Annotated in this window: 28 protein-coding genes (2 of these 28 only partly in view); 5 read left to right on the forward strand and 23 right to left on the reverse strand. The window is 70.5% G+C overall.

The features are described from left to right. Nucleotides 1-551, forward strand: the 3' portion of a protein-coding gene (locus tag ABD798_RS18645; protein ID WP_344876474.1) for a hypothetical protein. The gene continues 337 nt to the left of window position 1, outside the view; 551 of the gene's 888 nt are visible here — the last part of the coding sequence; the start codon falls outside the window, past its left edge; it ends in the stop codon at nt 549-551. A gap of 8 nt (nt 552-559) precedes the next feature. On the opposite strand, the gene ABD798_RS18650 is transcribed toward ABD798_RS18645, so the two are convergent. From ABD798_RS18650 to ABD798_RS18685, 8 genes are all read right to left on the reverse strand, one after another. Continuing rightward, on the reverse strand, nt 560-3,508 hold the full coding sequence (locus ABD798_RS18650; RefSeq protein WP_344876476.1) for a type 2 lanthipeptide synthetase LanM family protein: 2,949 nt from the start codon (nt 3,506-3,508) through the stop codon (nt 560-562). 6 nt (nt 3,509-3,514) lie between these two features. Further along, nucleotides 3,515-3,679, reverse strand: a complete 165-nt coding sequence (locus ABD798_RS18655) for a hypothetical protein (RefSeq protein WP_344876478.1) — start codon at nt 3,677-3,679, stop codon at nt 3,515-3,517. A gap of 134 nt (nt 3,680-3,813) precedes the next feature. Further along, nucleotides 3,814-5,004 carry a glycosyltransferase family 2 protein gene (locus ABD798_RS18660; RefSeq protein WP_344876480.1) on the reverse strand — a complete coding sequence of 397 codons (1,191 nt, stop codon included), beginning with the start codon at nt 5,002-5,004 and terminating at the stop codon, nt 3,814-3,816. Continuing rightward, nucleotides 5,001-5,957 carry a phosphatase PAP2 family protein gene (locus tag ABD798_RS18665; RefSeq protein WP_344876482.1) on the reverse strand — a complete coding sequence of 319 codons (957 nt, stop codon included), beginning with the start codon at nt 5,955-5,957 and terminating at the stop codon, nt 5,001-5,003. Before ABD798_RS18665 ends, ABD798_RS18660 begins: the two co-directional genes overlap by 4 nt. Nucleotides 5,958-6,218: 261 nt before the next feature. Next, a complete protein-coding gene (locus ABD798_RS18670) occupies nt 6,219-6,371 on the reverse strand; it encodes a hypothetical protein (RefSeq protein WP_344876484.1) in 153 nt (50 codons plus the stop codon). Then, entirely contained in the window at nt 6,368-7,462 is a 1,095-nt protein-coding gene (locus ABD798_RS18675; protein WP_344876486.1) for a helix-turn-helix domain-containing protein, read from the reverse strand. The genes ABD798_RS18670 and ABD798_RS18675 overlap by 4 nt, the downstream gene beginning before the upstream one ends. A 506-nt stretch (nt 7,463-7,968) precedes the next feature. Further along, the gene (locus ABD798_RS18680) at nt 7,969-8,574 is read right to left on the reverse strand and encodes a hypothetical protein (protein ID WP_344876488.1); all 606 of its coding nucleotides are present in this window, start codon (nt 8,572-8,574) and stop codon (nt 7,969-7,971) included. Beyond that, nucleotides 8,571-8,996: a hypothetical protein gene (locus ABD798_RS18685; RefSeq protein ID WP_344876490.1), complete on the reverse strand. Its 426-nt coding sequence runs from the start codon at nt 8,994-8,996 to the stop codon at nt 8,571-8,573. The genes ABD798_RS18680 and ABD798_RS18685 overlap by 4 nt, the downstream gene beginning before the upstream one ends. Nucleotides 8,997-9,191: 195 nt before the next feature. Here ABD798_RS18685 and ABD798_RS18690 point away from each other — a divergent pair, with 195 nt between their 5' ends. Continuing rightward, the gene (locus tag ABD798_RS18690; protein ID WP_344876492.1) at nt 9,192-10,691 is read left to right on the forward strand and encodes a PP2C family protein-serine/threonine phosphatase; all 1,500 of its coding nucleotides are present in this window, start codon (nt 9,192-9,194) and stop codon (nt 10,689-10,691) included. Beyond that, nucleotides 10,685-11,692 carry a cobalamin B12-binding domain-containing protein gene (locus ABD798_RS18695; protein WP_344876494.1) on the forward strand — a complete coding sequence of 336 codons (1,008 nt, stop codon included), beginning with the start codon at nt 10,685-10,687 and terminating at the stop codon, nt 11,690-11,692. The genes ABD798_RS18690 and ABD798_RS18695 overlap by 7 nt, the downstream gene beginning before the upstream one ends. A 9-nt stretch (nt 11,693-11,701) precedes the next feature. Here ABD798_RS18695 and ABD798_RS18700 read toward each other — a convergent pair whose 3' ends face one another. Continuing rightward, entirely contained in the window at nt 11,702-12,046 is a 345-nt protein-coding gene (locus tag ABD798_RS18700; RefSeq protein WP_344876497.1) for a hypothetical protein, read from the reverse strand. Nucleotides 12,047-12,189: 143 nt separating this feature from the next. Between ABD798_RS18700 and ABD798_RS18705 the strand changes: the two genes are divergently transcribed. Beyond that, on the forward strand, nt 12,190-12,633 hold the full coding sequence (locus ABD798_RS18705) for a hypothetical protein (protein ID WP_344876499.1): 444 nt from the start codon (nt 12,190-12,192) through the stop codon (nt 12,631-12,633). A gap of 148 nt (nt 12,634-12,781) precedes the next feature. Here the strand turns inward: ABD798_RS18705 and ABD798_RS18710 are convergent, their stop codons facing one another. Beyond that, complete coding sequence (locus ABD798_RS18710; RefSeq protein ID WP_344876501.1) at nt 12,782-13,135, reverse strand: YybH family protein; 354 nt, start codon at nt 13,133-13,135, stop codon at nt 12,782-12,784. A 62-nt stretch (nt 13,136-13,197) separates the two neighbouring features. Between ABD798_RS18710 and ABD798_RS18715 the strand changes: the two genes are divergently transcribed. Next, nucleotides 13,198-14,175 (forward strand): helix-turn-helix transcriptional regulator, encoded by a 978-nt coding sequence (locus tag ABD798_RS18715; RefSeq protein WP_344876503.1) that lies wholly within the window; start codon nt 13,198-13,200, stop codon nt 14,173-14,175. Here the strand turns inward: ABD798_RS18715 and ABD798_RS18720 are convergent. The 13 genes from ABD798_RS18720 to ABD798_RS18780 all read right to left on the reverse strand — a co-directional run. Beyond that, nucleotides 14,164-14,817 carry a response regulator gene (locus tag ABD798_RS18720; RefSeq protein WP_344876505.1) on the reverse strand — a complete coding sequence of 218 codons (654 nt, stop codon included), beginning with the start codon at nt 14,815-14,817 and terminating at the stop codon, nt 14,164-14,166. The two genes, ABD798_RS18715 and ABD798_RS18720, sit on opposite strands and share 12 nt — an antisense overlap. Before the next feature lie 16 nt (nt 14,818-14,833). Continuing rightward, nucleotides 14,834-16,426, reverse strand: coding sequence for a sensor histidine kinase (locus ABD798_RS18725; protein WP_344876507.1), 1,593 nt, complete (start codon nt 16,424-16,426; stop codon nt 14,834-14,836). A 35-nt stretch (nt 16,427-16,461) separates the two neighbouring features. Then, nucleotides 16,462-17,145 carry an ATP-binding cassette domain-containing protein gene (locus ABD798_RS18730; protein WP_344876509.1) on the reverse strand — a complete coding sequence of 228 codons (684 nt, stop codon included), beginning with the start codon at nt 17,143-17,145 and terminating at the stop codon, nt 16,462-16,464. A gap of 128 nt (nt 17,146-17,273) precedes the next feature. Then, nucleotides 17,274-17,963 carry a helix-turn-helix transcriptional regulator gene (locus ABD798_RS18735; RefSeq protein ID WP_344876511.1) on the reverse strand — a complete coding sequence of 230 codons (690 nt, stop codon included), beginning with the start codon at nt 17,961-17,963 and terminating at the stop codon, nt 17,274-17,276. A 373-nt stretch (nt 17,964-18,336) separates the two neighbouring features. Then, nucleotides 18,337-21,177 carry a helix-turn-helix transcriptional regulator gene (locus ABD798_RS18740; RefSeq protein ID WP_344876513.1) on the reverse strand — a complete coding sequence of 947 codons (2,841 nt, stop codon included), beginning with the start codon at nt 21,175-21,177 and terminating at the stop codon, nt 18,337-18,339. Nucleotides 21,178-21,182: 5 nt separating this feature from the next. After that, on the reverse strand, nt 21,183-23,762 hold the full coding sequence (locus ABD798_RS18745; protein WP_344876515.1) for an AAA family ATPase: 2,580 nt from the start codon (nt 23,760-23,762) through the stop codon (nt 21,183-21,185). Next, nucleotides 23,746-26,565 carry a helix-turn-helix transcriptional regulator gene (locus tag ABD798_RS18750; RefSeq protein ID WP_344876516.1) on the reverse strand — a complete coding sequence of 940 codons (2,820 nt, stop codon included), beginning with the start codon at nt 26,563-26,565 and terminating at the stop codon, nt 23,746-23,748. The genes ABD798_RS18745 and ABD798_RS18750 overlap by 17 nt, the downstream gene beginning before the upstream one ends. Nucleotides 26,566-26,908: 343 nt before the next feature. After that, nucleotides 26,909-28,633, reverse strand: a complete 1,725-nt coding sequence (locus ABD798_RS18755; protein WP_344876518.1) for a fatty acyl-AMP ligase — start codon at nt 28,631-28,633, stop codon at nt 26,909-26,911. A gap of 89 nt (nt 28,634-28,722) precedes the next feature. After that, nucleotides 28,723-30,312: a GMC oxidoreductase gene (locus ABD798_RS18760; protein ID WP_344876640.1), complete on the reverse strand. Its 1,590-nt coding sequence runs from the start codon at nt 30,310-30,312 to the stop codon at nt 28,723-28,725. 129 nt (nt 30,313-30,441) lie between these two features. After that, complete coding sequence (locus ABD798_RS18765) at nt 30,442-31,632, reverse strand: cytochrome P450 (RefSeq protein WP_344876520.1); 1,191 nt, start codon at nt 31,630-31,632, stop codon at nt 30,442-30,444. Nucleotides 31,633-31,664: 32 nt separating this feature from the next. Next, complete coding sequence (gene ccrA / locus ABD798_RS18770) at nt 31,665-32,912, reverse strand: crotonyl-CoA carboxylase/reductase (protein WP_344876522.1); 1,248 nt, start codon at nt 32,910-32,912, stop codon at nt 31,665-31,667. Nucleotides 32,913-32,921: 9 nt separating this feature from the next. Further along, a complete protein-coding gene (locus tag ABD798_RS18775) occupies nt 32,922-48,686 on the reverse strand; it encodes a type I polyketide synthase (protein ID WP_344876524.1) in 15,765 nt (5,254 codons plus the stop codon). A 47-nt stretch (nt 48,687-48,733) separates the two neighbouring features. Beyond that, nucleotides 48,734-57,671: the end of a type I polyketide synthase gene (locus tag ABD798_RS18780; RefSeq protein ID WP_344876526.1), read on the reverse strand. It continues 9,041 nt past the right edge of the window; 8,938 of the gene's 17,979 nt are visible here — the last part of the coding sequence; its start codon lies off the right edge, out of view; the stop codon is at nt 48,734-48,736.

Genomic DNA, 57,671 nt, shown 5'->3' on the forward strand with positions numbered 1-57,671 from the left:
CGGCCAAGAGCGAGGAGCGCGTGCTGCTGCCCGTCCTGCGCAGCGGCGGCACCGAGACCTCGCTCGCCCAGCCGTTCTGGGACCTGGTGCCCGGCAAGCTCTTCGCCACCCTGGCCAGGGTCGGGCCGACCCCGCACGGCACGATCGGCATGGACCACGTCGTGCCGTCGCAGATCTCCGACGAGGCCGAGTTCGACCGGCTCGCCCGTGAAGCACTGGGCAACCTGACGCAGGACCTGCGGATCGGCTCCACAGCCGCTCCCGGAGAGCCCGGCGGGATGCTGGAGCTCAGCCACCCCAGCGGTTTCGTCACCTCCCTCGTCGTCGAGCCCAACTTCCACGCGCGGATGTCGGAGATCGTCGGCACGCAGCGGCTGGTCGTGGCCATGCCGTGCGCGGACGTCATGTACGTCGCCGACGCGGACTCCGAATGGCGGGCCCGGTTCGAGGAGATGGTCCTCGCCTCCACCCACGACCCGTACCCGCTCGCGCCGACCCTGCTGCTCATCGACGCGACCGGCCCCCAGGTCCTCACGCAGAAGACCGCCTGACACACGGGTCAGGGTGGGGGCTGGAGCGCCAGGACGGAGGGGACCGCCTCGGGGGCGTGCAGCCGGAGCAGGCCGTACCCGATCCCGGCGAGCCCGGTGAACATCCCGGCGGCGGTGAGCCCGGGGTGCAGGCCGCACCGCCAACCGTGCTCGGCGGCGCCTTCGACGACGCTGCGGGCCTGGCGGTGCACCGGGTCCAGCAGCATCGCCTCGCGCCCCGCCGCGAGCAGCAGGAAGTCCAGGTTTCCCAGGTCTCCGTGGCACAGCGAGTGATCAGCGCCGAACCCCGAGTTCAGCGTGACGTCGGTGGCGAAGGCCAGCTCGGAGCGCCACAGCGGCTCCTCGGTGAGGCCCAGCGCGATGTGCCGCGCGATGCCGATCCCGGGGGCGCCGTGGCACCACGCGACGGGTTGCCCCTGGACATCGTCCTGCCCCTGGACATCACCGCTCGACATGATCCCCTCGACGTGGCCGCGCACGTCACGCCAGTCGCCGAGCGCCGGGTCGAACAGGTGGGCCTCGTAGGTGAAGGCGGCGCGCATCGCGCTCTCGTACCGCGCGTCACCGAGCAGCTCGGTCGCGACGGCGAGGGCGGCCCCGATCCCTGAGGCTCCGTGCGCGAAGCCGCCGAGCGGAACCGCCGCCACACCGAGCTCTTCCAGCGCGCCCGGCGTCCACCCGGCACCGGCCTCGCACGGCGTGCGCGTCGCGACCAGGCGGTCCGCGGCGGCGGCGATGGCGTCGAGGACCACGTCAGCGGGCCAGACCCGGTGCAGCGCGGCGAGGCCGAGGATCGCGCCCGCGGCTCCGCCCATCACCTCGAACTGCTCGTCGGCCGAGACCTCGAACAGCACGCGCTCGGCGAGCAGCGCCGCGTGGTCCAGCACTTCCAGTTGTGGCACAAGGGAATGCAGGTGGGCGAAGGCGTAGATCACCCCGCCCGCCCCGTGCAGGCCCACCCGCGCGGTGGCACCGTCCCCGGCGCGGGCGAGCTGGCGGATCGCGGCGCGGGTCGCTTCGGCGGCCAGCACGGCCGACTCCGCGCAGTCGCGCACCTTCGCGTGGTAGCCCAGGAACGTCGCGATGCCCAGCAGGCCGTCGTAGAGCCCGCTGCCGAGCTGGCCCACCGTGTAGTTGCCGCTGCGCCCGGTGGAGCAGCCGAGCCACACCGCCTCGCCCTCGGCCCGAACGGCAAGGGAGGCAAGGCGTTCGGCGATCCCGTCCGCCGCGCGGGTCAGCCCGGCCGGTGCGACCGGGCGCCGCGCCGGGACGCTGGGGTGCCGTTCGCGCACGAGGGTCAGCTCCGAGCGGATCGTCTCCGAGGTGACCGCCGTGCGGATCAGCCAGGTTTGCAGCGCGAGGTCGTCCGGCCCGAGGCGGTCGAGCACCTCGTGCACGACCTCGAAGCCGGGTCGCAGGCTCACCCCGGGAACCGCTTGCCCGTCGTCGGCGTACACCAAGCCATCTCGTACGCCCACGGTGAACAGCGGGATGTCGTTGCGCCACAACGCTTGCCGCTCGGCGTTGAGGAACGCGGCCACTCCGGGGCGACGGTGCAGCTCGTCGCGGAGGCGGTCGAAGTGCCGGTCCCGCGCCGCGGGCTCGCGCAGGAACATCGGGTGGAAGGAGGTGGACAACAGCAGGGCGTAGTGCGTCGTGTCCCGCACGATGAAGCGCACGCGGTCGTTGGCGAAGGCGGCGATCGGACCGGCCGCCAGCTCGGCGCGATGGCGCACGAACAGCTGGTAGGCCTCGGTGAACCCGGCCACGATGTCCTGGAGGTGATCGAGGGGCCGCGGCCCGGTCCTCGGCGTCCCAACGGGAACCGCCCTGCGTGGGACGACCGCGATGCGCATCTCGTCGGTGCCCGCGCCGACGACCTCCGGCGTGGGGGCACCGGAACCGGGCCGCGGTGTGCGGGCGGAGGAACCGATACCGGCGATCTCCGCGTCGTCCTGTGCGCGCGCTCCGGTCGGCAGCAGCCCGCTGAAGAGCACCGAGCCCTCGCACATCGCCGCCGCCTCGCTCTCCGCAGCCGAGGCGCCGTCCGGGGCCAGCGACAACACGCGCGGCTGGAAGAGCGTCTCGATGTCGACCAGGAACGGCCGCTCGCCGGAGACGATCACGTTCTCCACGTGGCAGTCCCCCGCGCGCACCAGGTAGAGCAGCGCCAGCAGGGCGCCGTGCCTGCGGAAGAGGCGTCGCGCGGGCTCGCCCGGCTCGCACTCGGCGGCTTCGACGAACTCCGCCCAGCCGTGGTCGCCGCGATCGAGCAGGCGCATCGCGGGCAGGTCGAGCCCACGCTCGTTCACCCAGCCCAGCAGCTCTTGGAAATGGCTGTCCGGCGCGAGCGATCTGGGTTTGTAGACGCACTTCAGCCCGCCGTCGAACTCCACGACGCACACCGTGCGGGCACCCCGGTGCGGATCGCCGAGTCCCATGTGGACGGTGACGACCTCGCCGGGATCCGCTCCCCCGGCGAAGCGCTCGACCAGCGCGGGGCGGTCCTGGGCGAAGTGCTCGCAGAACTCCAGGGCGTGCGCGAGCCAGAAGCGCGTGACCACGACGAGCTGGCGGGCCAGCACGGGATGGCGCTCCAGCACCGCGCGCCGGTGCTCCGGTTCGCGCAACCGTTGCAGGAAGGACTCGAACCGCTCGGTCGCGTCGTCCCCGGTGAGCAGGCCGTCCCGCCGAGCCCGCGACAGCTCCACCAGGCAGGTGCGCTGGGCCATGCCGCTGAGGCGGCGAACCAGCGCGGGCACCAGCAGCGGCGCCCACCGCTCTCCCACCTTCTCGTGCGCCCAGCCGATGAGGGGCTCGGACAGGGCGGCGAACGCAACGCTCGCCGCCCCGTCCGCCACCTGACGTCCGAGAGCGCGGTAGCGCCCGTCGGAGTCGATCGCCGAGATCTGCTCGACCCACGAACGCGCGTCCCCGCGCTCCCGGACGTCAGTCATCGTCGATCAGAACGCCGCGAGATCACAGCACTGCGGGAAGTACGACCGCAGAAAGGTCGCCAGCGTGAGCTGGGCCGAGGGCGAGACCTCACCCTCGGCCCAGGTCAGCACCGACAGTTCCGCCTCGACATCCCCCGCGACGGAGTGGGGGTCGTAGATCTTGACAGACATTCGCGTCCGCCTTTCAGGTTCGCGCTGGATCGAGCCAGAGCAACCTGGCAGCCGCCGGGATCAGCGACCAGACCTTTAGGGCAGGACCAAAACTTGAAGAACATCAACGAAATCCGGACCGTCCATTGTGGACACTAACGTGCGTGCGCCAGCATGCGCTCGTCGTCGGCCACCGGCGCGCTCGTGTCCTCGCCCGCCTCGGTCGCCTGCACCAAGCGGCCCTTCCACGACCGCTGACCGCGCGCGTCCAGCCAGAACGAGCAGCACAGCAGGTACAGGAAAGCCAGCACCATCAACGGGTGCAGGAACGCGTCCGGCCACACGCGGTCGCCGGAGGTGCGCGCGGTGACGACGCGGCTGAACACCGCGAGCAGGTACCCGCAGAGCCCGATCGCGGAGCCGGAGAGCGCGGCCAGCGGCGGCAGCAGGTACACCACGCCCAGCAGCAGCCCGATGACCGCCATCACCAGCCGCGACTCCATCACGCCGACGCACAGGTGCTTGCTGTAGCCCTTCTTGATCTCCTGCCAGGACGTGTACAGCCTGCCCCGCGCCACCTCCGAGGCCTCGGCCAGCACGAGCCGCCCACCGGAGCGCGCGAAAGCCATGCCCAGCGCGGCGTCCTCGCTGACCGCTTTGCTGACACCCGCGTAGCCGCCGCAGCGGCGGTAGGCCTCGCGGTCGAAGACGTGCAGCCAGCCCTCCAGCGCGCCGATCTTGGGACCGCGGTCGCTCTGGATCAGGCGCAGCGGCAGGAAAGCCGTCCACAGCCACGCGACGGCGGGCTGGACCAAGCGCTCCGCACAGGTCACCGCGACCTGCTTGATGTGCGCCGACACCAGGCCGCCCTCGTTCTCGCGCAACGCGGTCACCAGTCCGGCCACCGCCGTCGGCCCCAGCTCCACGTCGGCGTCGACGAAGACGAAGACCTGCGACTCGGGGTCGGCGTTCTCGGCCAGCAGGTGGCACCCGCGCGTCTTGCCCTGCCAGCCCGGCGGCAGCTCCCCGCCAGAGAGCACGCGCACCCGGGGGTCGCCCGCCGCGACGGAGAGCACCACGTCGGCGGTGCCGTCGGTGGACTCGTCGTCGAAGACCAGGACCTCCATCCTCGGCACGTTCCGCTGGTCAAGCAGGGACCGGATCAGCGGCGAGATCCGCAACGCCTCGTTGCGGGCGGGGATCAGCACGGACACCATCTCGGTGATCACCGGCGGGTTCGCGCGCAACTTGCGGCGGCCCCAGATGCTGTTGAACAGGGCGTTGAGCGCGAACACCGCGCAGAGCACGGTCGCGGCCAGCGTCAGGTCGTCCAGGATCGCAGTCATGTCACTGCCTCTCGCATCTCACTGCCTTTCGGCGACGAGCGGTCGGGTGCTTCGGCGGCGCGGTCGGCCCGTGCTTCCCAGCGGGCGCAGAGCGCGGACACCGCGAAGGCGACGGCGAGCCCGGCGAAGGCGTCGCTGACGTAGTGGAAGCGGTTGTAGGCGATGGACACCGTGAGCAGGCAGACGAAGGGCAGCAGGACCAGGAAGGTCCTGCGGTGGCCGAAGTGCCGCACCGCCAGCAGCGAGGCCCACGCGATGCCCACGTGCCCGGACGGGAAGGCCGAGCCCAGAGGGTCGCCGACCATCATCGTCTGGATCATGTCGGTGAACAGGTAGCCGTCGAGCCCGCCGCCGGCGAACCGCGGCACCGTGTGCATCGGCCCGAGCACCGGGAACAGCACGAACCCGACGTAGGTCGCGGTCGCCGCGAGCATGATTCGAAAAATGAAGCGCTCCGCCTTCTCGCGCTCGCCCCGGAACAGCAACACCACTGCCGGAAGCACCATCAGCGGGTACAGCAGCGAGTAGCCGAACATCATCACTTCGGTCAGGACCGGATTCGCGATGCTGTCGAAGAAGAGGTTGGGGTGACCACCGAACACGGCGGCCTCGAAGGCGTTGACCTCAGTATCGAGAAAACGCCCGTGGAGAACGAGGACATACCGTTCGATCACCCGGTACAAGAAGATCGTGAGCGAGAGCGGGTAGAGCAGCCACAGGTACTGGGCGAGCGCGCTGCGCGGGAACCGCCGCACCAGCAGCGACGCGACAGCCCACACCGCCAGCCCACCCGCCAGGGCCACGACCAGCTCGAACGGCTTCGTCACCCGCTGCCAGCCGAGCACTGCCACGCAGGCGACGAACGCCATGTAGCCGAACACGAGCCGATCGACCGGCCGCAGCCTGCCGTCCGCGCCACCCTGCGCGACGGCACGGTAACCACCAGGATTCATGGCCACTTCCCCAACTCCACCAGAACTCCCCGACCGCAATACTCCGCGTCAATACGCAGAATCGTTGAATGCGACGGAGCCTAGAACAGCACAACAGAAGCCGACAAGTTGCCGCGAACGGCAAAGAATTCGAATCAGGCCGAATTTGAGCAAGCAACCCCTGAGGGGAATGAGTACGAATACTCACCGACCTCAGGGACATCCCTGACACCGACCTGGCCGAATCCCGCTCCCAGCGCTGGAACACCGGCGACGGCCGCGTTACCCCCTAGGGGACCCTGGTCTTTCCTTCTCGCTGCCGGTGAGGATGCGCAGGGCTTCCAGGGCGGCGGCGCGGCGTGCCGGAGAACGCGTGAAGACCACCGCCAGGGTGAGCACCGTGATCGGCACCAGCAGCAGCGCGGTGACGATCATGACCAGTGCTCCTGCACGTACCGGAATTGCCTGGGAAGGTGCAGACGGAGGTACCTGTGCGGCACGCCCAACCCGTGCGCGATCCGAATGAGCAGATCGTCCGACATGACCCGGCGTCCCTTGAGAATCTCACTGACCTCCGACTGCGAGCATCCCGTGAGGCGCGCCATCGTGCGATGGGGAACCCCTTGGCGCCGCAGGATCCGGAACACCAGGGAGATGTTGCAGGCAGTGAGGGCATTGCGCATCTCTGACTGCTCCCACAGCTCTGCGGGCAGTTCGTGCGGCGGCACTTCGTGCGCGATCTCCACCCACGCCCAACCGGGGTCCTCCCAGCCCTGCGCGAGGTGCAGCGCGTGCGTGTCGCCGCTGACCTCGGCGCGGACCACCACCAGGCCGGGGATCGCCGCGACGGAGCGCTGGAGGACCTCGGCGATGTCCGCCGCGCTCGCGCCGCCCTTCCACCGCAACCGGAACAGGTCGTCGGCCAGCGCACTGTCCACAATGGAGGATTCGCGCCACAGCAGCGCCCGCCGCAGCAGACCGCTCAGCACGTGGTCGAAGTCCGGAACCGGCGTGCTCGCCAGCCCGATCTCGGCTTCGTGCAGGGTAGTGGCGGCGCGCCAGGCGAGACGGCTCGGATCGGCGCTCCGCGAGACCAGTGCCGCCGCCATGCCGGTCCACCGCTCGCGCGTCACTCCGCCCAGCGTCACCTCAGCGCGCGGTCGGCCGTCGGGGCCGAGCCAGTGCAGGTCGAGCCGATCCCGCCCTGGGCGCGGACGCAGCCCGGGCAAGCCGTTCACCGTGTTCCGAGGAGTCGTCCTCGGGAGCAGATCGGCGAGCAGGCCAGGGATCGCGTGTTGGGCGACCTGGAGGCGCACGCGGTCGGGAGCGACCCGGACCTGGCGCACGACCGGCTCGCACGATCGCGCGCTCAGCCGGTGGATCGCGCTCAGCAGAGCCCCTTCGAGCGCGGCCTGATCCGGCGAGGAGGCGCACGGGATCAACGGTTGGCCGGCGTCGCGCGCCGTCCGCACGTGATGGGGCGTCTCGCCCGTGCACCGGGTGCGCAGCAGGAGACGGTCGGACAACGAGGGCTCCGTCCACGGGCGCGTCCCGGCCCACGCCCAGGGTCCTCGACGTCATCGAGCTGGGCACGTGTGATTGAAACGGTGCGCCCCCCATGGGGCACTTGAGAGCACGGATTCCGCCGGGATCGTGGAACAGCTCCTGGGCGGCCGTTGTCCGCCCAGGATCACCCTACCCCAGCCGTCGGCCAGGGCCTGTCCTGCAAGTGGTTGCGCGGTGAATCCCGGCCACGGTGCCACCGGGGGTTGGGGTGTCTTCAACACCAGCAAACCCCGCTGCTGATCATAGCTAACCACCCCAAACCTGCTGCCTTGCGGGGGTTTGCTGTCGTTGAAGACGGCTGGGGCGGGGGTTGGGTGGTCTTCAAGACCAGCAAACCCCGCTGCTGATCATCGTTAACCGCCGCAAACCCTGCTGCCTTGCAGGGGTTTGCTGTCGTTGAAGACGGCTGGGGCGGGGGTTGGGTGGTCTTGAAGACCGGCAAACCCGATGACGTGCAGGACAGGGCCTAGCCCAGCGCGTTGCGGGAGTCCCACAACTCGTTCATGTCGCGACCGGCTCGGTCGACGGCATCGGCCCAGGGACGCGCGGGCACGCGGACGACCTCGCAGTGCACGTGGTTCCTGCGGTGCTCGGCTCCCCTGCGCAGCAGTTCTTCCTGCACCAGCATCGAGGTCCGCGTCCGGAGGTCCTGCGAGCCGAGGTTGACGTGGACCTGTTCCTCGGTCTCGGTGAGGACCACGGCGAAGTCCCACGCGAGGCCGGGCAGGGCGTGCCGGCCGGTGACGACGGTGTGCGGGAATTCGTAGTGGCCGTCCAGGCGCAGGCGGGGCTGCTTCACCATCACGGCTCGCACAGCCGGTTCCAGGACTTCGGCCGCGCGCAGCCTCGCCGCAGCCAGCTCTTCGGCTGTGCCGTGCCGCTCGACGTCCTCCTGGAACAACTCCGGATGCCGCGAGGGATCGCTCATCGCCCGAACCGCCTCCAGCACGTCGCTGGTGTCGACGACGTGCCCGTTGTACTTCGCGGCGAGCGCGTAGGCGAACCTGGTCCGGCCCGTGCCAGAAGCACCGCACACCACGGTCATCGGCCACGATCCCGGGAAGACCTTCACGGCGTGTGCTCCTCGGGTAGCGCGAAGGGGTCCTCCGGCTGGAAGCACCCGTAGTCCTGCAACGGCTGCGGTTCGGTGAGCACGACCGCGTGGAGTGAGCCCGCGGGTGAGAGGCCGTCGGGACGGTCGGTGACCCGCACGCCCGGCAGCGCCCCGGAACGGCCCAGTTCCGACGGCTGCCCGGGAAGCGGCCAGATCCCGGCGTCACCGGTTCCGGCGAACTGCTGCCCGGCGTGGTCGAGCAACGTGAACACGGCGTCGTACGCGTCGGCGACCGCGTCGACGACCTCGGTCTCCGCGACGCCGGGGTTGAGCTGGCGGTAGGCCTCGCGCGCGGCGGCCATGAACCGCTCGGCGTCGACGATCACCAGATCGCGCCGAACGCGCACGCTGATCGTCATTCCGTCCACGGGCTCGTTCATCCGCACAGCATCCCCCACGCCCTCACCCCGCCGGGTGCTTTGCCGAGAACGGGGGACGCGCTGAAGGACGCGGTCGCGGGAACTGCGCCGTGAGCAGGGGGTTTGCCGGGGGCGGCGGAGGCGGTGGGCTCGCACTGTCAGGTGGCTGCGTTACGGTGCAGGTGTCCGCTGATCTCCGCACTACTGAAGGGCGCGATGACCGAGACCACGGCATCGACCACTCCGCGCACCGACACTGCTCCGCGCCGCCACGAGCTGCTCGCGGGTAGTGGCGAGGCCGTCGTTCTCTGTGACCGGCACGGAACGGTGCTCGCCGTGGACGGGCGAGTCGAGCTGCTCCCCGACACCGGCCCGGGAGCGATGATCGGCGCGCGACCGGACACCGGCACGTTGCGCTGGCGCAGGCACGACCTGCCTGACGGCCGCCACCTCTGGTACGTGCGCGATGTGGCCGAGGAGACCGAGCGCACCGACGCGCTGCTGGCCGAACGCGCGCGCTCCGGCTTCCTCGCCTCCGCGAGCCGCAGGCTGGGCCTGTCGCTGCACCCCGCGCGGACGGCGCGCGCGGTGGTGGACCTCGCCGTGCCGAAGCTGGGCGACACCGCGATGGTGCTGGCGCCGCCGAGCGCGGGCCGCGTGTCGTGGTGGCGCTCCGACGCGTCGGGTTGGGTGCAGCAGACCCGCCTGCCGGAGCCGGTGGTCGACGCGATGGCCGGGCTGCGCACGCACTGCTCGCCCTGGGTGGTCGAGGAGCTGACCGAGGCCGGTTGGTTGTGGCCCGCCGAGCAGCGGCCGGTGAGCGCGCTGGTGATTTCCTTGCCGGGCAACGGAAATCCGGCCGGAGTGCTGGTGCTGACGCGCTCGGCGGAGTTCACCGACGAGGATCTGGCGCTGATCGAGGAGTTCTGCTCGCGCGCGGGCATCGCGCTCGCCGGGGCCGCGCTGTACGCCGACCAGGTGCGCACCGCTTCGACGCTGCAACGCAGCCTGCTCCCGGCTCCGCTGCCGTACGTCGAGGGCATGTCCTTCGGCGCGGCGTACCGGGCTTCGCGTGAGGCGCTGCGCATCGGCGGCGACTTCTACGAGGTCCTGCCGCTCTCCGACGGCACCGCGTTGTTCGCGCTCGGCGACGTGTGCGGCAAGGGCGTCGAGGCCGCCGTGCTGACCGGCGAGGTGCGGCAGTCGCTGCGCGCGCTGTCGCGGCTGGAGCGCGATCCGCTGCGGCTGCTGGCTCTGATCAACGAGACGATGCTGGACGGCAAAGCGATGCCGGACCGGCGTTTCGTCACCATGGTGCTCGGCCACGCGGCCCCGGCGGCCGATGGCGGGCTGGAGCTGACGCTGGCCGTCGGCGGGCACTTGCCGCCGTTGCTGCTCAGGGGCGACGCCAGCGTCGAGCCGGTCGACCTGCGCGGCACGCTGATCGGTGTCTTCCCCGACGCGCGCTTCGCCGGAGGTGTGGTGCGCCTGAACCCTGGTGAGACCTGCGTGCTGTACAGCGACGGCGTCACCGAGGCCAAGGGCAGCAGGGGGATGTTCGGTGAGCGGCGGTTGGCCGACGCGCTGACCGGGTGCGCGGTCATGCCCGCGGGCGCGGTCGCCGAACGCGTGGAACTGCTGACGACGGAGTGGCTCGGCGGCCGCGACCACGACGACATCGCGGTGCTCGCCCTGCGCGCGGACCCCACGTGCTGACAGCCGAACGCGACAAGCTCTTCGCGCTGCTGGGCAACGCCGACGAACGGGGTGCGACGGCATTCGTGCTCGACCTGTTCGAGGACGGCACGCCGCCGGAGGACCTGCTGCTGGACCTCGTGGCGCCCGTGCAGGTCAAGGTCGGCGACTTCTGGGCGACCAACCGCTGGTCGGTCGCCCAAGAGCACGCGGCGACGCACATCAGCGAGCGCGTCGTGGCCGCGCTGAGCGCGCGCACACCGGTCTCGCCAACTCGCGGTCACGTCGTTGTGTCCTGTATGGACGGTGAGTGGCACGCGCTCGCCGCACGGCTGGTCGCGGAGGTGCTGCGGCTGCGCGGCTGGCGCACCACGTTCCTCGGTGCCAGTGTGCCCGCCGCGCACCTGGTGTCCTACCTGCACCAGGAAGGTCCCGACGCGGTCGCGTTGAGCTGCGCGCTCCCGGTGCGGCTCCCCCACGCCCACCGCATGGTCGAAACCTGCCAGCGCACCGGCGTTCCGGTGCTCGTCGGCGGGTCTGGGTTCGGGCCGGGCGGGCGTTGGGCGCGCGTGCTCGGCGCGGCGGGCTGGGCCCCTGGAGCCCGCGAGGCGGCGGAGCTGCTGGAGCGGCGGTGGCCGCCAGAGGAACCCCCGCGCGCTCAGCTGGACCACCTCGTCGACGACGAGTACCCGACGCTGGTGAAGCGGCGCGAGGAGCTGATCGAGATCGCGCTCGCCGCGCTGCGCGAGGAGTTCCCCGCCATGGCCAACTACGCGGAGCGCCAGGTGGAGGCCACGATCGAGGACCTGGGCCACCTGGCCGACTTCCTCGCCGCCGCGGTCTACGTGCAGGACTCGCTGCTGTTCACCGACTTCCTCGCGTGGATGACCGCGATCCTGGACGCGCGGCACATGCCACCGACGTCGTTGATCGTCCCGATGCGCGCCTACTGGCAGGCGCTCTACGACTTCCCGAGGGCGCGCGGACACCTCGAAGCCGGACTGAGCCTCGCCCAGTCCTAAGTGGACTGTTCAGCGCCGACAGGTGTCGCAGTGCGAGTGCGAGCGGACCGCGAACGGGAACGCGGCGCGGTCGCTGTTGGCCTTCAAGAAGAACGACCGCCCGGCCTGACCGCACGGCTTGTCGCTGAGCGTCAGGTCGACGGTGGAGTAGTTGGCGCCGGACCTCGTGTCGTACCACAGGTCCGCACACCAGTTCCCACCACCGATGTTGTTGTGGCCGAACATGGTTCCGGTGAAGTTCTGGTTCTCCCACAGGCAGAACCTGTAGTTGCACGGCGCGGGGGTAGCGGAGGCCGTGGCAGTACCTGCGGTGGCCATCAGCGCGGTGGCAACAAGAACGCGGGCGATCTTCATGGAGTGCGGCTCCTCGGTCGGAACTGGAACCCGGTCGAAGGTAGAAGTGCCCGCGCACCACGGCATCGGTGTTCCGGTGGACAGGGTGTTCCACCGGCCGGTTGACGATTTTCGTTGCGCGGGGACTACTACGCTGACGCACCGTGAGCTACGAGGCGGAGGCGCACGCGTTCCTGAAGGCTGAGACCGGCTGGGACGACGGCGCGGTCGACACCCTCCTGACGCTGCTGCGCGACGAGGGCATGGGCGACTACTACCTGGCGGAGTCCGGCAGCCGGTACGGCCGCGAGCGCGAGCAGGTGCGGAGGCGCCTGCCGGGGTTGGCGCACATCGGCACGGTCAGCGGCGAGGACCCGGCGGAGCTCTGGAAGGAGATCCGCCGGGCCTCCTCGGCGTACAAGGACGCCAGGGACCAGAGCTACGCGAGCTACAAGAGCGGCTACGGCGATCGCGCCGAGGACGAGCGGCTCATCAAGGAAGCCGCGGCCGAGCTGGCCGAGCTGTGGCGTCGCCTCTCCGCCGCGTCAGCCGACCCGTGGTGCAAGCTCGCCGCGCACCACACCGCGACGCGCTTCTCTCGCGCGTGATCGGTGTCAGCGGAAAGTGCAGGCGGGCGGCCACGAACGAGCGGTGGCACGCCGCAGAAGATTGCTCGACACAGCTCAGTGGTCGGCGCCAGCTCCTCCACGTGCCGGTAGTCGATGTCCGCGTCGCCCACGAGCAGTCGGCGCCTCGCTACGCCTGGAACACGGGCTGGTCGACCACCCACAACCACGACCCGTCGGGCTGACGGCGGGCGATCTCCACGGTCACCTCGCCGTTGTCCAGGGTGCACGCGGTGAGCGCGAGGTCGCCGCTCACCAGCGCCGGGTGCTGCCTGCCCGGCGAGAGCACCGGTGCGGCGGCGACGAACTGCTTGTACACATCACGGATTTCGGTGTGCCCGGTGGCGATGCTGCCGGGCGGGAACGCGAGCACGGCGCCCGGCTCGTACAACGCCACCAGGCCGTCGACGTCGCCCGCGTTGCCGCGCTCGATGAAGAACCTGCCGAGGTCGTTCGGCTCAGTGGCCGCTTCCTTGCTTGTCATGGGGAGAAGCCTGCCGACCCAATCACGACATCCTGTGTCGTGTATTCCCGTAGAGTTTCGGCGTGCGTGCCGACCGGTTGGTCTCGCTGGTGCTGTTGCTGCGCCGGCACGGTCGGCTGTCCGCGACCGCGTTGGCCCGCGAGCTGGAGGTCTCCACGCGGACCGTGCTGCGCGACATCGACGCGCTCTCCGCCGCCGGTGTCCCGGTCTACGCCGAGCGCGGGCGGCACGGGGGTTTCGCGCTGCTGCCCGGTTTCCAGACGGAGCTGACCGGGCTCAACCATGACGAGGCGCTCGCTCTGCTGGTCGCCGGATCGCGGCGTGGCGCGCAGGTGTTCGGCCTCGGCTCAGCGCTCGCGTCGGCCATGCTCAAGGTCGTCGACGCGCTGCCGGAGAGCTACCGCGCGACAGCTGCCGGAGCCGCCGAGCGCCTGCTCATCGAGCCCGAGACCGACCTCCTCTCGCGCCGCGTGGTCGCCGAGGAGGTGCCTGACGCCGTGGTGGCCGAGATCCGGCGCGCGGTGTTCGCCGGGCGCAAGCTGCGCATCCACTACGCCGCCGCGAACCAGGCCGCGAAGTGGCGCACGGTGGACCCGATCGGCCTGGTCACCGTGCGCGGTCAGGGCTACCTGCTGGCCACGCGGGAGGGCGAGGACCGCACCTACCGCCTGTCCCGCGTCCGCGTCGCCGAAGAGCTGGCCGAACCCGCGCAGCGACCGGACCGCGTCGACCTCGGCCGGGCTTGGCAGGAGCGCAGCACGCGCTTCCGGACCGGCGGCGACCAGGTCACCGTGCTGGCGCGGGTGCACCCCAAGCGGCGCGAGGACCTCGTGGACACCGCGCTGGCCGTGCTCGCCGAGTCGACCGACGCCGACGGTTGGCTTCGCGTCGAAGCGACCTTCCAGGACACCCGGCACGCAGCGTGGGCGATGTGGCAGCTCGCCGCGAGCGCGGAAGCCCTTGAGCCGCAATGGTTGCGCTCCGCGTTGCATGAGCGGGCCACCACCATCGCCAAGCACTACGCGGAGTCAGGAGGATAGGCCCGCCTCGTGCGCCAGAACGGCGGCCTGGACGCGGTTCGCACAGTCGAGCTTGCCGAGGAGCCTGCTCATGTACATCTTCACCGTCGCCTCGCTCATGTGCAGGCGGGCGGCGATGTCCGCATTGGACAGTCCTTGGGCCAGCAGCACCAACACTTCCCGCTCGCGCTCGTTCAGCTCGTCCACCAGCCGCCGCGCCCGCGCCGACCGCGCGCCCTCCCCGCGACCGCCGACCCGGTTCATCACCCACGTCGTGACCGACGGGGACAGGTAGGACTCCCCCGCCGCGACCACGCGAACCGCGCGGATCAGCTCCTCGGGCGCGAAGTCCTTGAGCAGGAAGCCCGAAACGCCGCCGTCGAGCGCCCGCGCGATGTACTCGGGCTCGCCGAAGGTCGTCAGGATGATCACCTTGGTCCGCACGCCGATCCGGCGCAGCTCCTCCACCGCGGCCAGCCCGTCCATCCCCGCCATGCGGATGTCCAGCAGCAGCACCTCCGCCGAGCGCGAGCGCACCTCGGCGACGGCGGAGCGGCCGTCGGTGGCCTCGGCGACCACCTCGACGTCCTCCGCCGAGGAGAGCACGAGCCTGATGCCCGCGCGCACCAGCGGCTCGTCGTCGGCGACGATCACCCGAATCACGTTGTGCCTTCCCAGATCAGAACGAGTCCTTGACGACGAACCGCCGCTTCTCGTGCAGCACGCCGTCACGGAAGCAGAACCGGTAGTAGGTGGTCGTGCTGCCGTCCAGCTTCGCCGTGCTGGCCAGGTGGTAGTCGCAACGCGCGTTCACCGGCTCGGGTTCGACGCTGCCGGCGAACACCTTCTGCACGGTGGAGAGGACCGGGGGCAGGGCCGCGACCACATCGTGCTCGGACTGGCCCACTCGGGCGGCCTCGTACTCCGCCTCGCTGATCGAGAGCTTCAGATGGGCAGAGAACAGGTAGATGGAAACGAACACCGCGACGAGCCCGACGACCACGACACCGACGAGCGCCGAGCCCAAGAGCACGGGTCGGTCGCGCAGCCGACGCATGACCGTGCCGGTCTCGTTCAGCGCCAACGGGTTCTCCGGCACGTAGCCGTCGAGCTCGTCGGCGGGCTCCGGCGACGGCGTCGCGTCGTAGGGCAGCACGCCCGCGAGCCTGAAACCGCCGTCGGGGGTCGGCGCCGCGTGCAGGACACCACCGGCCAAGCGCGCTCGCTCGCGCAGTCCGCTCAAGCCGCGCCCACCACCGAGATCCTTGTGCGGCAAGGCTGTTGCCACGCCGTTGACCACCTCAACGATCACGCCGTCCGGCTCGTAGTTCACCCGCACCGCCACCGGCGCACCCGGCGCGTGCCGCGCGACGTTGGTCAGTCCTTCTTGGACGATCCGGTGGATCGCGCTCTCCGTGGCGCGCGGCAGTGCGATCGCCGTGCCGTTCTCCGCGTAGTCGACGGCGGTTCCGGTGGCGCGCGCGGAGTTCAGCAAGACCGGCAGCCGGTCCAGCGGGCTGCCGTGCGGTGGCGCGTCCTGGCCGGCCTCGCGGCCGAGCACGCCGACGATCTCGCGCAGCTCCACCATCGCGCGGCGCGCCGCCTCGTGCAGCTCCGAGGCGGTCCGCGCCTGCTCCGGCTCGGCCGCGGTCACCTTCAACCCGCCCGCCTGCAAGGAGATCAGGGTGAGCTGGTGTCCGAGGCTGTCGTGCATGTCCATCGCGATCCTGGCCCGCTCGCGGGTCCTGGCCTCCGAGACAAGCGAACGGCGCTCGCGTTCCAGGTGGAACGCGCGCTCCCGCAGCACTTCCAACAGCGTCCTGCGCCGCGCGACGGCGTAGCCGAGGATCGCGGGCAGCGACGCGGTGATCAGCGCCGCGCCGCCGCCGATCACCGCCACCTGGTGGTCGCTGGCGGTAACACCGACGAGCACCTTCGCCAGCACGCCGGAAGCGACGGCGCCGAGCACGGACGCGCCGAGCCACACCGGCTGGCTGAGGCGTCGTCCCGCGCTGAAGGCGAGAACGACCATGAACACGCCGGACATGACGCCGCTGGCCGCGAACGCGAACGCGGGCCAACGCCTGCGGGCGAGCAGGCAGGACACGCCGAGCGCGAGGCCCCCGATCGGACCGAGCGGGCCGGGCTGCGAGAGCGGGAACACCACCGCGGGGAGCGTGATGAGGTAGATCACCGTCTCCCGCAGCGCGTTCTTCCACCCCGGCGGGCCGAAGAGCCACCTCACCCGTGAACCGTCCACTGTGGAGAGCACCGGCCGAGCATAGGGGAGTTCGCGGCGCCGGGCGCTCACGCGGTCCCCACTTCGGCTACGTAGAGGGCTTCCCGATGCGACACGACCAGTTCCGCCACGGCGCCGTCCAACTGCGCCCGACCGTCGCGCAGCAGCACGACATCATCGGCGAACGCCCCGAGCACCCGCAGGTCGCACCCGGTGACGAGCACCGCCGCCCCCTCGCGGGCGCGCTGGCTCAGCAGGGAGTGGGCCAACCGCTGCGTCGCCAGATCAGCGCGGTCGAACGACTCGTCGAGCACCACGATCGGCCGATTTCCCAGTAGCGCCAAGCCAAGTGCGAGCCGCTGTCGCATTCCGGGCGTGTACGTCTCGATCCGGTTCGCGGCGACCCCGGCCAGCTCCACGCGCTCCAACGCCGCGTCCGCGACCGCGCTGGGCAGGCCGAGCAGGTCCGTGACCTCGCGCGCGGTCGTCCTTCCCGTTGAACGCGAAGACAGCTCAGACGCACCGCCGACGACCCGGCCCACGTGGTCGTACTCGCGCACATCGTTGCCCAGCAAGGAGATCTTCCCGGACTGCGGCGTGATCAAGCCGAGGACGCAGCGCGCGAGCGTGGTCTTGCCCGCGCCGGGCGCTCCGATCAGCGCCGTGACGCGGCCCGGAACGGCGGTCAGGGTCAGGCGGTCGAGGGCGGTTCGGTTGCCGTGGCGGACGGTGAGGTTCTCGACGTGAAGCATGGCGTCGACGCTACGAACCACCCGTCCGGAGATCACTACCCGAACGTCGAGTCCCCCACTGTCGAAAGTCTGCTCCCCTCACCCCAGGCGACGCCCACCGCGGTGGGAGGTGACAAGCAGGGGAAGGGTTACTTCTCGTACTCGGGGACGACCTTGGGGGGCCAGCAGCCGGTGCTGAGGATGCCCAGCGCGTAGGCCTTGGACACCAGGGCCGGTCGGTTGGTGACCTTGAGCTTCCGGAACATCGTGCTGACGTGGTACTCCACGCCCTGCCTGCTCAGGTACAGCCGCGAGGCCATCTGCACGGTGGAGGTGCCCGCGGCGACACCTTCGAGGATGCGGGCGTCGATGTCGGAGAGCATCTTGCCGGGGTCCACGCGCGGGCGGGCGGCTCGTTCGTCGCGCTCGGCCTTCACCAGCACCATCACCGCGCCGACCGTCCCGTCGGCCTTCGTGGCGGCGATGCCGGTCAGCTCGCCGGAGAACACGGTGCCGTCGGGGCGGGTGCCGAGCATGCGCTCGCCGAAGCTGGCCCTGCGGCCGTCGAGCAGGCAGCCCAGCTGCTGGCGCAGTCTCGGCTCGACGCTGGGGTGCAGGAAGTCCTGGAACAGCCGGCCGCGCACGGAGGAGGACTGGCGGCCGAACTCGCGGAAGAAGTCGGAGTTGGCGTCGCGGACCCGCAGCTGGGGGTCGAGGTTGGCCATGCAGATGCCGGAGCGCTCGAACAGCGGCTTGTAGAGGTCGACAGGTCGTTCCGCCGAGACGGCGGGCAGCGGCCCACGCCCCCCAAGGACTCCCTCGTCAAGAAGGACAGTCATCAGAATCACCCCGTTGCTCCGATTGCCGGGCAGGCCATTTTCTCAAATGGAATTGCAGCGGCGGCTACACAAGAAGAACCATATGGAGCACAAAAAGAGAGCGGCAACGGCTGTGCAAGTCCTTCGCTTAACACCGTGGTCGGCACGGCCGCGGGTTCGGTTCGGTCGTCCCGAGGGGCGGGCGTTCGGTACGGTCACCGAACCATCCGCCCAACCCCCACCTTTTCGCCATTTTCCCAGCTCAAGGGCACTATACGAATGTATGTAATCCTCACGTACGACCCCCGATCATACTTGAGAGCTACAACCGGTCGCGCGGGTTGCGGGCAGCGGAGAACTACAACCACGTGAATTCGAGTTGACGTGCGAGTCGCTATCCGGGGAGCCCGGAACGCAGTGCGGCCACCAAACCGGACCGTCCGCGCACGCAGAGTTTGCGGTAGATGTTGGTCAGGTGTTTCTCCACGGCGCGACCGCCGACACCCAACTCGTCGGCGATGTCCTTGTTGGTGCGCCCCTCCGCCGCCAGCTCCGCGACCAGCCGTTCGGTCTTGGTCAGCGCGGCGGGTCGTGCGCGCTGGGCAGGCGCGGAGCCGGGGTCGGCGGTCACCGAGGACAGCTCGTCCCACGCGCGCTCGGCGAGCCGCGTGGCGCCGCAGTCGTTGGCCAGCTCGCGACCTCGGGTCAGGTAGCCCGGAGCGCCGCTCTCCCCCGCCTCGCGCAGCTTCGCGCCGAGGTCCACCAACGCTTTCGCCAGCTCAAGTCTGTCCTCTGAGGACTCCAGCACCCGCACGGCCTCGCGCGCGATCCGGATTCCCTCGGCACCGGAGCGCAGCACGCCCCGCATGCGCGTCGTCCTGCCGGCTGCCGCAGGCGCTCCCCACGAGACCGCCAACGCGTGTTCGGCCTCGATCAGCTCGCGTGCGCGGTCGAGCTCGCCCGTGCGCCGGTACGCCTCCGCCGCCCAGCTGCGCCACGCGTGCAGCGCCGCGTTGGTCCAGCCCGCCTGGTCAAGGCAGCGGCCGAGGCTCAGGAAGTGGTCAACCGCAAGGGAGAAGTCGGCGCCGGCCATCGCTCGCGCGCCGAGCAGCATGTGCCGCACGGTCTCGCGGTGGAAGCCGAACCACCCGTCGCCGTTCTGCCCCTCGACCTCGACCAACAGCCACTCGGCCAACTCCAGGTCCTCGGTCTCCAACGCCACCAGCGACAGCACCATGACGGCGAGCGAGACCGCCTCGCCCCACTCCAGTTCCGCCAGCTCCAGCGCGGCCTTGGCCAGCGACCGCGCTTCGGTGAGATCCCCCGCGCGCAGCCGCACCACCGACTGCTCCGCCCTGATCCACGCGAGGCTGACCGTGGAGCCGCGCAGCCGCGCCTGCTCGTAGGCCGAGTCCAGCCACGAGCCCAGCGGCTTGGTCGCGTCGGCGCCCGCGAGGGTCACCGACAGCAGCGGCAGCGCGGTGTGCACGTGGGAGATCGTCGCGGGCTCGCACTCCAGGATGCGCGTGGCGGAGGCGGCCAGTGCGGCGGCGGTGCCCGTGGTCCTGACCGCCGCCGCGAACAGCAGCACGGCGGCCAGTTCCCGCTCGGCGCCGGTGTCCAGCGGAGGTCGAGGCCCGAGCTGCTCCAGCCGTTGCGCCGCGCTGATCAGGCCCTCGGGCGCGTGGAAACTGCTGTGGCGCAACCGGGCTTCCAGGCGCAGCGCGAGGTCTCGGCGCGGTCCGGTCAGCTCGTCGGGATCGCCGACCTCGTCCGCGACGCTGCGCATGAGCTCACCGATCGGCAGCGGAGCGGAGTCCAGCACCGACGGGGCCAAGCGCACCAGCGCTGCGGCGCGGTCCCACACCGACGGCAACAGGGGCACCGCCTGCGAGACGTGGCGCACGGCGGCGGCGGGGTCGAGCACGCGCTCCGCCATCGCTAGATCAACAAGAAGTGCCGCGCGATGAGCGTCGTCGGCGGGGTGGTCGATCAACGCGCGTTGCAGGTAGCGGGCCGCCACCTCCGGCGCACCGCGCTGCAACGCGGTCTGTGCAGCGGTGCGCAGCACCTCGGTGCCCCAGCTCTCCTGGCGCGCGGTCACCACCAGCAGGTGCGCGGCGACCTGCTCGGCCGCACGCCCCCTGGCGTGCAACAGTTCGGCCGCGCGCATGTGCAGCTTCTCGCGCTCCACAGTGGACAGTGATTCGCCGATGGCCTCCCGGACCACGGGATGCGCGAACGTGGGCTCGGGCCCAGCGGCGAACAGGCCCAGTGTCCCGGCGATGCGCGCGGCGTCGACACCGCCGACCCGGTCCAGCCCGGCCAACGCCGCGACCAGCTCGGGGTCGGCGTTCTCGCCGAGGGCGGCCATCGCGGTGAGGTAGTCGCGCACCGGCTCGGGCTGCGCGGTGAGGTAGGAGGTGAGCCGTTCGCGCAGCTTCGCGGGCCGCGTGGTCCTGGCGAACTCGGCCTCAGCCGCGATCGGCCGCCGTCGTTCGAACACCATGGTCACGAGCACCGACATCAGGAACATCGGGTTGCCGTCGCAGATCTCGTGGCAGGCGAGGACGAACTCGTCGTCACCGTGCTCGCCGAACTGCTCCAGCACGAGCTCGGCGGTGCCAACGGGGCTCAGCGGCCGGGGGCGCAGCACGCGCGCGGCGGAGGTGGCGAGCTCGCGGAGAAGCGCTTGCCCGGCAAGCGGATCGCCCTCGCGCACGGCCCCGACGATCGTGACCGGCAGCCCGTTGAGCCGCTTGGCGACGTAGGCCAGCCAGCGCAGCGACGGCAGGTCCACCCAGTGCAGGTCGTCCACCAGCACCAGCAGCGAACGATCCGCGCTGATCGCGGTGACCAGCGTTTCGAGATCGCGCAGCACCGCTGCCACCGCCGCAGGGGTCACGTTCGCGCAGTCGCCCTCGCCGACGATGACGCTCTCCGCCCTGCCGGAGGTCGCGCCCAGCCACCGCTCGCGCTCAACGTCGGAGGCCGAGGCCAGCACCGGATCGAGCAGTTGGCGCACCACACCGAACGCGAAGTGCCGCTCCAGCAAGGAACCGCTGGCCCGCAGGACCGTGGTGCCCTCGCCGACGAGGTCGGGGAGCGAGCGCAGCAACTGGGTCTTGCCGATGCCGATCGGGCCACTGACCACCAACAGCGAACCGGCACCCGTCCTGGCGCGGCGCAGCGCACCGGCGACGGTGCTGACCTCGTTCTGCCGCTCCAGCAACACGTTCGTCAGAACTCCCTCTCACTTCGCGCGAGCGCGTCGCGCAGTTCAGCCTTCCCGCCGATACCGAGCTTGCGGTACAACCGGCTCAGCCGCAGCTCGACCGTGCGCACGTTGACGCCGATCTCTCCGGCGATCGCCGCGTTGGCCCAGCCCTGCGCGGCCAACCAGGCGATCCGGTTCTCCGACGCCGTCAGCGGCCGGCCGTCGACACGCTCCACCGGTTCGAGCGTGGTGATCCCGCTCTTCCGTCGCGGCGGCGCGCCCCAGGCGCGGAGCAGCTCAGCGTCCTCGATGAGCAGTCGTTCGGCGGCCGCGGTATCACCGCGCTCGCGGTGCGCGGAAGCTGCGACGCCCCGCCACGGCACCACCAGCGGGTTGGCGATCTGCTTGGCCAGCAAGTGCCGCCCGCACTCCACAAGATCGTCCAGCGCGCCACGGGCGTCGCCCCCGCGCAGCCGCACGCAGCCGCGCGCGTAGAGCAAGTGCGTCCACGGGATGCCCTCGTTGGCCCGCGACGGCATGTCGGTCACGAAGCGCGCGATGACCGCCTCGGCACGCTCGACCGCGCCGTCTTCCAGTGCTAGCAACGCTTCCACGGCGACCACGCCGGGCGCGAGCATCGGGTGCCAGTCGCGCAGGGACTGCGTGGCGACGGCGGAGGCGAAGGACCGGTTGGCCTCGTCGAGGCGCCCGGCGACGAACTCCACGCCGGAGCGCACGATCAACGTCAAGGCCTGCGGGCCCGCGACGCCCCTTCGCCTGGCCTCCAGCAGGATCCGGTCCAGCCCGGTGAGCGCGGTGTCGAAGTCCCCCGCCAACGCCAGCGCGCGGACCGCCTGGATCGACGGCGCGAGCGGCTCGGTCGTGTCGCCCCCGGGGCTCAGCGCCCTGGTGGCCAGCTCCTGGGTCCGCGCGAGGTCCTTGCCCAGGCAACCCACCTTCCACGCGAGCACACCCGCCTCGGTGCGGTCGCGCGGCTCCGACGGCAGCTGCGGCACGGTGGCCAGCGCGGCGAGGCCCACCTGTTCGCTGAGGTGCGTGGCCTCCGCGAGCCAGTGCATCGCCACCAGGCGGCCCAGCTCCGGAGTGCCACCGCTGATCGCCTGCGCCAGGGATCTTTGCGCGAGAAGGGATTCTCCGCGCAGTACGAGGTGGTCGGCGGCGAGCACGCGCTGCCCGGGATCGGCGGCGCCGCTGATCACCTGACCGAGGTGGCGCGCGCCGACCTCCGGGGCCAGCGCGAACTCCACGGTGCCCAGCTCCAGCAGCACGCGGGCACGCGCGGCGGGCTCCAGCGGCTCGGCCAGCGCGCGCTCCAACAGCTGCGCCGCCTCCGCCTGCCGACCGCCCTGCTGGTGCTCCGAAGCCGCGCGCCGCAGCACCTCCACAGCCCACGGGCGACCGATGGGGCGCGCGCCGAGCAGCATGCGCGCCACCTCAAGGTCAGCGATCGCCATGCGGTAGCCCAGATCGGCGGCTTCGGCGTGCAAGTTCTCGCGTTGCTCGCGGGGCATCGCGGCGAGGACGCTCTCCGCCGTGACGGCGTTGACCAGCCTGGGCACGGGGTCCTGGCGAACCAGGCCAACGCCCGTGAGCTGGTGCAGCGCATCGGCGGCAGACCGCGTCCTGAGCCCGGCGAGCGCGCAGATCTCGTTGAGCGGCAAAGAAGTCCCGCACACCGCGAGTGCGCCGAGCAGGCCGACGAGTTCCTCCGGCAGCACGGACATCAGCGCACGCACCTGCTCGCCGACCGCGCGCGCCGTGCTCAGCTCCAGCTCGGCCAAGTGCTCGGTGGACGGCTCGCAGTCCAGGCGCGCGAAGTGCCGCAGCACGGCCGCGATCAGCGCGGGATTACCGCCGGTGATCTTCGTGACGGCCTCGGCGAAGCCGGTCCGCACGGGCACCGCGCTCACAGCGCCCAGCACGTCGGCGACGCCGTCCCCGCTCAGCGGCGCGAGCGTGACCTTGCGAACGTTCGCCTCAACGCGACGGTTGGGCGGGCGCTGTCCCGTGGTGCAGAAGGAACCCGGGCGCAGCGCGGTGGTCACGGTGGACACCACGAGCAGCACCGGGCCGCCCCTCGCGCGCGTCACGACGCCGAGCCAGCGCATGGACAGCGGGTCGGCGTGGTGCACGTCGTCGACCAGCACCACGATCGGCACCCGGCGCGCGGCGGCGAGCAGCTCGCGGCACAACAGCTGGAGCAGCTCGGCCTCGCCGTCGGGCTCCGTCCACTCCGGACGTGTCCACAGTGGATGGTCGAGCGGGAAGACCCCGCGCAGGACCTGGATGATCACGCCGCAGTGCAGGGCGCTCTCGGTGGGCGAGCCCTGCGCGGTGGCGACGTGGATGCCGTTGGCCGAGGCCAGCTCGCCGATCTCGGCCAGCAGCGCGCTCCTGCCGGAGCCGGGCGCGCCCTCCACGATCGCCATGGCGGAGTGCCCGGTGTCGAGGTCGGTGATCATGCGCCGGATCAGGTCCAGCTCGCCCGCGCGCTCCAGCAGCACCTCGACCGCGCCGTCCGCTCGCCACTTCCGCCCGCCGCCTGGCAGGTGCGTGACGCCGTTGTCACTGGCCAGGGTCATGTGCGCTCCTCACCGAATCCAGCACTGAAGCAAGCTCCGCGCGCCCGGTCACCCCGAGCTTGCGGTACGCGTTGGTCAGGTGGACCTCGACGGTGCGCACGGTGATCCGCAGCGCGTCACCGATCTCCTTGTTGCTGCCGCCCGCCATCGCGAGCATCGCCACCCGGCGCTCGCTCCCGGTCAGCGTGTCCACCGGCGAGGCGATGTGCCGGTGCAGCCGCCCGCCCGCGTCCGCGTGCAGCTTGCCCGCCGCAGCACCGAGCGCCGTTGCTCCGCACCGCGTGGCCATGTCGAGCGCGCGCCGCAGGTGCGACCGCGCGGCCCGGGAATCGTCCTCCCGCAACAGCTGTGCACCCAGTCGGTACTCCGCGACGGCCACGTCAAGGCGCGCGATGTCGTCCGGCAGGACCGCCACCGCCTCCTCAAGCAGCTCCAGCGACCGCTTTCCCTTTTCCAGCACGCCACACGACAGCAACGCCAGGCCCCTGGCGCGCGGAGTTCCCCAGCGCTCCGCGACCTCACGCGCCTGCTCGACCAGCTCGCGCGCCTTCGAAGGCTGTTTCTGGTCGGCCTGGATGCACGCCGCGTCGACCCACCAGCGGGTGAGCACGGGGTTGGTGATGCCAGCCTCCGCGAGCACGGCGCCGCAGTTCTCCAGGTGTCGCAGGGCGCCGGGCAGGTCGCCGCGCGCACGGGACAGTCGCGCGCGGGTCTGGAGGTAGTGCGGCCATTCCCAGATGAAGCCCTCGAAACGATCGGACTGCACGGTGTCCAGCAACGCCTCGGCGCGGTCCAGCTCGCCGCGTTCGATGAGCCCGGCGGCCAGCGCGGTGCTCGGCAGGCAGGACACCAGGTGCTCGGACTGCTCGCCCGCCACGAGGGTCGCGGCCGTGGCGTCCGCCAGGGCCGCCGTGACGTCCCCTGCGGTGTGCAGCATGAGCGCGCGGGTGGCCGTCGACAGCGCGAGCGTCCAGCGCTCGCCCTTGTCCCGGCACGCGGCGACCAGAGCGTCCATTGTGGACAGTGACTCCGCCACCTCGTCGGCGAAGGACAGCGCGATCGCCGCGCTGTAGCAGGTGCGCGCCTCGGTGGTCACGCCCGCGCCGCGCAGTGCCCGCCGAGCCAGCGAGACAGCGTGCCCAGCGGGTTCGCGGGCCTCCGACGCGGCCAGCAGCGCGGTCATCGCCAGCGTCTGGCGCTCGGCGGCGGTCCTGCCCTCCGGCATCCCGATCCGCCTCGCGCGCTCGCGGACGAGGGTGATGCTGTCCTGTTCGGTCGAGCCGCACACCAGCAACGTCGACTCCACGAGGGCCAGCAGCTCCTCCGCCGCCTCGCCGCCCTGGTCCGCCGCAAGCTCGTCCGCGACCGCGCCGAGCACCTTCACGCCGTCCAGGGCGCCCCGCGCGAGCACAGCCGTCTGGCCGAAGCGCACCGCGATCCCCGCGCGCTCGCGCAGTGGAGCGGTCGCGGCCAGCGCGCGGCGCAGTTGGTCGAGGGCGGCATCGGGGTCGATCTTCGCCAGCGGCCCGGCCAGCGCGACCCGAGCCCGCGCGCGCTCAGCCTCATTTCCCTTCTCGCCCAACGATTGCAGAACTTCGGTGAGGTAGCGGACCGCAACGTCGTACGCGCCACGGGCTTCGGCGCGCACAGCGGCGGCGCGGAAGATGTCGACCATCCACCGCTCCACCTCGCCGGACAGCCCGAGCAGCTGCTCCGCCACCTCCTCGGCGGGCCGCCCGGCGTCGCTGAGCAGGCGCCCCGCGCGCGTCCGCAGCTGCCGCAGCCGTGCCTCCTCCAGCCGCGCGAGCACCGCGTCCCGGATCACCGCGTGCGCGTAGCCCGCCTCGCCGGGAACGGTGACGCCGATGCGGGAAAGCTCCTCCAGCGCGGAAACCACCACGCCCGGCTGCACCCCGGCGAGCGCGGCGGTCAGCCTGGTCGGCACGTCGTCGGCCGTGTCGCCGAGGATCGCGACCGCTTCGGCGACCGCGCGCACGTGCTCCGGCCTGCTCGCCAGCTGGGCGAGGACGGAGGCGGCGAGCACCCGCTCACCGAGCTGCTCCGCGCGCACCGCGCCCGTGGCGTCGGGCAGCACGCCTTCGCGGCTGAGCTCGTCGAGCAGTCGGCCGAGCACCAGCGGGTTGCCACCGGTGATCTCCGCACAGCCGTCGACGAAGCACGCGTCAGGGGTGTCGAGCAGGGCGCGCTCGGCGAACTCGGTGATCTCCGAGTGCGCGAAGGGACCCAGTTCCAGAACGCGGCACCGTGAGTGCGCGGCAAGCCACGTGAGCCCGGGAGCACCGGGCCCCTGCGTGTCCACGCGCTGCGCGAGCACGAGCAGCAGCGGCAGGTCGGTGGCCCGCCGCAGCAGGAACTCCAGCCAGTGCATCGACGCCTCGTCGCACAGGTGCGCGTCGTCGATCATCAGCACGAGCGGGCTGGCCGCGGCTCGGTCGGCCATGTGCCGGTAGAGCTCCTGGAAGACGCGGTAGGACAGCTCCTCCCCCTCAGCGCCGGAGGAGTCGAGGCCGAGCAGCGCGCGGGCTGCGGAGAAGCACCCGGAGTGCTCCTGGCAGGCGATGCGCAGCAGGCGGACCCGGCCGGAGACGGCCAGCGCGCGGCTGAACTCCTCGAGCAGCGTGGTCTTGCCCATTCCGGCGGTGCCGCGCACGAGCGCGATCCCGACCTCGCCGGAGACGGCGGACGCGGCGAGCGAGGACAGCTCGGCGAGCTCGGCGGCACGGCCGATCACCTCGCGCGCACGGGTCGTCGTCCTGACCGCCCGCTCGCCTGTGCTCGTCACGCTGGCCGACCTCCTAGCCGCCGGGCTGCCGACATCCCCTCACCGCACACCGAGCGTATCCGGGAAAACACCCAGAAGCGCCGAATGCGCTTGCGCCCGCCGAAAGTATCCCGGATGTCTCATCGGACAATGCGCTGACCACGCGAAAGCTTTTCCCACAACGGTTTCCCGAATAGTCGCCGCACCCGCGCAACCCCGCGCCGATGCTGGCAGCAGGCAGTTGATCTCGTTCCGGATAACAAAAGCTAATGTCGTTACCGGTGGATCGGTTGTCAACCGATCGGCCCCCCGTGGAAGGTCGGGCGCATTCTCCGGCCCACCCGGGCGAATGACGTGCCCGAATTCAGGCGATCAGTGGCGCCGCGGGGTCGGCGGCCGGGCTCAGGTCGGAGTAGAGCGGTTCGAGCGCGCCGTCCAGGAACAGCTCGCGCATCTCCACCCGGCGGACCTTACCGCTCGTGGTCCGCCGCACCGCTCCCCTGCGCACGAGGACGACGCCGCCGAGCGCGGAGCCGAGCCGCCGGTGCAGGCAGGCGCGGATCTGCTCGGCGATCTCGGCGAGGCGCTCCCGGCCGTAGCGCCCGCGCAGCTCCTGCACGAGCACCACGGAGCCGACCGGACCGCCGACCTTGATCGCGGCACCGACCGCGACGGCCTTGGGCAGCAGCGCGGCCACCTCGCGCTCCAGGTGGTGCGGGTAGAAGCGGCGCCCGCCGACCTCCAACGTCTCGGCGATGCGGCCGGTCACGTACAGCTCGTCCTCGTAGAGCACGCCGAGGTCGCCGGTGCGCACGTAGCCGCCGTCGCCGCACGCGGTCTCGACGTCGAAGACCCGACGCGACTCGGCCTCGTTCCGCCAGTAGCCGCTGCCGACACTGTTGCCCCGCAACCAGATCTCACCGATGCGGCCCTCGGGGAGCACTTCGCGGCTGTCGGCGTCGACGATGCGGATCGCGTAGTCGCGGACCGGCCCGCAGCTCACCAACTCGTGCGCGTCGGCGTGCTTCTCGGCTTCGCCCAGCGGAACGAACTCGTCCTTCTCCAGCAGCACGGCGTCGACGGAGCGCGCGGCGGGCGCGGCCTCACCGATCCCGGAGACGTACACGGTGGCTTCGGCGAGCCCGTACACCGGGCACGTCGTGGTGGCGCGGTAGCCGACGGCGGAGAACTTCGCCCGGAACTGCTCCAGGGTCAGCAGGTTGATCGGCTCGGCGCCGTTGAGGGCCCAACGCCAGCCCGAGAGGTCCAGCCGGGCAAGCTGCTCGTCGGTGGTCTGCTGCACGCACAGCTCGTACGCGAAGTTCGGCGCCGCGGACAGTTCGAGCCGATATCGTGAGATCAACTCCAACCACACGTGCGGGCGCTTGAGGAAGACCATCGGCGCGATCAGCACGCAGGTGCCGCCGGAGAGCAGCGGCAGCATCAGCTGGCCGACACCCATGTCGTGGTAGAGCGGCGCCCACCCACCACTGCGGACGCCTTCGTGCGCTCCCGTTGCCTCCCACAGGGCTCCGGCGTTGCTGACGAGGTTCCCGTGGGTGATCACCACGCCCTTGGGGTCGGTCGTGGTGCCCGAGGTGTACTGGATCAGCGCAGGGGTGTCAGCGCCGATGTGCGGCAACGCCCAGTCGTCGGCGTCGGCCAGCTCGATCGCGTCGGTGGCCAGCGGCGTGATGTGCGACCAGCCCTGCCCCTCAAGCCACGCTTCGACAGCGGGCAGCTGCGCGGAGCCGGTCAGCACGGTGGTAGCACCCGTGTCGATCGCGATTCCCGTGGTGCGCTTCATGTAGTGGTTGCCGCCAGCGGGCAGCGGTGCGGGCACGGCGACGATCCCCGCGTAGAGGCAACCCAGGAAGGCGCGGACGAACTCCGTGCCCGACGGGTAGGCGAGCAGGACGCGCTCTCCCGGGGCCACCCGCTCCAGCAACGTGGCGGCGACGCGTCGTGCGTCGTGGTCGAGCTGGCTGTAGGTGAGCGCGTCCTGTCTGGCCTCGGCGACGTCCTCCACCAGGACGACGGCCTGCTGGTCGCCGATCCACTCGGCATGGCCCCGGAGAATCTCGGTCACGCTGACTGACTGCTGGAACATGGTTGATCAACCCTCCGTGCCAGGCGGCTTGCTGAGTGGTGGGGACCTCCGGCCAGAGGGGCTGGGCGTCAGGCCCTGATGTCCTGCGCGATGACGCGCTCGACGTTGCGCTCGGCCAGCGCCGTGATCGTCACGAAGGGGTTGGCCCCGAGCGCGCCCGGGATCAGCGATCCGTCCGTGACGTAGAGGTTCTGGTAGCCCTTGACGCGGCCGTAGAGGTCGGTGGCCTTGCCGAGCACGCAGCCGCCGAGCGGGTGGTAGCAGAAGTTCGCGGCGAAGTTGTTCAGCCCGGAGCCGAAGAGGTCGTAGCGGTAGTCGGTGAAGTTGGCCTTGTTGATCCGGTCGAACAGCGACCGCACGGCCGCGACGGCGGGCTCGCTGTGCGCCTTCGTCCAGGTCAGCCCGAGCTTGTCGGTGACCCTGTCGAAGGTGAACGTGCCGCGCTCGGGTGTCTTGGCCAGCGCCAGGTAGAGGCTGACCCAGGTCTCGATCCCCGCGGGCATCGGCGCGATCTCGGCGAGCACCGGGTGGACCGGGTTGTTCCGGTCGTCGATGGCCATCACCGGGATGGTGGACTGTTTGGCTCCGGTGGCGTTCCAGAGGTGGTTGGCGCGGGCGGTCATCACGTTGCCGTTGGGCCCCCAGCCGCCGCCGACGTCGGCGCTGAGCGCGGGCAGCGCCCCGGTCTCCCTGGCGCGCAACAGGATCTCGGTGGTGCCGAGGCTGCCCGCGCCGAGGAACAGGTGCTTGCAGGCGATCTCCTTGCGCGCCAGCACGTTCCCGAGCCCGTCCGTCTGGTGGACGGTCAGGACGTAGGTGCCGTCGGACTCCTGGCGCAGCGCCTTCACGTGGTGCAGCGACTCGATGGTCACCTTGCCGGTGCCCAGCGCCGCCGCGAGGTAGCTGCGGTCGAGGCTGCGCTTGCCGTGGTTGTTGCCGTACATCACCTCGCCGTCGAGCGCGGACTTCGGCGCGGTGCCCTCGGCCTCCTTGCGCATGTGCGCGAAGTCGTAAACGTTCGGGATGAACACCGTGCCGAGCCCGGCTTTCTCCGCCGCCGCTCGCGACACCCGCGAGTACTGGTACCACTCGGTGCTCTCGAAGAAATCGGACGGAATGGTGCTGACGCCCAGTCCCGCATTCGCACGCGGGAAATAACGGTCGTACATCTCGTTCATGTCGACCTGCGGCAGCGCCTCCTGGAGGAAGTCGCGTCTGGGTGTCACCGCCATTCCGCCGTTCACCAGGGAACCGCCGCCGACACCGCGCCCGACGTAGACCGACATGTCGCCGAGGTTGACCTTGTCGAGGACGCCGGCGTTGGGCTCGACGTCCTTGTTGACCACGTCCAGCCACAGGAAGCTGCCCAGCGGCGCCTCGGTGCGCTTCTTGAACCAGGTCGAGCGGCTGTCCGGGTTGGTGACCTTGCAGAAGACCTTGCCGTCCGGGCCCGGCTTGTCCCACAGCCTGCCCATTTCCAGCATCACCGTGGTGACACCGGCCTCGCCGAGGCGCAGGGCCGACACCGCGGCGCCGTAGCCGGTGCCGATCACCACGGCGGGCACGAACGAGCGACTTCCCCTCGGCTGCGCGCCCGCCGAGGGGGCCAGGGAGACCGTCGTCGCTCCGGCGGCTGCGGCGGCTCCCAACGCGGCCATTCCCAAGAAGCGACGACGGTTGAAGTCAACATTCCTCGACAAGGAATCCTCCTGGCCACCACACCTACCCGGACAACGTGAGATTCACGCTATCCACGTTCTTTTAGTGTTTCCCCCACTCTTTCCAGGTCACCAAGTGACCGGAAGCTTGTGCACCCCGTAAAAAACCATCTCGTCACGGAAGGACAGCTCTTCAACGGGAACGGCCAGGCGCAGTTCCGGGAAACGGCGCACCAGGGTCTCGAAGACGATCTGGAGCTCGATGCGGGCCAGTTGCTGGCCGATGCACTGGTGCGGACCGAAGCCGAATGCCAGGTGCGCCGAGGGGCGCCTGGTGATGTCGAAGGTGTCGGGGTCGACGACGAGCGCCGGGTCGAAGTCGGCCGCGAGGGCGTGCACGACGACCTGCTCACCCGCGCGGATGAGCACACCGCCGATCTCCACGTCCTCGGTCGCGAGCCGCTCGCCCCCGTACTGGCCGATCGTGAGGAAACGCAGCATCTCCTCCACGGCCGTGCTGACCAGTGAAGGATCGTTGCGCAGCAGGGAGAACTGGTCCTGACGGTTGAGCAGCAGCGCCGAGCCGAGGCCGATCATGCAGGCCGTGGTGTCGTGCGCGGCGATCAGCAGGGTGCCCGCCGCGGTGATCAGGAACATGTCGTCGATGACGCCCTCCGGGTCATCGGTGCCGATCAGCGCGGAGATCAGGTCGTCGCCCGGGTTGGCCCTGCGCTCCTGCACCATCTGGAACAGCATCCCGCCGAGCCGCATCCCGGCCGCCTGCGCCACCTCGGGGTCGGGGTTGACACCCATCACCGCTTCGGCGATCTCCTGGAACTCCGGCCGCTGCTCGACAGGGACGCCGAACAGGTCGGAGATCACCATCGACGGCACCGGGACGGCGAAGGAGCTGACCAGATCGGCGGGTGGGCCGAGCCGCTCCATCTCGTCCAGGTGCTCGTCGACGATGCGCTGGATGTTCGGCCGCAGCGCCTGCATGCGCCGCACGGTGAACTCCTTGGCCAGCAGCTTGCGGTCGGCGGTGTGGTCGGGGGCGTCCTGCCACAGCAGGCTCCCCCGGCCGGGCTTCGCCGTGACCACACCGTCCTTGGTGTGCAGGGCTCGCGGCACCTTCACGCTGAAGCGCGGATCGCGCATGGCGGCGCGCACCTCGGCGTGCCCGGTGATCAACCACGCCTCGTCCCCGCTGGGGAAGGTGGCCCTGGTGACCGGCGCGCGGTCGCGGACCTCGGCCAGGCCGGGCGGCGGGGAGAACGGGCACGTGCGGGTCCTGGGGACGGCGATGACGGTCTCGGACACGGTGTCCGCCTTTCGAACGGGATGCGGTGTGGTCAGCCGGAGAGGTCGGAGAGCCCTCTTCGCGTGGCGTTGACCAGCGCGGACATGTTGCCCGCCGGGTGCACGTTGTCGCGCATCATCTGGTGCAGGTTGCCGATCTCCTCGAACTCCCCGCACGCCGAAAGGCACGGGTCGAGCAGGCCGGTGCCGACGAGGCTCACGACCTCGCGGAACTGCTGGGTGTTGGCGCCGTGCGAACCCTGGAGCCGCTTGGAGCGCATCCACAGGTGGCGCAGGTCGACGTCGCCGTTGTAGCCGGAGGTGCCGCCGCAGATGACGACCATGCCGCCGTTGTCGCACAGGTACATCGAGGTCGGCAGGGTGTCCTGGCCGCTGTGCTCCAGCACGATCGCCGGAGACCTGCGCTCGCCCAGGATCTCCCAGATCTTCTTGCCGATCCCGCGCGCTCCGGTCAGGAACTTCTTCATCCCGGCGGCGTCGGTGGTGTCGGGCAGCCGGCCCCAGTGGTCGAAGTCGCGGCGGTTGATCGTGCCGACCGCGCCCAGGGAGCGGCAGTACTCGGCGCGCTCCTCGTCGGAGACCACCGCGATGGGCAGGCCGCCGAAGATCTTCACCAGCTGCACGGCCATCGAGCCAAGGCCGCCCGCTCCGCCCCAGATCAGCACGGGGTCGCCGGGCTTGACGGTGTTGCCCTCCCAGCCCAGGAGCTGCCGGTAGGCGGTCGGCCCGGTGAGCATGAAGCAGGCCGCCTCCTCCCACGTCAGGTCCTTGGGCTTGGGGTGGCACTGGTAGTCGTCCACGCGGCAGAACTGGGCGAAGGAGCCGTAGTTGCTCTCGTAGCCCCACGCGGTGGCCCCGGCCGAGACGATGTAGTCGGTGCCGAGCCGGATGTCCTCGGCGGTCTCGTCCCACTGGCCGCCGGACACCACGACGTGATCACCGACGGAGACGTTCTTCACGCCGTCGCCGACCGCCCACACCACGCCGGAGGCCTCGGAGCCGCCGACGTGGAAGTCCTCGGTCTGCCCGGCGGCCTGCCGCATCTTGATCACGTCGATCGGCATGCCCAGCGCGGCCCACACGTTGTTGTAGTTGATCCCCGCGGCCATCACGTAGACCAGGACCTGGCCCCTGCCGACCGCCGGGGTGGGGATGACCTCCGTGCGGAAGGCCTGCTTCGGCGGCCCGAAGCGGTCCTGGCGGATCACCGACGCGTACATGGTCTCGGGCACCTCGCCGAGCGGGGGCACCTCGCCGAGCTCGTAGAGCGACTTCGTCATGGCCTTCTCCTAGGTGGTGTGCGGGGTGAGCCAGGTCTGGACCGCCTCAGCGGTGGTGCCCGCGTGGTCTTCCAACATCGTGTAGTGGTTCCCTGGCACCTCAACGGTTTCCAGGACGTGCTCGGGCGGTGCGGCCCTGCCGTCGCCCTCCGCGCAGTCGCGCAGCGTGGCCTCGCCCGCGCGCACCAGCAGCGTCGGCGCCTGGATCTCCGGCACCTCCCACTCCTGCAGCAGGCGCTCGTAGCCGCCCATCGCGGTGAGCTGTTCGCCGCCCGCCGTCATGAACTCCAGGCGGACCGCCTGCTCGTTGGCCATCGCGCCCAGCACGGTGAGGTTCACGGGGGCCTTGCGGGAGAAGCTGTCCACCATGATCACGGCGCGCGGCTTGACGCCCATGTCCTCCAGGTGCGCGGCGACGCCGTGGGCGATCCAGCCGCCGGAGGAGTAGCCCAGCAGCACGATCGGCTTGTCCCCTGCGCACTCCAGCACGGTCTCGGCGTGCAGCCTCAGCAGAGCGTCCATTGTGGACGGAAGAAGTTCTCCTTCGCCGAAGCCGGGGTGCGGCAACGCCCACACGTCCCGCTCGCCCCGGAAGGTGGCGGCGAACCTCGCGTACTGGTGCGCCCCGGCCGGGACCACGTACGGCGTGAAGCAGATCAGCGCGTCCCCGTCGCCCTGCGAGAACCGCACGGGTTCCGGGCGCACGTCGAGCTTCGACGGCTCGTCGAAGGTCTCCCTGAACGCGGCGGCCTGCATGAGCATGCCCATGGCGGCCATGACTTCCCCGCGTTCCGTCGCCCGCTGGTAGAGCTGCACGAGCAGGTCGGTCGGGCGCTCCGGCGTGCTTTCCCCGAGCAGCGAGCGCAGGTGCGCGGCGAGCTTGGCGGGTGTCGGGTGGTCGAACGCGAGCCCGGCGGGCAGGTTGACGCCGATCGCCGTGGAGAGCCGCTTGCGCAGGTCGATCGCGGTCAGCGAGTCGAAGCCCAGCTCCAGGAACGGTTGTGCGGCTTGGACGTCCTCGGTGGAGGCATAGCCCAGCACGACGGCGCTCTGTGCGCGGACCAGGTCCAGCAGCCGCTGTTCCTGCTCTTCCGGTGAGAGCCCGGCCAGCTCGCTGGTGATCGTCGCTTCCCCTGCGGGAGCTTCTTCCTGCGTCGCCAGCTCGCGGACCTCCGTCAGTTCGGAGAGCAGCGGGCTCGGGCGGCCCACGGTGAACGCCGGGTGGAAGCGCGTCCAGTCGATCGGGGCCACGGTCAGCGCGGTCTCGCCGTGCTCGACGGCTTGGCGCAGCGCCTTGATCGCGAGCTCCGGGGCCATCGCTTTGAGCCCGCGCTTCTCGCCGCGTTCGCGGACCGCGTCGTCGACCATGCCGCCGCCGTCCCAACCACCCCAAGCGATCGAGGTGGCGGTCCGGCCGCGCGCCCGGCGCCATTGCGCCAGCCCGTCGAGGAACGCGTTGGCCGCGGCGTAGGAGGCCTGACCACCGCTGCCCCACACTCCGGCTCCGGAGGCGAAGAGCACGAAGGCGTCGAGTTCGGTGTCCCCCAACAGGTCGTCGAGGTTGATCGCGCCCGTGACCTTCGACGCGGCGGCTTCGGCGAACTCCGCGAAGTCGGCCTGCGACAGCAACGACGACCTTGCGGTGCCCGCCGCGTGCAGCACGGCCGTGACCGGGTTCTCCGCGAGCAGCTTCGCCAGGGCGAGCTTGTCGGCGATGTCGCACGCGGCGATCGTGACCTTGACGCCGGTCTTTTCCAGGTCCACCTTGAGTTCTCTTGCTCCTGGGGCGTCAAGTCCACGGCGGCTCGTCAGCACGAGGTGCTCAGCCCCGGCGCCAGCCAGCCAGGTCGCGAGGTGCCTGCCGACACCGCCCGTGCCACCGGTGACCAGCACCGTGCCGCGCGGCGTCCACTCGCTGGTTGCCGTGGTTCCCGCGCGGACCATGCGGCGCGCGAAGATCCCGGACTCGCGGACCGCGAGTTGGTCCTCTGTGGACTGTCCGAGCACCTGCGCGAGGCGCCGCATCACGCGCTCGTCCGGGACGGCCGGCAGGTCGACAAGTCCGCCCCAGCGCGCGGAGTGCTCCAGTGCGGCTACCCGCCCGAAGCCCCACAGCTGCGTCTGCGTCGGGTTGAGCACTGCGTCGGAGCGACCGATCGACACCGCGCCCCGCGTCGCGCACCACAGCGGCGCGCTCACGTCGAGATCGCCCAGTGCCTGCACCAACACCAGCGACAACGCCAGCCCCGCCGACAGTGTGGAGTGCTCGGGGTGCTGCCCTTCGGCAAAGCCCAGCAGCGACAGCACCCGTGCGGGCTGCTGCTCACCGAGCGCGTCGGCGAGCTTCGCGGCAGCTTCCTTCCGGTCTGCTGTGACGGGCAGCTCGACGGTGGTCATGTTCGGAACGACCCAGTCCTGGTCCGCCCCGGCGGGGAGGACGACGAGCACCGGCTCGGTGATCACGGCCAGGTCGTCCTCGGGCACCGGCCGCCAGGCGATGCGGTAGCGCCAATCGTCCATTGTGGACTTCTGACGGCTCTGCCCGCGCCAGGCGGAGAGCAACGGCAGGACGGGCTCGATCACGCCTTCTTCCGCGCCCATCACTGACGCCAAGCCCTGGAGGTCCTGCCCTTCGACGAGGTTCCAGAACTCCGCCGACGCGGGGTCGGTCTCCACGGGCGCGGCGTTCTCCAGCCAGTAGCGCTGGCGTTGGAAGGGGTAGGTCGGCAGGTCAACCGCAGCTGCTCCGGGCGTGACCGCCGCCCAGTCCACGCGCACGCCGTTGACGTGCAGATCGGCCGCCGACAACAGGAACCGGCGGAGTCCGCCCTCGTCGCGGCGCAGCGAGCCCCCGACGATCACGGTGGTCCCGGCGTCGTCCGCGATCTCCTGCACGGCGCTGACCAGCAGCGGGTGCGAGCTGGACTCGACGAACGCGCCGTAGCCGTCCTCCAGCAGCTTGCGCACGGTCGGCTCGAACAGCACGCTCTCGCGGGCGTTGCGGTACCAGTACTGGGCGTCCAGCTCCGTCGTGTCGATCCGGTCGCCGGTCACCGTGGAGTAGAACGGGATGTCCGAGGCGAGCGGCTTGACCGGGGCCAGCGCCTCCAGCAGCTCCTCGCGCAACACCTCGATCTGCGCGGAGTGCCCGGCGCCGTTGGCACCGCGTACCTTGCGGGCCCGGAACCCATCCGCCTTCAGCTCGCTGAGCAGCTCGTCCACGGCCTCAGGGGAACCGGATACCGTGAGGGCCGCAGGCCCGTTGAGGGCGGCGACGGAGAGCTGGTCGCCGAACCGTTCCAGCCGCCTGGCGATCTCATCGGCCGGAGAAGCGACCGCGAGCATGGCGCCCTTGCCCACCAGTTTCATCAGCGACCTGATGCGCAGCGCCACGATCCGCGCCGCGTCCTCCAGGCTCAGCGCCCCGGCGACGTGCGCGGCGGCGACCTCGCCCTGCGAGTGACCGATCACGGCGGCGGGCGTCACGCCGAGCGACCGCCACAGCTCGGCCAGCGACACCATCACCGTGAACAGCACCGGCTGAGCGATGTCCACGCGGTCCAGGTCCGGCGCACCGGGCTCCGCGCGCAGCACGTCGAGCACCGACCAGTCCACGTAGGCCTCGAAGGCTTCGGCGCAGGCGTGGGCCTTCGCGGCGAAGACCGGCGAGGTCTCCAGCAACTCCTTGGCCATCTCCGCCCACTGAGACCCGTGACCGGGGAAGACGAACGCGACCTTGCCCGGCGAGGACGCGAAGCCCTGCACGAGGTTGCCAGCCGGGGTCTTCTCACCCAAAGCCGCGATCCCGCTCAGCAGCTCATCGCGGGTCTTGCCGACCACGACCGCGCGGTTGTCGAACGCGGTCCGCTTGGTGGCCAGGGAGAACCCGAAGTCCGCGATGTCGATCTCAGGATTCGCGTCCACAAAGGACAGAATGCGGCGAGCCTGAGCGCTGAGCGCCCCCGTCGACTTGCCGGACACCAGCCAGGCAACGTTCTGCTCCGGTCGGTCCACACGTGCGGGAACAACATCGCCCGTGTAGCCCTCGATGATCACGTGCGCATTGGTGCCGCTCATGCCGAACGAGGAGACACCGGCGCGGCGCGGACGGTCCACCTCCGGCCACTCCACGGCCTCGGTCAGCACGCGCACGTTGCCCGCAGACCAATCGACGCTGGTCGAAGGCTCGTCCACGTGCAAAGTCTTCGGCAGCACACCGTTGCGGATCGCCATGACCATCTTGATCACACCGCCGACGCCCGCCGCGCCCTGCGTGTGACCGATGTTGGACTTGAGGCTGCCGATGTGCAGTGGCTGTTCGCGATCCCGCCCGTAGGTGGCGAGAAGTGCTTGCGCCTCAATGGGGTCACCGAGCTGAGTGCCCGTACCGTGCGCTTCGACAGCGTCCACTTCGGACGGTGCGAGGCCGCCATTGGCCAGCGCCTGGCGGATGACCCGGCGCTGCGCGGCTCCGCTCGGTGCGGTCAAGCCGTTCGACGCGCCGTCGGAGTTGACCGCGCTGCTCCGCACGATCGCGAGCACCTGATGGCCGTTGCGGCGAGCATCGGAGAGGCGCTCGACGAGGATCATGCCCACGCCCTCGGCGAAGCCGGTGCCGTCCGCTGAGTCAGCGAAGGCCTTGCAGCGGCCGTCGACCGCGAGCGCGCGTTGCTTGCTGGAGGTGGTGAACGCGGACGGACTGGACATGACCATCACGCCACCCGCCAGCGCCAGGTCGCACTCACCCTTGCGCAGTGCTTGTGCGGCAAGGTGAATCGCCACCAGCGACGCCGAGCACGCGGTGTCGACGGTGACCGACGGTCCTTGCAGGCCGAAGGTGTAGGAGATCCGGCCGGAGAGCACGCTCGCGGTGTTGCCGGTCGGCAGGTAGCCCTCAACGCCCTCGGGGACGGTGATCGGGCGGCCCACGTAGTCCTGGTAGCCGTTGCCGACGAAGACGCCGGTCTCACTGCCGCGCACGGAATCCGGCTTCACACCAGCGCGCTCGAAGGTCTCCCACGCGGTCTCCAGGAGCAGCCGCTGCTGCGGGTCCATCGCGATGGCCTCGCGCGGACTGATCCCGAAGAACGCCGAGTCGAACTCCGGCGCGTCGTGCAGGAAGCCGCCCTGCGTGGTGTACGTGGTGCCGCTGTGCTCGGGATCGGGGTGGTAGAGCCCTTCCAGGTCCCAGCCGCGGTTGCCGGGGAACTCCGAGATCGCGTCGGCGCCGGAGCGGACCAGCTCCCACAGCTCCTCCGGCGAACGGACTCCGCCGGGGTAGCGGCAGGCCATGCCGACGATCGCGATCGGCTCGTCGTCAGTGATCACCGACGAGACCACGGCTTCCTGGACCGCCCCGGCACCGGTCAGTTCGGCACGCAGGTGGGCCGCGAGGTCGGTCGCGGTCGGGTGATCGAACACAAGCGTCGGCGGCAGCGCGAGCCCGGTCTCGGCGTTGATCCGGTTGCGCAGCTCGACGGCGGTCAGCGAGTCGAACCCGAGTTCCTTGAACGGCAGTCCGGCTTCGACCGCGCCGACCCCGGTGTGCCCGAGCACCGAGGCGGCGTGCGCGCGGACGAGGTCGACCAGGACGGCGGCCTGGTCGTCCTCCGAGAGCCCGGCGAGGCGTCCGACCAGCGCCGAAGCGCCCGCGCCGAGCCCGGCCGGGGCGTCGGCGGTCAGGGCCGCGCGCACCTCCGGCAGATCGCCGAGCAGCGGGCTCGGGCGGCTGAGCGTGAACGGGCCGATGAACCGCTCCCAGTCCACCTCCGCCACGGTCACCGCGGTCTCGTCGCGGTCGAGCGCCCGGCGCAGGGCGGTGATCGCCGCCGCGGCTGGCATGGCCGTCAAACCCCTGCGGCGCAGGCGTTCTTCGTCGTCGCCGTCAGCGACCATGCCGCCGTCGGCCCACGGCCCCCACGCGATGGCGGTCGCCGTCAGCCCACGTGCGCGCCGCTGCCTCGCGAGCCCGTCCAAGAACGCGTTGCCCGCCGCGTACGCGGCCTGCCCACCGCTGCCCCAGACTCCGGCGATCGAGGAGAACAGTACGAACGCGTCGAGTTCCTTGTCTCCCAACAGCTCGTCCAGGTGCACCGCGCCGTTGACCTTCGCGGACAACGCGTTGGTGAACGCGGCGGTGCTCGTCTCGGCCAGCAAACCGGAGTCCGCGACACCCGCCGTGTGCACCACGGCGTTCACATCGTGCTCGTCAAGCAGGGCTCGCACGGCGTCGCGGTCGGCCACGTCGCAGGCCGCGATGGTGACGCGCGCGCCGAGGTTCTCCAGCTCTGCCTTGAGCTCCGGTGCACCGGGCGCGTCGGGTCCACGACGGCTGGTCAAGATCAGGTGCTCAGCGCCCGCGCTCGCCAGCCACTTCGCGACATGTCCACCAAGGGCGCCCGTGCCACCAGTGATCAGGACGGTGCCACGCGGAGTCCACTCGCGCGTAGCCCTTCTCGCCGGCGCGTGGGCGAGCCTGCGCGCGAAGATCCCCGACGCGCGGATCGCGATCTGGTCCTCTGTGGACTGTCCGAGCACTTCGCCCAGCCGCTGCGCGATGCGGGCATCGACGACGTCGGGCAGGTCGACCAGGCCGCCCCACCGCGCGGGGTGCTCCAGCGCGGCCGTGCGACCGAAGCCCCACAGCTGCGTCTGCTCGGGGTTGCGCACCTGGTCGACGCTGTCCACCGCAACCGCGCCGGTCGTCGCGCACCACAGCGGCGCTTCAACTCCGGCGTCGCCCAGGGCTTGGGTGAGGGCCAGCGCGCCCACGGTACCTACCAGCGCAAGGACGCCGTCGATGGTGCCAGTCAGCTTCGGCGCGAGGTCTTCCCGCGTGGTGACGCGGATCGTCGTGAGACCGAGTTCCCGTGCCAGCAGGGCGGAGCGCTCGTCGTCCTCGGCGACCGCGAGCAGCCAGTTCCCACTGAGTCCGCCGGAGACGAGGGTGGTCAGCTGCTTCCAGGTCTCGCGGTAGGTCCAGGTGTCCGCTTCGGACTGTCCGTGCCGCTGCCTGCGCCACTCGGCCAGGCCCGGCAGGACCGCCCTCAGCTGCTCGGCGGGCACGTCCAGGCTCGTGGCGAGCGACTCCAGGTCCTCGCGCTCGACGACGTCCCAGAATTCCGCGTCCACCGCGTCGACGGCAGGGGCGCTCGGGGAGAGCCAGAACCGCTCGTGCTGGAAGGCGTAGGTCGGCAGATCGATCGTGCGCCCACCGGTGAGGACGGTCTTCCAGTCCACCGCCACGCCGTGACCGTGGAGCTGGCCGAGCGCCGTCATGATCGCCTGCGGCTCGGCGCGGTCGGAACGCAGTACCGGCACGGCCACGGTGTCATCCAGCACGCCCTGCACCATGGCGCTCAGCACGCCACCCGGCCCGACCTCGACGAACCGCGTCGCGCCCTGGTCACGCATGGCCTGCACGCCGTCGGCGAAACGCACCGCCTCGCGCACGTGCCGAACCCAGTACCCGACGGAATAGCGTTCCACCACAGACCCGGTCAACGTCGACACAACCGGAATCTGAGGCTCGTGGAAGGTGATCCCCTCCAGAGCGGCGGCGAACTCCTCCAGCATCGGCTCCATCAAGGGCGAGTGGAACGCGTGCGACACCTTGAGTCGCGAGGACTTGCGGTCCGCGAACTGCGCGACCACCGCCAGCACAGCCTCTTCAACGCCAGACAGGACGATCGAGGTCGGCCCATTGATCGCCGCGATCCCCACCCCGTCGGTGAGCAGCGGCAGAACCTCGTCCTCGGACGCCTGCACCGCCACCATCGCGCCACCGGTAGGCAACGCCTGCATCAACCGAGCCCGCGCGTTAACGAGAGCCGCCGCATCCTCCAGCGACAACACCCCGGCAACGTGCGCAGCCGCGATCTCGCCAATGGAATGACCAGCCACAACGTCCGGCCGCACGCCCCACGACTCCAACAACCGGAACAGAGCCACTTCCAGAGCGAACAGCGCGGGCTGCGCGATGCCGGTCTGATCCAGATCGGGCGACTTGACGTCCACCGTCAAGTACTTGACGACCTCCGTAAAGGCCTCCGCGAACACCGGGTAGGCCGCGAACAACTCCTGACCCATGCCCACACGCTGCGAGCCCTGACCCGAGAACACGAACGCCGTCTTCCCGCTCCCGGCGCGCAGGATCGGCTCGGAGCCCGCGACCACCCCGCGCAGCCCGGCGAGCAGCTCCTCCCGGTCCTGGCCCACGACGGCCGCGCGGTAGTCGAGCGCCGCACGCGCGGTGGCCAGCGAGAACGCCACGTCCACGGGGTGCTGGGAGTCCACAAAGGACAGCAAGCGCGAAGCCTGTGCCCGCACCGCAGCGTCGGACTTGCCCGACAGCACCCACGGCACCACCGCGTCACCAGGCTCAACCCCAGCCGCAACGCACGTGTAGCCCTCCAGAATCGTGTGCGCGTTGGTGCCGCTGATGCCGAAGGACGACACCGCCGCGCGCCGGGGCTCGCCGGTCGAGGGCCAGTCCACGGCCTCGGTCACCAGGCGAACGTTGCCCCCGGACCAGTCGACCTGCGAGGTCGGGGCGTCCACGTGCAGCGTCGGCGGAAGAACACCGTGCCGAAGCGCCATCACCATCTTGATCACACCGCCGACGCCGGCGGCGGACTGCGTGTGCCCGATGTTGGACTTCAGCGAACCCAACAGCAGCGGCTCATCGCGATCCTGCCCGTACGTGGCCAGAAGTGCTTGCGCCTCAATGGGATCGCCGAGCCGAGTCCCGGTGCCGTGCGCCTCCACGGCGTGGACCTGGTCGGGTCGCAGCCCCGCGCTCGCGAGCGCCTGACGGATCACCCTCTGCTGCGAGGGACCGTTCGGCGCGGTCAGGCCGTTCGACGCGCCATCGGAGTTGATCGCCGAGCCGCGCACGACGGCGAGCACGTTGTGCCCACGGCGCTCGGCGTCGGAGAGCCGCTCGACGAGCAGCAGGCCGACGCCTTCGCCCCAACCGGTGCCGTCCGCGCCCTCCGCGAAGGACTTGCAGCGGCCGTCGACGGCGAGCCCGCGCTGACGGCTGAACTCCACGAACATGCCGGGGCTCGCCATGACCGCCACACCACCGGCCAGCGCCATGTCGCACTCGCCGCCGCGCAGCGACTGGATCGCCATGTGCAGCGCCACCAGCGACGACGAGCACGCCGTGTCAACGGTGATCGCGGGGCCTTCGAGCCCGAAGGTGTAAGCCACACGGCCGGAAACCACGCTCGCCGCGCTACCGGTCAGCAGGTGTCCGCCAACATCCTCGGGCGCGTCCTGAACGCCAGCTCCGTAGCCGAGGTAGGCCATGCCGACGAACACGCCGGTCCGGCTCCCCCGCACCGAGCCGGGGTCGATCCCCGCCCGCTCGAAGGCCTCCCACGTGCCCTCCAGCAGCAACCGCTGCTGCGGGTCCATCGCGAGGGCTTCGCGCGGCGAGATCCCGAAGAACGCCGGGTCGAACTGCGCCGCGTCGCTCAGGAAGCCGCCCTCGCGGGTGTAGCTCGTGCCCTTGCGCGAGGAGTCGGGATCGAAGAGCCCGTCAACGTCCCAACCCCGGTCCTCCGGGAAGCCGGAAACCCCGTCACCACCGGAGATCACGAGCTGCCACAGGTCCTCCGGGGACCGGATACCACCCGGGTAGCGGCAACTCATACCGACGATCGCGATCGGCTCGTCCACCGCGACCGCGGCCTGCGCGGTCACCTCGGTCACCGCGCCAAGAAGCTCCGACACCAAGAACTTGGCGAGCGCGGTCGCGTTCGGGTAGTCGAAGACCAGCGTGGCGGGCAGCCGTACGGATGTGGCTGCCTGCAAGCGGTTCCGCAGCTCAACGGCGGTGAGCGAGTCGAAACCCATGTCCTTGAACGCCTGCCCGGCCGACACCGCGTCCGCACTGCTGTGACCCAGCACGGCCGCCGTCTCAGTGCGCACCACGTCCAGCACAAGGGCTGAACGGTCAGACTCCGGCAGCGCGGCCAGGCGCTGTGCAAGCCCAGAACCCTGCGCTGCGGCAGACTTCGCGGCTCGACGGGCGGCCCCGCGCACGAGCCCGCGCAACAGCGGCGGCACGGTCGGCGCCTGCCGCAGGTCACCGAAGTCCAGCATCATCGGGACCAGCACGGCGTCGTCCACCGTCGCCGCGAGGTCGAACAGTTCGACACCGTCCTCATTGGACAGTGGAACGAATCCGCCCCGGCTCCGACTGGAGTCCACAGTGGACGCCATACCGTTCGCCCAGACACCCCACGCCAACGAGTGCGCCGTCAGTCCCCTAGCTCGGCGACGAGCCGCGAGCGCGTCCAGCGCGCTGTTCGCGGCGGCGTAGTTGCCCTGGCCCGGAGTGCCGAAGATGCCCGAAGCGGAGGAGAACAGCACGAACATCGCGACATCGCCAACGAGTTCGTCCAGGTGCAGCGCCGCGTCGACCTTGGGCTGAAGCACGGTGTCGACGCGCTCCGGCGTCAGCGCGGTGAGCACTCCGTCGTCCAGAACACCGGCCGTGTGCACGACTCCGGTCAGCGGGTGTCGCGCGATCAGCGCCGCGAGCGCGTCACGATCGGACACATCGCACGCCACGATCGTCACGTCCGCGCCGAGCTCGGCCAGCTCGTCCCTCAACGAAGCGGCTCCCGGCGCATCAAGGCCGCGACGGCTGGTCAGGAGCAGTTTGCGGACGCCGCGCTCGACGAGCTGCTTGGCGACGAGCTGGCCGAGCCCACCGGTGCCGCCGGTGACCAGAACGGCGCCCTCGCGGTCGAGCTGCTTCGGCATGGTCAGAACGACCTTGCCGACGTGCTTGGCGCGCGACAGATGCCGGAACGCCTCGGGCGCCCGGCGAACGTCCCAAGTGGACACTGGCGGCGAGGTCAGGACGCCGCGTTCGAACAGCGCCAGCACCTCGGCCAACATCTCGCCGATGCGCTCCGGACCGGCCTCCATCAGGTCGAACGCCTGGTAGGCGACCCCGGGGTGGTCGGAAGCAACTGTCGAAGCGGAGCGGATGTCGGTCTTGCCCATCTCCACGAAACGCCCACCGCGCGGCAGCAGGCGCAGCGACGCGTCCACGAACTCGCGCGCGAGCGAGTCCAGCACCACGTCGACACCAGCGCCGGAAGTGACGTCCAGGAACTCCTGCTCGAAGTCCAGGGTCCGCGAGTTGGCGATGTGATCGTCGGCAACGCCGAGGCCGCGCACGGTGTCGTGCTTGCCGGTGCTGGCGGTCGCGAAGACCTCCGCGCCGAGGTGCTTGGCCAGCTGAACGGCGGCGATGCCGACTCCACCGGCGGCGGCGTGGATGAGCACGCGCTCGCCGGACTGGAGCCCCGCGAGGTCGATCAAGCTGTAGTAAGCGGTCAGGTAGACGATCGGTGCGGCGGCGGCCTGCTCGAAGGTCCAGTGCTCCGGCTTCACGGCGATCATGCGGCGGTCGGCCGTGGCCACCGGCCCGAACGAGCCGTGGAACAAGCCCAGCACCGCATCGCCGACGTTCAGGTCGGTGACGCCCTCCCCGACCTCGACGACGACACCGGCGCCTTCGAGGCCCATCTGCCCGGGCTCGGGGTACATGCCCAGCGCGATCATCACATCGCGGAAGTTCAACCCTGCCGCGCGCACCTCAACACGAACTTCACCGGCACCAAGCAGACGTTCCGCGTGCGGCGCGGGCGAAAGCGTGAGCGCGTCGAGCGCCGAACCACCACTGGTGAGGCACCACGGCCGTGAGCCGGGCGGAGGGATCAGGCTGGCACCACCGGAAGCGCGGGCCAGGCGAGGCAAGAGTGCCTTGCCCTCACGGAAAACGATCTGGTCCTCACCGGTCGACAACGCCTCAGCGACCGCCGCACGGTCGGACACATCGGAGTCGAGCAGTACGAACCGGCCGGGATTCTCGGCCTGTGCGGAGCGGATCAGGCCCCACACCGCCGCGCCCGCGAGATCCGGCACGTCGACATTGATCGCGCCGCGAGTCAGGAACACGAGCTGCCCGCTGTCCGCGTCGTCGAGCCAACCCTGCGCGAGGGTCAGCGCGTGGTTGACGCGCTTGCGGATTCCCGTCGCGGAGTCCTCGGTGGACAGTGGAGCGATCTCCGCGATCACGAAGTCGTCGGACGCCGTAACGCCGGGCTCGACGGGCACCCAGTCGATCCGGTACAGCGATTCGGTTAGCCGCCGGTCGTCAAGGCTGAGCGTGCGCATGGCCAGCGACTCAATGCGCGCGACCGGCGCTCCGGTCTCGTCGGCCAGCTCCAACGTCACGGCGTCCTGGCCAGCCGTGGTCAGCCGCGCGCGCACCGCCGTGGCGCCCGAGGCGTGCAGCGCGACCTGACTCCACGAGAACGGCACCTGCGCGGGACCGTCCACAGTGGCCTCAGGAAGCAGGGAAAGCCCGTGCAGCACGGCATCCAGCAAAGCCGGGTGCAGGCCGAACACCGCGGCGTCCTTGCCAGCGACTTCGGGCAGGCGGACCTCGGCATACACGTCGGAGCCGACACGGTAGGCCGCGCTCAGCCCCTTGAACACCGGCCCGTAGCCATAACCGGAACTGGTCAGGCGCTCGTAAAAACCTTCCAGGTCAACCGCTTCAGCCCCCGCCGGCGGCCACTCCGACAGATCGAAGCCGGGGTCAGCGGCGGTGGGCGCGAGTGAACCCACGGCGTGCAGCGACCACGGCTCGTCGGTGGCGGCGTCCTCGGCGCGGGAGTGAATGGTGATGTCACGGTGGCCGGACTCATCAGCCTCGCTCACCGTCAGGCGGAGCTGGCGCGCGCCGCGCTCCGGCAACGCCATCGGCTCAGCGAGCGTGAGTTCTTCGACGGCGCCGCACCCAACCTCGTCACCAGCACGAACGGCCATCTCAACGAGCGCCGCGCCGGGCACGAGCACTCGGCCGTTCATCGCGTGATCAGCGAGCCAGGGATGGGTGCGCAGCGACACGCGGCCGGTGAGGACGTGCCCGGCTCCGGGCAACGCGACGGCGGCGCTCAACAGCGGGTGGTTCGCCGAAGCCAAGCCGAGCCCGGACGCATCGCCCGCCTGCACGGGGATGTCGAGCCAGTAGCGCTCGCGCTGGAAGGCATACGTCGGCAGGTCGATCTGCTTGGCACCCGGGAAGAACGCGCTCCAGTCGACGTGCACGCCGTGCGTGTGGAGGCTCGCGAGCGCGGTGACCGCTGCCTCGGCCTCGCCACGATCCGCGCGCAGCATCGGCACTGCGACCACGTCATCGAGGCAGCCCTGCACCATCGCGGAGAGCACGCCGCCGGGGCCGATCTCGACGAACGTGCTCACCTCCTCGGCGTGCAGCGTGCGCACTCCGTCGGCGAAGCGCACGGCTTCGCGCACGTGGCGCACCCAGTAGTCCGCGTCGTAGCTCTCAACGAGCGAGCCGGTCAGCGTCGAGACGATGGGGATCTTCGGAGCGTGGAACTCCAGTCCGGCAAGGGCTTCGGCGAACTCGGCGAGCATCGGTTCCATGAGCGGCGAGTGGAACGCGTGCGACACCTTGAGCCGCGACGTCTTCCGGCCCTGCTCCGAGAAGATCGCCGCGGCCCTGGTGACGGCGTCCTCAGTTCCCGAGATCACCACGGACGTCGGGCCGTTGACCGCCGCGATCCCCACCTCGCTGGACAGGTGGGGAGTCATTTCCTCTTCGGTCGCCTGGATCGCGACCATCGCGCCGCCCGTGGGCAGCGCCTGCATCAGCCGAGCGCGCGCGTTGACCAGGGCCGCCGCGTCCTCCAGCGACAGCGCACCCGCAATGTGCGCGGCGGCGATCTCGCCGATGGAATGCCCGGCGACGACGTCCGGCCGCACACCCCAGGACTCCACGAGCCGGAACAACGCCACTTCAAGCGCGAACAACGCGGGCTGCGCGATGCCGGTCTGGTCCAGATCGGGTGACTTGACGTCCGCCGTCAAGTAGTTGACGGCCTCCGTCCAGGCCTCCGCGAACACCGGGAACGCCTCGAACAGCTCCCGCCCCATACCGAGGCGCTGCGAGCCTTGGCCGGAGAAGACGAACCCCACGCGACCGCCGGTACGGTGGCCCGCCACGACCCGAGGAGCCGTCGACCCGTCGGCCAGCGCACGCAGTCCAGCGAGCAGCTCGTCCCGATTGGAACCGATGACCACGGCGCGCGCATCGAGGGCAGAGCGCGTCGTCGCCAGGGAGAACCCGACGTCACCGGAAGAATGAGTGTCCACAAAGGACAGAAGCCGCGCGGCCTGAGCGCGGAGCGCGGCATCGGTGTGACCGGACAGCACCCACGGCAGCAACGCCGGTTCGAGAGCGTCGACCGACTCTGAAACAACGGCAGGCGCCTGCTCCACAGTGTCTTGCGGGACACCCGCACCCGGTCGGCCCACACGCGCGGAAACAGCATCGCACGTGTAGCCCTCCACGATCACATGCGCATTGGTGCCGGAGACACCAAAAGAAGAAACGCCAGCGCGGCGCGGGCGGTCCACCACCGGCCACGGCTGTGCCTCGGTGAGCAGCCGTACGGCTCCGGCAGACCAGTCCACATGGGACGAAGGCTGGTCGACGTGCAGAGTTCGCGGTAGAACTCCGTTCCGGATAGCCATGATCATCTTGATCACGCCGCCGACGCCCGCAGCGGCCTGCGCGTGGCCGATGTTGGACTTCAGCGAGCCCAGCCACAACGGCCGGTCGGACGGGCGGTCCTGGCCGTAGGTGGCGATGAGCGCCTGAGCCTCGATGGGGTCGCCGAGGACCGTGCCGGTGCCGTGGCCCTCCACCGCGTCGACCTGAGCGGGCGAAAGACCGGCGTTGGTGAGGGCCTGCTTGATGACGCGCTGCTGCGAGGGACCGTTCGGCGCAGTCAGGCCGTTCGAGGCGCCGTCGGAGTTGATCGCGGTGGAGCGGATGACCGCGAGGACGTTGTGACCGTTGCGCTGCGCGTCGGAAAGCCGCTCCAGCACAAGCATTCCGACGCCCTCGGACCAACCGGTGCCGTCGGCCGCGTCCGCGAAAGCCTTGCAGCGGCCGTCGGCTGCGAGCCCGCGCTGGCGCGCGAACTCCGCGAAGGCCGTGGAGGTCGCCATGACCATCACGCCACCGGCGAGCGCCATCGTGCACTCGTGCTGCCGCAATGCCTGCGACGCGAGGTGAAGCGCCACCAGCGACGACGAGCAGGCGGTGTCGACGGTGACCGTGGGACCTTCCAGACCAAACGTGTAGGCCAGCCTGCCCGAGAGCACGCTGGCCGAGTTCCCTGTCCCGAGGTAGCCGTCGGAGTCCGTGGCCATGCTCAGCGCCTGGGTGGCGTAGTCCTGGTAGCCGGAGCCGACGAAGACGCCGGTTCGGCTGCCGCGCAAGGAAACCGGGTCGATCCCTGCTCGCTCAACGGTTTCCCACGTGGTCTCCAGGAGCAGCCGCTGCTGGGGGTCCATCGAAATGGCTTCACGCGGGGAGATCCCGAAGAATCCGGGATCGAACTCCCCCGCGTCGTAGAGGAATCCGCCGTGCCGGGTGTAGCACTTGCCGGGGGTGCCGGGGTCGGGGTGGTAGAGGTCTTCGTCCCAACCCCGGTCACCGGGGAACTCGCCGATCGCGTCCGTGCCGTCGGCGACGAGCCGCCAGAGGTCCTCCGGGGAGCGGACCCCACCGGGGTACCGGCAGCCCATCCCCACGACGGCGATGGGCTCCTGGTCCTTCTCCTCGACCTCCTTCAGCCTGCCGCGGGCCTGGCGCAGGTCCGCGGTCACGCGCTTCAGGTACTCAAGGAGCCGTTCCTCGTTGCTGCTCATCCACGCCACCCGTCCCTCGGCCTGCACCGAGGTTAGGTCGCGCAAAACTAGGAAATTTCCAGCTCTTGGTCGATCAGATCGAAAATGTCGTCGACCGTCGCGGACTCCAGTTCCCCGTTCTCCACGACCGGAGCGGAGAGCGCGGCGAGCAGTCCTTGCAGGCGCGTCCGCACTCGTGAACGCGTGACCTCCTCCTGGTTGACGCCAGCGATCAGCGACTCCAGGCGGTCCAGTTCCTCGAAGACGGAGACCTCGCCGCCCGCCGTGTCCAGCAGCGCCTCGCGGAGGTGCCGCGCGAGCGCCCTCGGCGTCGGGTGGTCGAAGACCAGCGTGGCCGGCAGGGTCAGCCCGGACTCGCCGGTGAGCAGGTTGCGCAGCTCCACCGCCGTCAGCGAGTCGAAGCCCAGTTCCTTGAAAGCCAGGTCGGCTTCCACGGCCGCCGTGCCCCGATGGCCGAGCACCGTCGCCACGTGCGTGCTGACGATCCCGATCAGCGTGCGTTCCTGGTCGGACTCCGACATCCCGGACAACTTCGCGACGAGCGCGGAGGCGTCGACCTCCGGCGCCTGCGGCTCGACCCGCTTCACCTGAGGGAGATCGCCCAGCAGCGCGCTTTCCCGGCTCACCGTGAACGGGACGATGAACTTCTCCCAGTCCACGTCCGCGATCGCGACCGTGGTGTCACCGCCGTCCAAGGCGCGGCGCAGAGCCGTGATCGCCTGCTCCGGCCGCAATGCGGTGAGGCCGCGAGCCTTGAGCCGCTCTTCGTCGCCAGTGGCTTCGACCATGCCGCCGCCGGCCCACGGCCCCCACGCGATCGAGGTCGCCGCGAGGCCGCGGTGCCGCCGGTTCTCCGCGAGCCCGTTGAGGAAGGCGTTCGCGGCGGAGTACGCGGCCTGGCCGCCGCCGCCCCACACGCCGGAGATCGACGAGAACAGCACGAACGCGTCGAGTTCCTTGTCTCCCAGCAGTTCGTCCAGGTGCACCGCGCCCGCGACCTTGGCCGCGCTCATCTCCGCGAACTCGGCTGGCGTGGTGTCCATGAGCATCGCCGCGTCCGAGCCGCCCGCCGTGTGCACCACCGCGTTGACGGTGTGCTCAGCCAGCAGGCTCTGCACAGCGTCCCGGTCAGCGACATCGCACGCCGCGACGGTCACGTGTGCACCGAGGTTTTCCAACTCCGCCTTGAGTTCCGTGGCTCCCGGCGCGTCCAGCCCGCGACGGCTGGTCAGGATCAGGTGCTCAGCCCCCGCGCTCGCCAGCCACCTGGCGACGTGCCCGCCAAGGGCTCCCGTGCCGCCGGTGATCAGCACCGCGCCGCGTGGAGTCCACTGTGCACCGTCCTGTGTGGACACTGCGCCGAGCCGCCTGCCGAAGACGCCTGCCGCGCGGACCGCGACCTGGTCCTCCGTGGACTGTCCGAGCACCGAGGCGAGGCGCTTGGTCACGCGCTCGTCGAGCTTCGCGGGCAGGTCGACCAGACCGCCCCACCGCGAAGCGTGCTCCAGCGCGGTGACCATGCCGATGCCCCACACCTGGCTCTGCGCCGGGTTCTCCAGCTCATCGGAGGCGTTCACCGGCATCGCGTTTCTTGTGGCCAGCCACAGCGGCGCGTCGATCTGCGCGTCACCCAACGCCTGCACCAGCACCAGGCTCAGTGCGACGCCGTCGGTGTCCACGCCGAGCAGCGACAGCACTCCGGTGACCATGTGATCACGCGCGGCCTCAGCGATCGCCTTCGTGGCCAGCGCGCGGTTCGTGCCCGCGTCGATCGGCACCGGGACCGGAGTGATGCCGTGATCGGTGAGGCCGAGCAGGCAGTCCTGCACCCAGGTGTCATCCGCCAACGCTGAGGGCACGGGCACCAGCCACAGCCCCGAGGCCGAGGTGTCGCCGTCGCCGAGGCGCTTCCACGTGATGCCGTAACGCAGACTGTCCACAACGGACTCTTCACGGCGCTGCTTGCGCCAGGACGAGAGCCTCGGCAGCACGTCGCGGAACGAGTCGTTCTCGCCGATCTCCAAGGTCGCGGTCAGCGAGGCCAGGTCCTCGCGCTCCACGGTCTCCCAGAAGTCGCTGTCCACGGCGTCGCCCACCTCGGGCTCCGGCGCGTCCAGCCAGTAGCGCTCGCGCTGGAAGGCGTACGTCGGCAGGTCGATCCTGCTCCCGCCCACGAAGACCTCGGCCCAGTCCACGGCGGCACCCCGCGTGTGAACTTCGGCAAGCGCCGTGGTGATCGCTTCCGGTTCGGCGCGGTCGGCACGCAGTACCGGGATCGTCACCACGTCGGCGAGGCATCCCTGCACCAGTGCGCTGAGCACGCCGCCCGGGCCGACCTCGACGAACGTCGTCACTCCCCGGTCGCGCACCGTCTCCACCGCGTCCGCGAACCGCACCGCTTCACGCACGTGCCGAACCCAGTACTCAACGGAATAGCGTTCCACCAGGGACCCGGTCAACGTCGACACGATCGGAATCTGAGGCGCCCGGAACTCGATCCCAGCCAGCTCGGCGGCAAAGTCGGCGAGCATCGGCTCCATCAACGGCGAGTGGAACGCGTGCGACACCTTCAACCGCGACGTCTTGCGCCCCTCGAACTGCGCCACAACCGCCAGCACAGGCTCTTCCTCGCCGGACAACACCACCGAAGACGGCCCGTTGACCGCCGCAATCCCCACCCCGTCGACCAGCAGCGGCAGCACCTCATCCTCCGAAGCCTGCACCGCCACCATCGCCCCACCAGCCGGGAGCGCCTGCATCAACCTCGCGCGGGCCGACACCAGCGCCGCCGCATCCTCCAACGAGAGAACACCCGAGACGTGCGCCGCCGCGATCTCGCCAATGGAGTGCCCCGCCAGCACGTCCGGCCGAACACCCCACGACTCCAGCAGGCGGAACAGAGCCACCTCAAGCGCAAACAACGCAGGCTGAGCGTTGCCGGTCTGATCCAGATCAGGTGACTTGACGTCCACCGTCAAGTACTTGACGGCCTCCGTCCAGGCCGCCGCGAACACCGGGTACGTGTCGAACAGCTCAGCACCCATGCCGAGCCGCTGCGAGCCCTGACCGGAGAAGACGAAACCGATCTTGCCGCCGGGCCGACCGCGCACAACGCCCGGCGCGGACCCACCCGAAGCGAGCGCCCGCAGGCCCTCCAGCAGCTCATCGCGAGAAGAACCCACCACGGCGGCACGGTGACCCAGAGCGCTGCGCGTCGCGGCCAGCGAGAAGCCGACGTCCACCGGGTGCTGATCATCCACAAAGGACAGCAGGCGCCGGGCCTGATCACGAACGGCAGCCTCGGACTTCCCGGAGAGCACCCACGGCAGCACGCCGTCACCAGGCGACGAGACGACGTCCTCAGCGTCTTGCGGGACACCCGCACCCGATCGGCCCACACGCGCGGAAACAGCATCGCACGTGGGTGCCTCCTCCACGATCACGTGCGCATTGGTGCCGGAAACACCGAACGACGAAATGCCAGCGCGACGCGGCCGGTCGGACTCCCACGCCACGGCCTCGGTCAGCAGCGACACCGACCCGGCCGACCAATCCACGTTCGGTGTCGGCGAGTCGATGTGCAGTGTCTTCGGCAGCAAGCCGTTGCGCATCGCCATGACCATCTTGATCACGCCACCGACACCGGCAGCCGCCTGCGTGTGGCCGATGTTGGACTTCAGCGACCCCAGCCACAACGGTTGCGCGCGGTCCTGCCCGTACGTCGCGAGAACCGCCTGCGCCTCGATCGGATCGCCGAGCCGCGTGCCGGTTCCGTGCGCCTCCACCGCGTCCACATCGGACGGCGCGAGCCCGGCCGATGCAAGGGCCTGGCGAATCACCCGCTGCTGAGCCGGACCGTTCGGCGCGGTCAACCCGTTCGACGCACCATCCTGGTTCACCGCAGAACCGCGTACCACGGCGAGCACCTTGTGGCCGTTGCGCTGGGCATCGGACAGGCGCTCCACCAGCAGCATGCCGATGCCCTCGGACCAGCCCGTGCCGTCGGCCGCCGCGGCGAAGGCCTTGCAGCGCCCGTCCTCCGCGAGCCCGCGCTGGCGGCTGAACTCCACGAAAGCACGCGGCGTTGCCATGATCATCACGCCGCCGGCCAGCGCCATCGAGCACTCGCCGTTGCGCAGCGCCTGAACCGCCCAGTGCAGCGCGACCAGCGAGGACGAGCACGCCGTGTCGATGGTGACGGCCGGGCCTTCGAGCCCGAAGGTGTAGGCGATGCGGCCGGACATGATGCTCGCGGTGTTGCCGGTGCCGAAGAAGCCCTCGGAGTCATCGGCCGCGCTGAAGGCCTGGGCCGCGTAGTCCTGGTACCCCGAACCAACGAAGACTCCGGTCTGCGTACCCCGCACGGTCTCCGGGTCGAGGCCCGCACGCTCGAAGGTCTCCCACGCGGTCTCCAGCAGCAGTCGTTGCTGCGGGTCCATGACCGTGGCCTCGCGCGGGGAGATCCCGAAGAACGCCGCGTCGAACTCGGCCGCGTCGTACCGGAAACCGCCGTGCTTCACGTAGGACTTGCCCGAGCTGTCCGGGTTCGGGTCGTAGAGGTTCGCGACGTCCCAACCACGGTCCTCGGGGAACTCCGAGATCCCATCAGTACCAGTTGCGACCAGGTTCCACAGGTCCTCGGGCGAGTCGACCCCGCCCGGGTAGCGGCAGGCCATGCCGACGATCGCGATCGGCTCGTCCGTCACGGTGGCCGCCGACGAGACAACGACCTCCCGGGCACCGCTCAGCTCGGAGCGCAGGTGCGACGCCAGCGCGAGAGCGTTGGGGTAGTCGAAGACCAGCGTCGGCGGCAGCGCCAAGCCGGTCGCGGCGGTGAGCTGGTTGCGCAGCTCGACGGCGGTCAGCGAGTCGAAGCCCAGGTCCTTGAACGCCCGGCCCGCTTCGACCGCGCCGCTGTCCGCATACCCCAGCACCGCCGAAGCGTGCGTGCGGACCAACTCCACCAGCTCGGCCTCAGTGAGGTGCACCAGCGGCGACGACACCGGCTCCGGCTCACCCTGCTTGACCTCGACGAGATCGCTGAGCAGCGCGCTCGGGCGGCCGACCGTGAACGGCGCGATGAAACGCTCCCAGTCCACGTCGACCACGGTCGCGGCAGGCACACCGATCACGCGCCGCAGCGCCGACACCGCCAGCGCGGCACGCATCCGGACCAAGCCGCGGCGGCTGAGCCGCTCACCGGCTTCTTCACCCGAAGCCATGCCGCCGTCATCCCACGGCCCCCACGCCACGGCGGTCGCCGCGAGCCCCTGCGCACGCCGACGCTCGGCGAGCCCGTCCAAGAACGCGTTGGCCGCCGCGTAAGCCGCCTGGTGGCCGCCACCCCACACCCCCGCGATGGAGGAGAAGAGCACGAAAGCGTCCAGTTCACCGGCAAGCTCGTGCAGGTGCACTGCGCCGTCGACCTTCGCGGAGAGAACATCGGCGAAGGACTCCAAGTCCATGTCCGCCAAGGGCTCCAGCTGATCGACGCCCGCCGTGTGCACGACGGCGTTCACCGGGTGCTCGGCGAGCAGGGCCGCCACCGCGTCCCGGTCAGCCACATCGCAGGCGGCCACGGTGACCCGCGTGCCGAGGCCCTCCAGCTCGGCCTTCAGTTCAGCGGCACCCGGGGCGTCCAGCCCGCGACGGCTGGTCAGCACCAGGTGCTCAGCACCCGCGCTCGCCAGCCAACGACCGACGTGCCCGCCAAGGGCTCCCGTGCCGCCGGTGATCAACACCGTGCCGCGCGGAGTCCACTGTGCACCATCCTTAGTGGACAGTCGCGCGAGCCTGCGACCTTGGACGCCGTTCTCCCGGATCGCCACCTGGTCCTCAGTCGACTGGCCGAGCACGCCGACGAGGTGTCCGAGCACGCCGTCGCTGACAACGCCCGGCAGGTCGATGAGGCCGCCCCAGCGACGCGTGTGCTCCAGCGCGGCCACCCGGCCGAAGCCCCAGATCGCGTTCTGGACGGCGCTCGGCACCACTCCGCCAACAGGCATCGCTTCGGTGGTCACCGTCCACAGTGGAGCCTGGATGTCCGCGTCGCCCAAGGCTTGCACCAGCAGCACCGACAACGCCGCACCCACGGACAGCGCCGAGTGCGGTCGCTCGTCGACTCCGAGCAGCGACACGACGCCCGCGACCAGTGTCTCTTCGGCCGCGCGGACGAGCTGACGCGTGATGGTGTTGCGGTCAGCGCTCGCCTGAACGGTGATCGGGTAAACGCGAAGCCCGCGCGCGGCGAGCCCGTCCTTGATCGCAGTCGTCCACTCGGTCTCTTCGGTGGCGAGCACGATCCATGTGCCGTGCGGCTTGGCGGAGAAACCGCGCAAGGGCTTCCAGTCCACGCGATACGTCCAGTTGTCCACAGTGGACTCCTCGCGCCGCTGCCTGCGCCAGGCAGACAGCCGGGGCAGGACCGCCTCCAGCTGCTCAGCAGGCAGATCGAGGGTCTCGGCGAGCGAGGTGACGTCGGCCTGCTCGACCGTGTCCCAGAACCCGCCGTCTTCCGACAGGACGACGGGCGCCGACGGCATCAGCCAGTAGCGCTCGTGCTGGAACGCGTAGGTCGGCAGGTCGATCACGCCCGCGCCCGGGTACACCGCCGACCAGTCCACGGCGACGCCGTGCGTGTGCAGCTGCGCAACGGCGCGCGTGATCGACTGCGTCTCCGGCCGATCCGAGCGCAGCAACGCAACGGTGACCACGTCGGCAAGGCAGCCCTGCGCCATCGCGGTCAGCACACCACCAGGGCCGATCTCAACGAACCGGTTGGCGCCCTGCGCGTGCACGGTGTCAAGCCCGTCCGCGAACCGAACGGCCTCGCGCACGTGCCGCACCCAGTACTCGGCGGTGTAAGCCTCCACCAGCGAGCCGGTCAGGTTCGACACCACGGGGATCTGCGGCGCGGTGAACTCGATGTCCTCCAGGGAGCGCGCGAACTCCGCCAGCATCGGCTCCATCAGCGGCGAGTGGAACGCGTGCGACACCTTGAGCCGCGAGGTCTTGCGGTCCGCGAACGCCGCCGCGACCGTCAGGACCGCGTCCTCCACCCCGGAAACCACAACGGAGTCCGGGCCGTTGATCGCGGCGATGCTCACCTGGCTCGACAGGTGAGGAGTCACTTCTTCTTCAGTCGCCTGGATCGCGACCATAGCGCCACCGGCGGGCAGCGCCTGCATGAGCCGAGCACGAGCACTCACGAGCTTCGCCGCGTCGGCCAAGGACAGCACTCCGGCCACGTGCGCGGCTGCGATCTCGCCGATCGAGTGCCCAGCGACGACATCCGGCCGCACACCCCACGACTCCAGCAAGCGGAACAGCGCGACCTCGACAGCGAACAGCGCGGGCTGCGTGAACTCGGTCCGCCCCAAGTCAGCTGAGTCGAACACCACCTCGCGCAGCGGCCGATCGCCGTGCACGTCTACGTGCGCGCACACATCGTCGAAGGCCGCAGCGAAGAGCGGGAACGCCTCGTACAGCTCGCGCCCCATCCCAGCGCGCTGAGAACCCTGACCGGAGAACAGGAACGCCACATTGCCCGCGCTGTCCGCGCGCCCGACCGTGACGCCCGAGTTCGGCGTCCCCGCCACCAGCGCACGCAGCCCGTCCAGCAACTCATCGCGGCCGGAGCCAACAACAGCCGCCCGGTTCTCCAGCGCCGCACGACCCGTGGCCAGCGCCCGAGCAACCTCAGCGACGTCGGATCGACCATCCACAAAGGACAGAAGCCGTGAAGCCTGATCGCGGACAGCAGTCGAAGTCTTACCCGACAGCACCCACGCGACCTCAGCCGGAGCATCCACCGGAGCAGGAGCAACGACCTCCGGAGCCTCTTCGACGATCACGTGCGCGTTCGTGCCGGACACACCGAACGAAGAGATGCCAGCGCGACGCGGACGCTCGACCAAAGGCCACGGCTGGGCCTCGGTCAGCAGGCGGACATCACCGGTCGACCAGTCCACATGGGACGTCGGCTCGTCGACGTGCAAGGTCTTCGGCAGCAAGTCGTTGCGCAGCGCCATGACCATCTTGATGACGCCAGCGACACCAGCAGCAGCCTGCGAGTGGCCGATGTTGGACTTCAGCGTGCCCAACCACAGCGGGCCCTGCCGATCCTGACCATAGGTGGCGAGAAGTGCTTGCGCCTCAATAGGGTCACCGAGCTTGGTACCCGTACCGTGCGCTTCAACAGCGTCCACATCGGACGGTGCGAGCCCAGCGGAGGCCAACGCCTGCCGAATCACCCGCTGCTGAGCCGGACCGTTCGGCGCGGTCAACCCGTTCGACGCACCATCCTGGTTCACCGCCGAACCGCGAACCACAGCGAGCACGTGATGTCCGTTGCGCTGTGCATCGGAAAGGCGCTCCACCAACACAACGCCGACACCGTCCGCCCAGCCCGTGCCGTCGGCGCTCTCAGCGAAGGCCTTGCAGCGACCGTCCGGCGACAGGCCGCGCTGGCGACTGAACTCCACGAAGCCGGTGAGGCCCGCCATCACGTTCACACCGCCCGCGATGGCCATCGTGCTCTCACCGCTGCGCAGCGACTGAATAGCCAGGTGCAGCGCGACAAGCGACGACGAGCACGCAGTGTCCACGGTGACCGCAGGACCTTCGAGCCCGAAGGTGTAGGCCACGCGCCCGGAGACGACGCTCGACGCGCCACCGGTCAGCAGGTGGCCTTCCACGCCCTCGGGAAGCTCCGCGAGGCCCGCACCATAACCCTGGTAGGCCATGCCGACGAACACGCCGGTCTGGCTGCCCTTCAAGGACATCGGGTCGATTCCGGCGCGTTCGAAGACCTCCCACGAGGACTCCAGCAACAGCCGCTGCTGCGGGTCCATGGCCAGGGCTTCGCGCGGCGAGATCCCGAACAGCCCGGCGTCGAACCCGGCCGCGTCGTAGAGGAATCCGCCGTCGCGGGCGTAGGTCTTGCCCGGCTTGCCCGGCTCCGGGTCGTACATGCCCTCGGTGTCC

The organism is Allokutzneria multivorans (assembly GCF_039537405.1).
Classification (GTDB): domain Bacteria; phylum Actinomycetota; class Actinomycetes; order Mycobacteriales; family Pseudonocardiaceae; genus Allokutzneria; species Allokutzneria multivorans.

Coding starts and splice junctions, on each gene's coding strand:
- ABD798_RS18700 (WP_344876497.1), bottom strand. CDS start 12,046: ATGAAGATCGCCCGCGTTCTTGTTGCCACCGCGCTGATGGCCACCGCA.
- ABD798_RS18670 (WP_344876484.1), bottom strand. CDS start 6,371: ATGATCGTCACCGCGCTGCTGCTGGTGCCGATCACGGTGCTCACCCTG.
- ABD798_RS18655 (WP_344876478.1), bottom strand. CDS start 3,679: ATGTCTGTCAAGATCTACGACCCCCACTCCGTCGCGGGGGATGTCGAG.
- ABD798_RS18730 (WP_344876509.1), bottom strand. CDS start 17,145: ATGCTTCACGTCGAGAACCTCACCGTCCGCCACGGCAACCGAACCGCC.
- ABD798_RS18760 (WP_344876640.1), bottom strand. CDS start 30,312: ATGGCCGCGTTGGGAGCCGCCGCAGCCGCCGGAGCGACGACGGTCTCC.
- ABD798_RS18735 (WP_344876511.1), bottom strand. CDS start 17,963: ATGACTGTCCTTCTTGACGAGGGAGTCCTTGGGGGGCGTGGGCCGCTG.
- ccrA (WP_344876522.1), bottom strand. CDS start 32,912: ATGACGAAGTCGCTCTACGAGCTCGGCGAGGTGCCCCCGCTCGGCGAG.
- ABD798_RS18775 (WP_344876524.1), bottom strand. CDS start 48,686: ATGAGCAGCAACGAGGAACGGCTCCTTGAGTACCTGAAGCGCGTGACC.
- ABD798_RS18690 (WP_344876492.1), top strand. CDS start 9,192: ATGACCGAGACCACGGCATCGACCACTCCGCGCACCGACACTGCTCCG.
- ABD798_RS18660 (WP_344876480.1), bottom strand. CDS start 5,004: ATGACTGCGATCCTGGACGACCTGACGCTGGCCGCGACCGTGCTCTGC.
- ABD798_RS18745 (WP_344876515.1), bottom strand. CDS start 23,762: ATGACCCTGGCCAGTGACAACGGCGTCACGCACCTGCCAGGCGGCGGG.
- ABD798_RS18665 (WP_344876482.1), bottom strand. CDS start 5,957: ATGAATCCTGGTGGTTACCGTGCCGTCGCGCAGGGTGGCGCGGACGGC.
- ABD798_RS18710 (WP_344876501.1), bottom strand. CDS start 13,135: ATGACAAGCAAGGAAGCGGCCACTGAGCCGAACGACCTCGGCAGGTTC.
- ABD798_RS18650 (WP_344876476.1), bottom strand. CDS start 3,508: ATGACTGACGTCCGGGAGCGCGGGGACGCGCGTTCGTGGGTCGAGCAG.
- ABD798_RS18685 (WP_344876490.1), bottom strand. CDS start 8,996: ATGAACGAGCCCGTGGACGGAATGACGATCAGCGTGCGCGTTCGGCGC.